The sequence below is a fragment of the Nocardioides scoriae genome (genome assembly GCF_900104965.1).
In the GTDB taxonomy this organism is placed as follows: Bacteria; Actinomycetota; Actinomycetes; order Propionibacteriales; family Nocardioidaceae; genus Marmoricola; species Marmoricola scoriae.
This window is the reverse complement of record NZ_LT629757.1, coordinates 1,191,298-1,248,968: the sequence shown is the minus strand read 5'-3', so window position 1 is coordinate 1,248,968 and position 57,671 is coordinate 1,191,298. Positions and strand designations below refer to the sequence as shown.

Annotated in this window: 49 protein-coding genes, 3 rRNA genes and 1 riboswitch (2 of these 53 only partly in view); of the genes, 40 read left to right on the top strand and 12 right to left on the bottom strand. The window is 72.6% G+C overall.

Translation table 11 applies throughout. The annotated features are described in order from the left end of the window. A protein-coding gene (locus tag BLU55_RS06015; protein WP_091727229.1) for an RsmB/NOP family class I SAM-dependent RNA methyltransferase crosses the window boundary here: on the top strand, positions 1-1,149 show its 3' portion. The gene continues 213 nt to the left of window position 1, outside the view; only the last 1,149 of its 1,362 coding nucleotides appear in the window; its start codon lies beyond the left edge, outside the window; its stop codon occupies positions 1,147-1,149. A gap of 6 nt (positions 1,150-1,155) precedes the next feature. Here the strand turns inward: BLU55_RS06015 and BLU55_RS06010 are convergent, their stop codons facing one another. Further along, on the bottom strand, positions 1,156-2,409 hold the full coding sequence (locus tag BLU55_RS06010; protein ID WP_091727226.1) for a YeeE/YedE family protein: 1,254 nt from the start codon (positions 2,407-2,409) through the stop codon (positions 1,156-1,158). A gap of 115 nt (positions 2,410-2,524) precedes the next feature. Here BLU55_RS06010 and rpe point away from each other — a divergent pair, with 115 nt between their 5' ends. Together rpe and BLU55_RS06000 are read left to right on the top strand one after the other, a co-directional pair. Beyond that, positions 2,525-3,196, top strand: coding sequence for a ribulose-phosphate 3-epimerase (gene rpe / locus BLU55_RS06005; RefSeq protein ID WP_091727224.1), 672 nt, complete (start codon positions 2,525-2,527; stop codon positions 3,194-3,196). Positions 3,197-3,292: 96 nt separating this feature from the next. Continuing rightward, entirely contained in the window at positions 3,293-4,789 is a 1,497-nt protein-coding gene (locus BLU55_RS06000; protein ID WP_231917068.1) for a S8 family peptidase, read from the top strand. Positions 4,790-4,793: 4 nt separating this feature from the next. Here BLU55_RS06000 and BLU55_RS05995 read toward each other — a convergent pair whose 3' ends face one another. Next, positions 4,794-5,648 carry an LLM class flavin-dependent oxidoreductase gene (locus tag BLU55_RS05995; RefSeq protein ID WP_091727221.1) on the bottom strand — a complete coding sequence of 285 codons (855 nt, stop codon included), beginning with the start codon at positions 5,646-5,648 and terminating at the stop codon, positions 4,794-4,796. A gap of 67 nt (positions 5,649-5,715) precedes the next feature. Continuing rightward, a riboswitch (FMN riboswitch) is annotated at positions 5,716-5,845 on the top strand. Between the two features lie 75 nt (positions 5,846-5,920). On the opposite strand from BLU55_RS05995, the gene ribD reads away from it, so the two are divergent. From ribD to BLU55_RS05955, 8 genes are read left to right on the top strand one after another with little or no spacing between them, the layout of a single operon-like run. Next, complete coding sequence (gene ribD / locus BLU55_RS05990; protein ID WP_231917067.1) at positions 5,921-6,976, top strand: bifunctional diaminohydroxyphosphoribosylaminopyrimidine deaminase/5-amino-6-(5-phosphoribosylamino)uracil reductase RibD; 1,056 nt, start codon at positions 5,921-5,923, stop codon at positions 6,974-6,976. After that, a complete protein-coding gene (locus BLU55_RS05985; RefSeq protein ID WP_091727218.1) occupies positions 6,977-7,573 on the top strand; it encodes a riboflavin synthase in 597 nt (198 codons plus the stop codon). Further along, positions 7,570-8,844: a bifunctional 3,4-dihydroxy-2-butanone-4-phosphate synthase/GTP cyclohydrolase II gene (locus tag BLU55_RS05980; protein ID WP_091727215.1), complete on the top strand. Its 1,275-nt coding sequence runs from the start codon at positions 7,570-7,572 to the stop codon at positions 8,842-8,844. Before BLU55_RS05985 ends, BLU55_RS05980 begins: the two co-directional genes overlap by 4 nt. Continuing rightward, positions 8,841-9,329: a 6,7-dimethyl-8-ribityllumazine synthase gene (ribH, locus tag BLU55_RS05975; RefSeq protein WP_091727209.1), complete on the top strand. Its 489-nt coding sequence runs from the start codon at positions 8,841-8,843 to the stop codon at positions 9,327-9,329. The genes BLU55_RS05980 and ribH overlap by 4 nt, the downstream gene beginning before the upstream one ends. A gap of 36 nt (positions 9,330-9,365) precedes the next feature. Then, the gene (locus BLU55_RS05970) at positions 9,366-9,629 is read left to right on the top strand and encodes a phosphoribosyl-ATP diphosphatase (RefSeq protein WP_091727206.1); all 264 of its coding nucleotides are present in this window, start codon (positions 9,366-9,368) and stop codon (positions 9,627-9,629) included. Between the two features lie 29 nt (positions 9,630-9,658). After that, positions 9,659-10,510, top strand: coding sequence for an ATP phosphoribosyltransferase (gene hisG / locus BLU55_RS05965; RefSeq protein WP_091733501.1), 852 nt, complete (start codon positions 9,659-9,661; stop codon positions 10,508-10,510). After that, on the top strand, positions 10,494-10,964 hold the full coding sequence (locus BLU55_RS05960; protein WP_091727203.1) for a PH domain-containing protein: 471 nt from the start codon (positions 10,494-10,496) through the stop codon (positions 10,962-10,964). The genes hisG and BLU55_RS05960 overlap by 17 nt, the downstream gene beginning before the upstream one ends. Before the next feature lie 9 nt (positions 10,965-10,973). Next, complete coding sequence (locus BLU55_RS05955) at positions 10,974-11,969, top strand: GNAT family N-acetyltransferase (protein WP_091727200.1); 996 nt, start codon at positions 10,974-10,976, stop codon at positions 11,967-11,969. A 285-nt stretch (positions 11,970-12,254) separates the two neighbouring features. Here the strand turns inward: BLU55_RS05955 and BLU55_RS05950 are convergent, their stop codons facing one another. From BLU55_RS05950 to BLU55_RS05940, 3 genes are read right to left on the bottom strand one after another with little or no spacing between them, the layout of a single operon-like run. Then, a complete protein-coding gene (locus BLU55_RS05950) occupies positions 12,255-12,830 on the bottom strand; it encodes a nucleoside/nucleotide kinase family protein (RefSeq protein ID WP_231917066.1) in 576 nt (191 codons plus the stop codon). Next, positions 12,827-14,071, bottom strand: coding sequence for an alanine racemase (locus BLU55_RS05945; RefSeq protein WP_231917065.1), 1,245 nt, complete (start codon positions 14,069-14,071; stop codon positions 12,827-12,829). Before BLU55_RS05945 ends, BLU55_RS05950 begins: the two co-directional genes overlap by 4 nt. 2 nt (positions 14,072-14,073) lie before the next feature. Next, the gene (locus BLU55_RS05940; RefSeq protein ID WP_197681114.1) at positions 14,074-14,661 is read right to left on the bottom strand and encodes a hypothetical protein; all 588 of its coding nucleotides are present in this window, start codon (positions 14,659-14,661) and stop codon (positions 14,074-14,076) included. A gap of 47 nt (positions 14,662-14,708) precedes the next feature. Here BLU55_RS05940 and BLU55_RS05935 point away from each other — a divergent pair, with 47 nt between their 5' ends. From BLU55_RS05935 to pheT, 10 genes are all read left to right on the top strand, one after another. Next, positions 14,709-15,212, top strand: coding sequence for an SseB family protein (locus BLU55_RS05935; protein WP_231917064.1), 504 nt, complete (start codon positions 14,709-14,711; stop codon positions 15,210-15,212). A gap of 237 nt (positions 15,213-15,449) precedes the next feature. After that, the gene (infC, locus tag BLU55_RS05930) at positions 15,450-16,184 is read left to right on the top strand and encodes a translation initiation factor IF-3 (protein WP_091727194.1); all 735 of its coding nucleotides are present in this window, start codon (positions 15,450-15,452) and stop codon (positions 16,182-16,184) included. 67 nt (positions 16,185-16,251) lie between these two features. Beyond that, positions 16,252-16,446, top strand: coding sequence for a 50S ribosomal protein L35 (gene rpmI / locus BLU55_RS05925; RefSeq protein ID WP_091727191.1), 195 nt, complete (start codon positions 16,252-16,254; stop codon positions 16,444-16,446). A 58-nt stretch (positions 16,447-16,504) separates the two neighbouring features. Continuing rightward, positions 16,505-16,888 (top strand): 50S ribosomal protein L20, encoded by a 384-nt coding sequence (rplT, locus tag BLU55_RS05920; RefSeq protein WP_091727189.1) that lies wholly within the window; start codon positions 16,505-16,507, stop codon positions 16,886-16,888. A 29-nt stretch (positions 16,889-16,917) separates the two neighbouring features. Then, on the top strand, positions 16,918-17,742 hold the full coding sequence (locus tag BLU55_RS05915; RefSeq protein ID WP_091727185.1) for a TrmH family RNA methyltransferase: 825 nt from the start codon (positions 16,918-16,920) through the stop codon (positions 17,740-17,742). A 104-nt stretch (positions 17,743-17,846) separates the two neighbouring features. Then, positions 17,847-18,557: a response regulator transcription factor gene (locus tag BLU55_RS05910; RefSeq protein WP_091727182.1), complete on the top strand. Its 711-nt coding sequence runs from the start codon at positions 17,847-17,849 to the stop codon at positions 18,555-18,557. Further along, positions 18,554-21,244, top strand: a complete 2,691-nt coding sequence (locus BLU55_RS05905) for a DUF4153 domain-containing protein (RefSeq protein ID WP_091727180.1) — start codon at positions 18,554-18,556, stop codon at positions 21,242-21,244. The genes BLU55_RS05910 and BLU55_RS05905 overlap by 4 nt, the downstream gene beginning before the upstream one ends. Positions 21,245-21,271: 27 nt before the next feature. Beyond that, entirely contained in the window at positions 21,272-22,300 is a 1,029-nt protein-coding gene (locus tag BLU55_RS05900; protein ID WP_091727177.1) for a sensor histidine kinase, read from the top strand. 112 nt (positions 22,301-22,412) lie between these two features. Beyond that, entirely contained in the window at positions 22,413-23,516 is a 1,104-nt protein-coding gene (gene pheS / locus BLU55_RS05895; protein ID WP_091727175.1) for a phenylalanine--tRNA ligase subunit alpha, read from the top strand. Then, positions 23,517-25,997 carry a phenylalanine--tRNA ligase subunit beta gene (gene pheT, locus BLU55_RS05890; protein WP_091727172.1) on the top strand — a complete coding sequence of 827 codons (2,481 nt, stop codon included), beginning with the start codon at positions 23,517-23,519 and terminating at the stop codon, positions 25,995-25,997. A 247-nt stretch (positions 25,998-26,244) separates the two neighbouring features. On the opposite strand, the gene BLU55_RS05885 is transcribed toward pheT, so the two are convergent. From BLU55_RS05885 to BLU55_RS05865, 5 genes are all read right to left on the bottom strand, one after another. Continuing rightward, on the bottom strand, positions 26,245-27,021 hold the full coding sequence (locus tag BLU55_RS05885; RefSeq protein WP_331713743.1) for an amidohydrolase family protein: 777 nt from the start codon (positions 27,019-27,021) through the stop codon (positions 26,245-26,247). Between the two features lie 394 nt (positions 27,022-27,415). Further along, complete coding sequence (locus tag BLU55_RS05880; protein WP_231917063.1) at positions 27,416-30,025, bottom strand: FAD-binding and (Fe-S)-binding domain-containing protein; 2,610 nt, start codon at positions 30,023-30,025, stop codon at positions 27,416-27,418. A 155-nt stretch (positions 30,026-30,180) separates the two neighbouring features. Next, a complete protein-coding gene (locus BLU55_RS05875; protein ID WP_091727169.1) occupies positions 30,181-31,770 on the bottom strand; it encodes a GMC family oxidoreductase in 1,590 nt (529 codons plus the stop codon). Beyond that, positions 31,770-32,282: a gluconate 2-dehydrogenase subunit 3 family protein gene (locus tag BLU55_RS05870; RefSeq protein WP_091727165.1), complete on the bottom strand. Its 513-nt coding sequence runs from the start codon at positions 32,280-32,282 to the stop codon at positions 31,770-31,772. The genes BLU55_RS05875 and BLU55_RS05870 overlap by 1 nt, the downstream gene beginning before the upstream one ends. Before the next feature lie 105 nt (positions 32,283-32,387). Next, the gene (locus BLU55_RS05865; protein WP_091733491.1) at positions 32,388-33,179 is read right to left on the bottom strand and encodes an IclR family transcriptional regulator; all 792 of its coding nucleotides are present in this window, start codon (positions 33,177-33,179) and stop codon (positions 32,388-32,390) included. A gap of 139 nt (positions 33,180-33,318) precedes the next feature. Between BLU55_RS05865 and BLU55_RS05860 the strand changes: the two genes are divergently transcribed. The 9 genes from BLU55_RS05860 (at position 33,319) to argG (ending at position 41,426) form a co-directional block, all read left to right on the top strand. Continuing rightward, positions 33,319-33,639, top strand: coding sequence for a putative quinol monooxygenase (locus BLU55_RS05860; protein WP_091727163.1), 321 nt, complete (start codon positions 33,319-33,321; stop codon positions 33,637-33,639). A gap of 81 nt (positions 33,640-33,720) precedes the next feature. Next, the gene (argC, locus tag BLU55_RS05855) at positions 33,721-34,761 is read left to right on the top strand and encodes an N-acetyl-gamma-glutamyl-phosphate reductase (protein ID WP_091727161.1); all 1,041 of its coding nucleotides are present in this window, start codon (positions 33,721-33,723) and stop codon (positions 34,759-34,761) included. After that, positions 34,758-35,219 carry an ACT domain-containing protein gene (locus BLU55_RS05850; protein WP_197681113.1) on the top strand — a complete coding sequence of 154 codons (462 nt, stop codon included), beginning with the start codon at positions 34,758-34,760 and terminating at the stop codon, positions 35,217-35,219. The genes argC and BLU55_RS05850 overlap by 4 nt, the downstream gene beginning before the upstream one ends. Continuing rightward, on the top strand, positions 35,216-36,379 hold the full coding sequence (argJ, locus tag BLU55_RS05845) for a bifunctional glutamate N-acetyltransferase/amino-acid acetyltransferase ArgJ (protein WP_091727159.1): 1,164 nt from the start codon (positions 35,216-35,218) through the stop codon (positions 36,377-36,379). Before BLU55_RS05850 ends, argJ begins: the two co-directional genes overlap by 4 nt. Continuing rightward, on the top strand, positions 36,376-37,311 hold the full coding sequence (argB, locus tag BLU55_RS05840) for an acetylglutamate kinase (protein WP_091727157.1): 936 nt from the start codon (positions 36,376-36,378) through the stop codon (positions 37,309-37,311). Before argJ ends, argB begins: the two co-directional genes overlap by 4 nt. Next, positions 37,308-38,501: an acetylornithine transaminase gene (locus BLU55_RS05835; RefSeq protein ID WP_091727155.1), complete on the top strand. Its 1,194-nt coding sequence runs from the start codon at positions 37,308-37,310 to the stop codon at positions 38,499-38,501. Before argB ends, BLU55_RS05835 begins: the two co-directional genes overlap by 4 nt. Next, complete coding sequence (argF, locus tag BLU55_RS05830; RefSeq protein WP_091727153.1) at positions 38,498-39,439, top strand: ornithine carbamoyltransferase; 942 nt, start codon at positions 38,498-38,500, stop codon at positions 39,437-39,439. Before BLU55_RS05835 ends, argF begins: the two co-directional genes overlap by 4 nt. Continuing rightward, a complete protein-coding gene (locus BLU55_RS05825; RefSeq protein WP_091727151.1) occupies positions 39,436-39,996 on the top strand; it encodes an arginine repressor in 561 nt (186 codons plus the stop codon). The genes argF and BLU55_RS05825 overlap by 4 nt, the downstream gene beginning before the upstream one ends. Then, the gene (gene argG / locus BLU55_RS05820; protein WP_091727149.1) at positions 39,993-41,426 is read left to right on the top strand and encodes an argininosuccinate synthase; all 1,434 of its coding nucleotides are present in this window, start codon (positions 39,993-39,995) and stop codon (positions 41,424-41,426) included. Before BLU55_RS05825 ends, argG begins: the two co-directional genes overlap by 4 nt. Positions 41,427-41,610: 184 nt before the next feature. Here the strand turns inward: argG and glpK are convergent, their stop codons facing one another. Next, entirely contained in the window at positions 41,611-43,131 is a 1,521-nt protein-coding gene (gene glpK, locus BLU55_RS05815) for a glycerol kinase GlpK (protein ID WP_091727147.1), read from the bottom strand. Between the two features lie 80 nt (positions 43,132-43,211). Next, positions 43,212-43,931, bottom strand: coding sequence for an MIP/aquaporin family protein (locus BLU55_RS05810; protein WP_331713819.1), 720 nt, complete (start codon positions 43,929-43,931; stop codon positions 43,212-43,214). A 185-nt stretch (positions 43,932-44,116) separates the two neighbouring features. Here BLU55_RS05810 and BLU55_RS05805 point away from each other — a divergent pair, with 185 nt between their 5' ends. From BLU55_RS05805 to BLU55_RS05760, 10 genes are all read left to right on the top strand, one after another. Next, positions 44,117-45,835 carry a glycerol-3-phosphate dehydrogenase/oxidase gene (locus BLU55_RS05805; protein WP_091727141.1) on the top strand — a complete coding sequence of 573 codons (1,719 nt, stop codon included), beginning with the start codon at positions 44,117-44,119 and terminating at the stop codon, positions 45,833-45,835. 86 nt (positions 45,836-45,921) lie between these two features. Continuing rightward, entirely contained in the window at positions 45,922-47,352 is a 1,431-nt protein-coding gene (gene argH / locus BLU55_RS05800) for an argininosuccinate lyase (protein ID WP_091727139.1), read from the top strand. After that, positions 47,340-47,930 (top strand): DNA-3-methyladenine glycosylase, encoded by a 591-nt coding sequence (locus BLU55_RS05795; protein ID WP_091727136.1) that lies wholly within the window; start codon positions 47,340-47,342, stop codon positions 47,928-47,930. The genes argH and BLU55_RS05795 overlap by 13 nt, the downstream gene beginning before the upstream one ends. A 63-nt stretch (positions 47,931-47,993) precedes the next feature. Then, positions 47,994-48,569, top strand: a complete 576-nt coding sequence (locus tag BLU55_RS05790; protein WP_091727134.1) for a TIGR03086 family metal-binding protein — start codon at positions 47,994-47,996, stop codon at positions 48,567-48,569. A 100-nt stretch (positions 48,570-48,669) separates the two neighbouring features. Next, positions 48,670-49,935, top strand: coding sequence for a tyrosine--tRNA ligase (gene tyrS / locus BLU55_RS05785; RefSeq protein WP_091727131.1), 1,266 nt, complete (start codon positions 48,670-48,672; stop codon positions 49,933-49,935). Beyond that, positions 49,932-51,005, top strand: coding sequence for an alpha-hydroxy acid oxidase (locus tag BLU55_RS05780; RefSeq protein WP_091727127.1), 1,074 nt, complete (start codon positions 49,932-49,934; stop codon positions 51,003-51,005). Before tyrS ends, BLU55_RS05780 begins: the two co-directional genes overlap by 4 nt. A gap of 491 nt (positions 51,006-51,496) precedes the next feature. Then, positions 51,497-53,015, top strand: a 16S ribosomal RNA gene (locus BLU55_RS05775). A gap of 395 nt (positions 53,016-53,410) precedes the next feature. Then, positions 53,411-56,526, top strand: a 23S ribosomal RNA gene (locus BLU55_RS05770). A 137-nt stretch (positions 56,527-56,663) separates the two neighbouring features. Further along, a 5S ribosomal RNA gene (rrf, locus tag BLU55_RS05765) occupies positions 56,664-56,780 on the top strand. Together the 16S, 23S and 5S rRNA genes form the textbook arrangement of a ribosomal RNA operon. An 80-nt stretch (positions 56,781-56,860) precedes the next feature. Continuing rightward, a protein-coding gene (locus BLU55_RS05760) for a tetratricopeptide repeat protein (protein WP_091727125.1) crosses the window boundary here: on the top strand, positions 56,861-57,671 show its 5' portion. It continues 131 nt past the right edge of the window; only the first 811 of its 942 coding nucleotides appear in the window; the start codon lies at positions 56,861-56,863; the stop codon falls past the right edge of the window.

Genomic DNA, 57,671 nt, shown 5'->3' with positions numbered 1-57,671 from the left:
CGGGGCCGGGGGACCTACGACGCCGTCATCGACCACCTCACCGGGCGGGCGCCCGACCCGGGGGTGCGCGACGCCCTGCGGCTCGGCGCCCACCAGCTGCTGGCGATGCGGGTGCCCGACCACGCGGCCGTCGGCTCCAGCGTCGAGCTGGTGCGCACCCGGGTGGGCCACAAGCCGGCCGGCTTCGTCAACGCCGTGCTGCGCCGGCTGGCCGCCCGCGACCTCGACGGCTGGATGCGCGAGCTGGACGCCTCGCAGGCGGTCCGGACCTCCCACCCCGACTGGGTGGTGGTCGAGCTGGCCCGCGCGCTGGGCCGGCCCGAGGAGCTGGAGGCGCTGCTCGCCGCCGACAACGAGCGTCCGACGGTGACGCTGGTCGCGCGCCCCGGCCTGAGCACCGTGGAGGAGCTGGGCGGCACGCCGCTGCCGGTCTCGCCGCTGGCCGTCGAGCTCGCCAGCGGCGACCCGGGCGCCGTGCCCGCGGTGCGCGAGGGCCGCGCCGGCGTCCAGGACGCCGGCTCGCAGCTCGTGGCGCTGGCGCTGTCCCGGGCCGCGCTGGTGGGCCGCGACGAGCGCTGGCTGGACCTGTGCGCGGGTCCCGGCGGCAAGGCCGCCCTGCTCGCCGCCCTGGCCACCGGCTCCGGCGCCCGGCTGCTCGCCCACGAGCGGCAGCCCCACCGGGCCGTGCTGGTGCGGCAGGCGCTGCGGGCCACCGAGGGCGACGTCGTGGTCGGCGACGGCACCCGACCGGCCTGGCGGCCCGACAGCTTCGACCGGGTGCTGGTCGACGCGCCCTGCTCGGGCCTGGGTGCGCTGCGCCGCCGCCCGGAGAGCCGGTGGCGGCGCCGGGCCGAGGACCTCGACGCGCTGGTGCCGCTGCAGCGGGCCCTGCTCGCCTCCGCCCTGGAGTCGGTCCGGCCCGGCGGCGTGGTGGTCTACGCGACCTGCTCGCCCGTGGTCGAGGAGACGGCGGGCGTGGTCCGCGACGTGCTGGCCGGGCGGGGCGACGTCCGGCTGGAGCGGGCGGAGCCGCTGCTGCCGGAGGTCACCGACGCCGCCTCGGCCCACCTGCCGGGCGCGGTGCAGCTGTGGCCGCACCGCCACGGCACGGACGCGATGTTCGTCGCCGTGCTGCGCCGCGACGCCTGAGCCCGGCTAGCAGACCGAGTCGGTCGGCCTGGGGTTCGCCAGGCCGAACAGGGGACGCAGCGCGAGCCCGGCCACGGTGCCGATCAGCGCCATCACGCCCCACAGCCAGCCGTGCAGGCTGAACGACGCGATGCCGCCGAAGTAGGCGCCGATGTTGCAGCCGAAGGCGATGCGGGCGCCGTACCCCATCATGATCCCGCCGACGACGGCGCCGAGCGCGAGCCGGCCCGGGACCCGGCGGTGCACCACGAACGCGCCGGCCAGGGCGGAGGCGACCAGGGCGCCGAGGATGATGCCGAGGTCCATCACGGAGGTCTTCTCGGCCAGGAACCCGGCCTGGTACTTCGCGGCGTTGACGGGGTCCTGCCAGAAGGTCCACGACGTGACGTCGACCCCGAGGGCGTCGAGCAGCTTGCTGCCCCAGAGGCTGAAGGCGAAGGTCACGCCCCACGCGCCGCCGGAGACCCACAGCGTCAGCGCGTTGAGGCCGGCGAGCAGCAGCGCGCCGACCCACAGCGGCCAGGAGCCGCGGGCGGCGCGGGCCAGGCCCCGCGCGACGGGGGCGCGGTCGACCGGGGGCACCTGCCCGCGGCGGCCCAGGACCAGCGTCAGCGCGACGACCACCAGCACCACGGCCATGGTGATCACCCAGGCACCCAGGTAGCCGAACGGCTGCACCGTGGCCAGCGACACCGGGGCGAGGCTCGGCAGGTCGTCGGTCCAGAACGGGAAGTGCAGCGCGCCGAGCGTGGAGCCGGCCACGAAGCCGCCGAGGGTGACGAGGATGGCGGTCTGGCCGCTGCCGACGGCGAACAGCGTGCCGGACGCGCACGACCCGCCCAGCTGCATGCCCACCCCGAAGAGGAAGGCGCCCACGACGACGCCGAAGCCGATCGGGGCGAGCGAGGGCGAGGCCGGGACGCCGTTCCAGGCGGTGCCCACGGCCAGGATCGGGGCGAAGAGGGTCGCGGCCACCGCGATCATGAGCATGTGGGCGCGCAGCCCGGCGCCCTGGCGCACGGCGACCAGCTGCCGCCAGGCCGAGGTGAAGCCGAAGCGGCTGTGGAACAGCACGAACCCCAGGGCGGTGCCGATGGCGAACAGCACGGCCGGGACCTGGCCGGAGCGCTGCCAGACCAGCAGGCCGAGGGCGAGCGCGGCCACGACGCCGCCCAGCGCGATGCCGAGCTGCGGGGGGCGGGCCGCCTCGGCCTCGGTGGCGGGCCGGACGCGGGGGGTGCGGACGGGGGTGGTGCTCATGGGACGGGCCTTCCGAGAGGGAGATCGGAACAGTGCATCGGATCGATCGACGACGTCACCCGGCGTCCACCACGCGAGCCGGGCGACGAGCCGCCCCCACTAGGCTCTCCCCACCATGGGCATCCAGATCACCCCGAGCGTCCTCAACGCCGACCTCGCGCGCCTCGCCGACGAGGTCGCCCGGATCCCGTCGGCCGACTGGGTCCACGTGGACGTGATGGACAACCACTTCGTGCCCAACCTGACGCTGGGCCTGCCGGTGGTCGAGTCGCTGGCGCGTCGCAGCGCCCTGCCGATCGACGCGCACCTGATGATCGAGGACCCCGACCGCTGGGCCCCGGCGTACGCCGAGGCGGGGGCGGGCTCGGTCACCTTCCACCTCGAGGCCGCCGCCGCGCCGGTCCGGCTGGCCCGGGAGCTGCGCGCCAAGGGCGCCCGCGCCTCGATGGCGCTCAAGCCGGCCACCCCGGTCGAGGCGGCCGCCACGATGCTGGGCGAGCTCGACATGCTGCTGCTGATGACCGTCGAGCCGGGCTTCGGCGGGCAGAAGTTCCTCGAGCTCTGCCTGCCCAAGATCCGGCGGGCCCGCGAGCTGGTCTCGGCCGCCGGTCTGGAGGTCTGGCTCCAGGTCGACGGGGGCGTCTCGGTCGAGACCGTCGAGCGCTGCGCCGAGGCCGGGGCCGACGTGTTCGTGGCCGGGTCGGCCGTCTACTCCGCCGAGGACCCCGACGCCGTGGTCGAGCAGCTGCGGGGGCTCGCGCAGGGCGCGTCCGGCGCCGGGGCGTGACCTGGGGCACGTCCGCTCGTTGCAGGAGTACGCCGCGCGGGTCTCCGACCGACCGGAGAGAGACGCCCGGAGCGGCCCTCCGAGAGGGATGACCACGTGCGACGCCTCGACCGGTCCCTGGCCACCACCACCCTGGCGGGAGCCGCGGCCGCGGTGCTCGCGCTGGGCCTGACCGCCCCCACCGCCTTCGCGGCGGACGGCTCCTCCAGCAGCGCGGCCGACGCCGGAGCGCTGGCCGACGTCTCGCCGTACCTGGCCCGGACGCTGACCGGCCTCACCGGCCAGAGCACCGTCCTGGTCCACGGCACGGACCTGGCCGCCGCCGCCGATGCGGTGCGCGCCGCGGGCCTGACGAAGGTCACCTCGTTCTCCAAGATCGGCGTGGTCGCCGCCCGCGGCACCAAGGCCCAGATCGAGGGCGTCCGGGCCCAGGACGGCGTGACGTACGTCGAGGCCGGGGAGCAGCCGATCCAGTTCCTCGACGCCACCTCCAACACGGCCACCCGTGGCCTGGAGGCGCAGCAGACCCTCACCGGCGCCGACGGCAGCCCGCTGACCGGCAAGGGCGTCTCGGTCGGGGTCATCGACTCCGGCGTCGACCCCACCCACCCGGCGTTCCGCGAGGCCGACGGCTCCAGCGCCGTGGTGGCCAACCTCAAGACGCTGTGCGAGCCCACCGAGACGCTGTGCACCGTGCAGCGCGTCCCGGGCGTCGTCGACACCGACACCCTCTCGGCCGGCGGCCACGGCACCCACGTGAACGGCATCGTGGCCGGACGTCCCACCACCCTCGCCGACGGCCAGGAGGTCCAGGGCGCGGCCAAGGACGCCAAGCTGGTCTCGGTCTCGACCGGCGCCGCGCTGGTCATCCTGGGTGCCGACGCGGCCCTCAACTGGGTGCTGGAGAACCACGAGGCGCCCTGCGGCGCCGGCGTACCGGCGTCGACCTGCCCGCCGATCAAGGTCACCAACAACTCCTACGGCCCCACCGGGGGCGGCGGCTTCGACCCGCAGTCCGCCACGGTCAAGCTGCAGCGCGCGCTCGCCGACGAGGGCGTGCTGACCGTGTGGGCCAACGGAAACGACGGCGGCGACGGCTCCGAGAACCTCTCCAACCCGCCCGGCCAGGACCCGACGCCCGGCGTGCTGTCGGTCGCGTCCTACTTCGACCTCGACAACGGCACCCGTGACGGCAAGGTCTCCGACTACTCCTCGCGCGGCCTGGCCGGCGACCAGTCGACCTACCCGGACTTCTCCGCCCCGGGCGAGAACATCACCTCGGCGTGCCGCCCCTACCTGCCGATCTGCTCCACCGGCCTGGACCCGGTCAACGGTCCCGGCCCGCTCGACATCGGCACCTTCAACACCATCAGCGGCACCTCGATGGCCGCGCCGCACGTCGCCGGCATCGTCGCACAGCTGTTCCAGGCCAACCCGCAGGCCACGCCCGCGCAGATCGAGGACGCGCTGAAGACCACGGCCCACAAGTACGCCGACGGCGCGCCGTACGAGGCCGGTGCGCTGGGCACCACCAGCGTCGACAAGGGCTACGGCCTGGTCGACGTCGTGGCGGCCGCCGAGGCGGTGCGCTGAGGCCCTAGCGGGGCAGCCGCGCGGCGACCTCCTCCAGCACCCGCTCCGACCCGGCGTACGGCGCGCCGGGTCGGGGCCAGTGCGTGATCACGTCGGTGAACCCCAGGTCGGCGGCGCGGCCGACCATCTCCTCGAAGACCCCGACCGACTCCAGCGAGAACACGGGGGAGGAGTCGAGGTTGAGGTAGCGGTCGAAGCCGGCGGGGTCGCGCCCGGCGTCGACCAGGGCGGTCTCGAGGGTCGCCCGCGCGGTGGCCAGCCCGGCGAACCAGTCGTCGAGGGTCTCGGCCGCACCGCCGGTGGTGATCCAGCCGTCGCCCGCGCGGGCCGCGTAGCGCAGCGAGCGGGGGCCGTTGGCCGCCACCAGCAGCGGCACCCCGCGCAGCGGTGGCAGGGTGCGGGCGTCGCGCGCCGAGAACCAGCGGCCGTCGGCGTCGACGTGGTCCTCGCCGCGCAGCCGCAGCAGCAGGTCGCAGAACTCCTGGAAGCGGTCGACGCGCTCGCGCACGCTCAGCTCCTCGCCGCCGAGGATCCGCGAGTCGAGGTCGCCGCCGGTGCCGACGCCGAGCAGGAAGCGGCCCTGCGAGACGTCGTCGAGCGACTGGACGTCGCGGTGCAGCGCCACCGGGTGGCGATAGTTGGGCGAGGCGACGAAGGTGCCGAGGCGGACCGTCGTGGTGACCATGGCCGCCGCCGTCAGGGTGGGGGTGGTCCCGAACCACGGCGAGTCCGGCAGCCCGCCCCACACGAGGTGGTCGTAGGTCCAGGCGTGGTCGAAGCCCATCTCCTCGGCGGCGCGCCAGCGGGGCTCGGCCTCGGCCCAGGTGAGGTCGGTGAGGATCGTCAGTCCGTAGCGCATGTCCGCACTGTAGGTGCCCCCGCCGACGCCCCGGGGCCTGTGGCAGACTCGGCCCCACGAGCTTTGCTCGCGTGCTCTGGGGGCGGTGGAAATCCGCACCGGCGGTGAAAGTCCGCGACCCGGCCGCTGCCAGCGGTCGGTTGACCAGGTGGAACTCCTGGACCGACGGTCACAGTCCGGATGAGAAGCGCACGCGGTGCCGGCGCCCCCAGGGGCGACCGGTCGCCGGAGCCCCTCCAGGTCGTGAGCGCCACCGACCGGAGCGAGGACCCATGGACAGCAGTGCCGCCGAGCAGCGCGCGATGCGTCGCGCCCTCGAGCTGGCGCGCACCCCGGGCGTCCCGCTCGGGCCCAACCCCCGGGTCGGGTGCGTGCTGCTCGACGACGACGGCCGCACCGTCGCCGAGGGCTACCACCGCGGCGCCGGCACCCCTCATGCCGAGGCGGCCGCGCTCGCCGAGGCAGGGGAGCTGGCCCGCGGCACCACGGCCGTGGTCACCCTCGAGCCGTGCCACCACACCGGTCGCACGGGCCCGTGCACCGAGGCGCTCGTCGGGGCCGGCGTGCGCCGCGTGGTGTTCGCCCAGCCCGACCCCAACCCGGTCGCCGCGGGTGGCGAGCGAGCGCTGCGCGAGGCCGGCCTCGAGGTGTCCTCCGGCCTCCTGGAGCGCGAGTCCCGGGCGCTCAACCGGGCCTGGACCTTTGCCCTGGAGCACGGCCGGCCCTTCGTGACCTGGAAGCTCGCCACCACCCTCGACGGCCGCAGCGCCGCCGCCGACGGCACCAGCCGCTGGATCTCCTCGCGGCCGGCGCGGCGCGACACCCACCGGCTGCGCGCCGAGTGCGACGTGGTCCTCGCCGGCACCGGCACGGTCGCCGTCGACGACCCGGCGCTGACGGTGCGCGACGTCGAGGACCAGCCCCTGCCGCACCAGCCGCTGCGCGCGGTGATGGGGCTGCGCGACCTCGCCCCCGACCGGCGGGTCCTCGACGACCAGGCCGAGACGGTGCTGCTCGCGACCCACGACCCGGCCGAGGCGCTGGCCCGGCTCCACGACCTCGGCCGCCGCCACGTGTTCCTCGAGGGCGGGCCGACGCTGGCCGCCGCCTTCGTCCGGGCGGGGCTGGTCGACGAGGTGGTGGCGTACGTCGCGCCGCTGCTGCTGGGCGCCGGGACCCCCGCCGTGGGCGACCTGGGCATCACCACGATCGCCTCGGCGTTGCACCTGCGCGTCACCGACGTCGCGGTCCTCGCGGACCCCGCCGACGAGACCAACGTGCGCCTGACCCTGGCGCCGACCCACGACCCGCACGAGGAGAGGGACTAGATGTTCACCGGCATCGTCGAGGAGCTCGGCTCCGTCGTCGCCCTGGAGGACCAGGGGGACGCCGTGCGCCTGACCGTCCGCGGCCCCGTCGTCACCGCCGACGCCCGCCTGGGCGACTCCATCTCGGTCAACGGCTGCTGCCTGACGGTGGCCACCACCGGACCCGACGGCGAGCCCACCTTCACAGCCGACGTGATGCGCGAGACCCTCGACAAGACCTCGCTGGGGGCGCTCGCGCCCGGCGCGGCGGTCAACCTGGAGCGCGCCGTCACCCCCACCACGCGGCTGGGCGGCCACATCGTCCAGGGCCACGTCGACGGCACCGGCACGATCGTGTCCCGCACGCCCAGCGAGCACTGGGAGGTCGTCGAGGTCTCGCTGCCGGCGGGCCTGGAGCGCTACCTGGTGGCCAAGGGCTCGATCACCGTGGACGGCATCTCGCTCACGGTCGTCGACGTCGGTGCGGAGTCCTTCACCGTGAGCCTGATCCCCGAGACCCTGGCGCGCACCACCCTGGGTGCGCGTCGACCCGGCGAGACCGTCAACCTCGAGGTGGACGTGATCGCGAAGTACGTCGAGAAGATGGTGGCGAAGTGAGCGAGAAGATCCGGCTCGACAGCGTCGAGGACGCGGTCGCGGACATCGCGGCCGGCAAGGCCGTGGTCGTGGTCGACGACGAGGACCGCGAGAACGAGGGCGACCTGATCTTCGCGGCGTCCAGGGCGACCCCCGAGCTGATGGCCTTCACCATCCGGCACTCCAGCGGCGTGATCTGCGTGCCGATGCCCGCCGACATGCTCGACCGGCTCGAGATCCCGCTGATGACGCCGCACAACAAGGACAAGCTGCGCACGGCGTACACCATCAGCGTGGACGCGCGCGACGGCGTCTCGACCGGCATCTCGGCCGCCGACCGCGCCCACACCGCGCGGGTGCTGGCCGACTCCGCGACCGAGTCGTGGGAGCTGACGCGCCCCGGCCACGTGTTCCCGCTGCGCTACCGCGAGGGGGGCGTGCTCAACCGGCGCGGCCACACCGAGGCGGCGGTCGACCTGGCCACCATGGCCGGCCTGACCCCGGCCGGCGTGCTGGTCGAGGTCGTCAACGACGACGGCACCATGAAGCGCGGCCCCGAGCTGCGGGCCTTCGCCGACGAGCACGGCCTCAAGATGATCTCGATCGACCAGATGGTCCACCACCGCCGTCGCACCGAGATGCACACCCAGCGGGTGGCCGAGACCGTGCTGCCGACCCGCCACGGCGCGTTCACCGCGGTCGGCTACCGGATCACCGTCGACGACAGCGAGCACGTCGCGCTGGTCTACGGCGACCCGGCCGAGCTGCGCACGGGCGAGCCGGTGCTGACCCGGGTGCACAGCGAGTGCCTGACCGGCGACGTGTTCGGCTCCGAGCGCTGCGACTGCGGCCCCCAGCTCGACGAGGCGATGGACCTGATCGTCGAGGAGGGGCGCGGGGTCGTGGTCTACCTGCGCGGCCACGAGGGGCGCGGCATCGGCCTGCTGGCCAAGCTGCAGGCCTACCAGCTCCAGGACGGCGGGCGCGACACCGTCGACGCCAACCTCGACCTCGGCCTGCCGGCCGACGCGCGCCACTACGGCGCGGCCACGCAGATCCTGCGCGACCTCGGCGTCACGCAGGTACGGCTGCTGACCAACAACCCCGACAAGACCTCCGGGCTGGAGTCGTACGGCGTGCACGTCGCCGAGCGGGTGGCCCTCACGCCCCACCCCAACGACCACAACCTGGCCTACCTGCTCACCAAGCGCGACCGGATGGGCCACCAGCTCGACGGCCTCGACCTCGACCGCCACCAGTCCCTCCAGCACGACGAAGGAGCCACCCGATGAGCGGCCACGGCAGCCCGACCGACGAGCCCGTCGACTCCCGCGACCTGCGCGTCGCGGTCGTCGCCAGCAGCTGGCACGACCAGGTGATGGGCGGCCTGGTCGCCGGCGCCGAGCGCGCGCTCGCGGCGTACGCCGTGGAGGACTGGACGCTGGTCCCGGTGCCCGGCTCGTTCGAGCTGCCGGTGGTCGCGATGGCGGCCGCCCGCGGCGGGTTCGACGTCGTCGTGGCGCTCGGGGTCGTGATCCGTGGCGGCACGCCCCACTTCGAGTACGTCTGCGGTGCCGCGACCGACGGCCTGTCCCGGGTGGCGCTCGACACCGGCGTCCCGGTCGGCTTCGGCCTGCTCACCTGCGACACCGAGCAGCAGGCGCTGGACCGCGCGGGCCTGGAGGGCAGCGCGGAGGACAAGGGCTACGAGGCCACGGCGGCCGCGCTGCACACCGCCCACACCCTGCGGGGCCTGGCGCCCCGGACCACCTCGTAGTCTGGTGGGCGGCACCCGACCGACCGATAGGCGACGATGAAGACGTTCGACGAGCTCTGGACCGAGCTCAGTGACAAGGCGGCGACCCGACCCGAGGGCTCCGGCACCGTGGCCGCCCTCGACGCAGGTGTGCACACCATCGGCAAGAAGCTGGTCGAGGAGGCCGCCGAGTCCTGGATGGCCGCCGAGCACGAGGGCCCCGAGCGCACGGCCGAGGAGATCAGCCAGCTGCTCTACCACGCGCAGGTGCTGATGCTGGCGAGCGGCCTGAGCCTCGACGACGTCTACGCCCACCTGTGAGCGCGCCCGTGACGACGACCACGACCGAGCTGCCCCCGCTGCGGATCGCGATCCCCAACAAGGGCTCGCTGTCGCAGTCGGCCACCGAGATGCTGCGCGAGGCCGGCTACCGCCAGCGCAGCGACAGCAAGCAGCTGACCGTGATGGACACCGACAACCACGTCGAGTTCTTCTACCTGCGCCCGCGCGACATCGCCCTCTACGTCGGCGAGGGCACCCTGGACGTCGGCATCACCGGGCGCGACCTGCTGCTCGACTCCGGCGCCAAGGCCGACGAGGTGCGCCAGCTCGGCTTCGGCCGCTCGCGGTTCCGCTTCGCCGCCCGCCCCGGCACCCTGTCCTCGCTCGACGACCTCGCCGGCAAGCGGATCGCGACCTCCTACGTCGGCGTCGTGCGCCGCCACCTCGAGGAGCGCGGGCTCGAGGCCTCGGTCATCCGCCTCGACGGAGCGGTCGAGACCAGCATCCAGCTCGGCGTGGCCGACGTCATCGCCGACGTCGTCGAGACCGGCAGCACCCTGCGCCAGGCGGGCCTGGAGATCGTCGGGGACACCATCCTGGAGTCCGAGGCGGTGCTCGTCACCCAGGCGGGGGCGTCCGAGCCCGCGGGCTTCGAGGTCTTCAAGCGGCGCCTCGACGGCGTCCTGGTGGCTCGCAGCTACGTGATGATGGACTACGACATCGACCGCGAGCACCTCTCCGACGCGGTCGCCCTGACACCCGGTCTCGAGGGCCCGACGATCTCGCCGCTGCACCGCGAGGACTGGGTCGCGGTCCGGGCCATGGTGCCGCGCGACGGCTCCCAGCGACTGATGGACCAGCTCTGGGCGATCGGCGCCAGGGCGATCCTGCTGACCGACATCCATGCCTGCCGCCTCTGAGGCCGCCGGCACCTCGCCGGAGCTGCCGCGCACCTGGCGCCCCCTGGGCGCCCGGATCGCGGTCTACGTCTTCGGCGGCATGCTCGTGGCGATGCTCGTCGCGGTCTGGTTCGCCCTCGGCGCCGAGGTCCGGGCCAGCTTCACGATCTTCCAGCGGCTGACCCTCGTGGTGCTGGGCGTGATGCTGTTCGCCTGCTACCACGCGCTGGTGCGCTCGCGCGTGGTCGCCACCGAGGCCGGCCTGGTGGTCGTCAACGGCTACCGCACCCACCGCTACGAGTGGTCCCAGGTGATCGCCGTGCAGCTCGGCCGCGGCGCCCCGTGGGGCACCCTCGACCTGTCCGACGGCGAGACGGTCTCGATGATCGCGATCCAGGGCAGCGACGGCGACCGGGCCCGGCGCGCGGTGCGCGAGCTCCGGGTGCTGGTCGCGGCCCACACGCCCGCTGCCTAGGGTCGGGGGATGACCTCCCGACCCCCCGGCTCCCCGCTCGGCCTGCGGCTGCGCCCGATGACCCCGGCCGACGGGGTGGTCGTCACCGACCTGTTCACCGCGCTCGAGGCGGCCGACCGGACCGAGGAGCGCTACGTCCTGGCCGACGTCCTCGAGGAGCTCGACAACCCGATGACCGGGCCCGAGGACTGGGTGCTGGCCGAGGTCGACGGCGAGGTCGTGGCCACCTCGCGGCTGCTGCCGCGGGCCCCCGAGGCCGACTCGCTGGCCGTCGGCATCGACGGCGGCGTCCACCCCGACCACCGCCGGCGGGGGATCGGCCAGGTGCTGCTGGGCCACATGGTCGAGCGCGCGCGGGCGCACGTCGCCGAGCGCGGCAGCGACCTGCGCCCCGTCGTGACGGCCGCGGCGCCGTCCGACCAGCCCGGCGTCCCCGAGCTGTACGCCGCCCACGGGCTGCACCCGCACCGCTGGACCTTCGTGATGGCGGCCGACCTCGCCACCCCTCCCCAGGACGTCGCCCTGCCCGAGGGGTACGCCCTGTCGACCTGGGAGGACGTGGACCACGAGGAGCTCCGCGCCGCCCACAACGTCGCCTTCGTCGGCCACCCCGGCTGGTCGCCGTGGAGCCAGGAGATGTGGCGCCAGTGGATCAGCGAGAGCCGCAGCTTCCGACCGGCGCTGAGCCTGCTCCTCCGCGCCCCGGACGGCGGCATCGCGGCGTACGTCCAGGCCAACGAGTACGACGCCGTCGCCGAGCAGACCGACCGCCGCGAGACCTACCTCGTCAAGGTCGGCACCCTGCCCGACCACCGCCGCCGCGGGCTGGCCGACGTGCTGCTGCGCCGGGCGCTGCGCCTGCACGCCGCCGCCGGGTGCGAGCGCAGCGGCCTCGACGTCGACTCGGAGAACCCCTCGGGCGCCCTCGCGGTCTACGAGCGGGTGGGGTTCAGCGTCACCCGCCGCTGGACCGACTACCTCCTCCAGGACCCCGCCCACCCGTGACCCCTGCCCCTGGGAAGGCCGATCGGATCGGTCCCTGAGGAAGGACGGAGTCCTGTCTCGAAGGGCCGCCCGGCCGCTCCGGTCCCAGCCGCGGATCTCCCGCACCGGGTGAGGAGGATCCGCGGACGGGGTGGTCCGGCCCTTCGAGACGGTCGCCAGGGCGACCTCCTCGGGGACCGAGGCCGATGGGACGGTCGCCGGAGCGACCTCCTCGGGGACCGAGGCCGACGCGACGGTCGCCGGGGCGACCTCCTCGTGGACCGGGGTCGACGCGTCGGCCGTCCCTCAGGGCTGCACGGTGCCGTCCCGGCCGTCGACGCGCAGCTGGGCGCGCTCCCGGGTCTGCTCCCGGTCGAAGAGGTCCTGCTCGTCGCGCGCCCACCGCTCCCAGTGGGGGGCGAAGGCCTCGCCGTCGCGCTCGAGGCCGCGTCGCATCCGCAGGTCGTGGGGGGCCTCCACCCACACCAGCAGGGTGGTGAGGTCGGCGCACCGGGCCGCGCCCGAGCCCACCCCCTCGACCACGAGCAGCGGGGCCGGGTCGACCACCACCGTCTCGGCCCAGGCGTCGGCCAGCCAGTCCCAGCGGCGGTAGCGGCCGGGTCGGCCGGAGGCCAGCGGCCGGAGCAGCTCCTCGAGCCGCTCCGCGAGGCCGGCCAGCCCCGACCAGCCCTGGAGCAGGTCGTCGGTGTGGACCTCGACGGCTCCCGGGACGGCAGCGGCGACCCGCCCGGCGAGCGTCGTCTTGCCCGACCCCGCCGGCCCGTCGACGCAGAGCAGCCGACCGGTCCCCAGCGTGGGGGCGGCGGCGGCCAGCGCATCGAGCACCGCCGGCAGCGCCTCGCGCCCGGGCGGGGCGCTCACCACACCAGCCCCAGCCCGCGGTACGTCGGCACCGTGTCGACCACCGCGTTGCCGCGCACCAGGTGGACCACGTCGGCGTGCTCCATCAGCTCGCCGGCCTTGGCGTGGCGCCACCACACCAGGTCGCCGATGGCGAGGCCGTCGGCCGCCGGGCCGGTCAGCGGCGTCTGCACCTCGCCCGCGCCCTCGAGGGCGGTCAGCCGCAGCCCCTCGGGGGCCCAGGGGAGCGGGCTGCGGTCGCGGCCGGTGGCCCCGCTGGCGACGAAGCCGCCACCGGCCACCGTGACCACCCCGGGACCGGGTCGCCGCACCACCGGCACCCCGAGGTACGCCGCGGGCCGGGCCACGAAGCTGCGGTAGTGGTCGAACAGCCCCGGCACCAGCAGCCCCGACCCGGCCGCCACCTCGGTGACCACCGGGTCGGCCGCCGCCTCGGCCACGTCGCCCGAGCCGCCGGCGTTCCAGAGCCGGGGCCCGCCGTCCCCGGGCAGCGCGGCGACCGCCTCGGCGACCGCCGCCCGCCGGGTCCGCAGCTGGGCCAGGGAGGCCGTCTTGAGACGTCGCACGACGGCCGAGCGCAGGCGCTGCCCGGGCACCTGGTCGGGCACGCCGGCGACCTGGCCCTCGTAGGTCATCACCCCGCGCAGCCGCAGCCCCCGGGCGAGGGCGTCGCGCCCGAGGGCCGCCACCTCGTCGGGCTCGCGCAGCGGTGAGCGGCGCGGTCCGACGTGCCACCGCGCGCCCAGTGCCGGGCCACCGCGCTCGGGGCGCCAGCCGGCGTCGACGTCCAGGACGACCTGGAGCGTGGTGCTGTCGCCGGCCCCGGCCGTGGCGTCGAGCAGATCGAGGTGGGCCGGGTCGTCGACCACCAGCGCGACCGCCGACCGGGCCCGGGGGTCGGCCGCCCACCGGGCCAGCGCGCCGCGGTCCACCGTCGGGTAGGCGACCAGCACGTCGTCGGCCACCCCCTGCGCGACGAGCCACAGCGCCTCGCGCAGCGTGTAGGCCATCACGCCGTGGAAGCCCGGTCGCGCCAGGGCACGGGCGAGCAGCGCCGGCACCCGCAGGCTCTTGGAGGCGACCCGCACCGGGGTGCCCCCGGCCCGCCGCAGCAGGTCGTCGGCGTTGGCGTCGAAGGCGTCGAGGTCGACCACGACGACGGGCGTGCGCAGGTCGGGCAGGCCCCTGACGGCGCGTCCGAGCCGGTCGGCGAGGGCGCGTCGCGACTCCGGCGCGGGCACGCTCAGATGCCGTGCCGCTTGAGGATGGCCTCGATGTCGTCCATGTCCTCGAGGTCCGACTCGTGGCGCGTGCCGGAGGCCTTGCCGGTCGGCTTCGCGGCGCCCCTCGCGGTCGACCCGCCGGCTCGTCCGGCGGGCTGCGGCGCGGCGGTCGCGGCCGGGCGCGCCGCGCCTGCTGCGGGGGCGCCGGCGGTGCCGACCGCCTCGGGGGCGTGGGCCTCGACCCGGCGGCCGCGGCGCACGGCCCGGGTGGCAGCGCGGCCGCGGACCCCGACGCCGCGCTCGCGCATCGCGCCGGAGACGAACCACAGGACGACCGCGACGCCGAGCACCACGATCCCGGCCCAGACGCTGGGCGAGAACACCAGCCGCGAGGCCCACCGGGCGACGTCGTCGACGACCTCGACGGCCAGGCGCAGGGTGCCGGTCAGCCACGCGGCGACGGGGACCAGGGTCCAGGCGAGGCCGCGCAGCCCCGCGGCCGCACCACGCCGGCGCCAGGCCAGCCACGACAGCGCGGCGCCCAGGATCGTCAGGACCAGCGCGAGCGCGGCCCAGGTGGTCGAGTCGAGGGTCCCGGCTGCGTCCATGGGCCCAGCCTACGAGCCGCTCGGGGCGGGTTGAGAGGATCGCGGGCGTGCGAGAGATCCCCGATCCCGGTTTCGCGGGCGACGACGGCGCCACCGACCCCGAGGTGACCGCGGCCCTGGCGGCGTACGACGCGGCGCCGCACGAGCGCGACCGCGCCCTCGGCGTGGTCGCCGCCCTCCAGGACTCGCGCGTCCTGGTGCCGGTCGTCGCCGTCCTCGGCGAGGTCGAGGTCGACGAGCAGGGCCTGGCCCACGACAAGAGCAGCGACATGGCCGCGGTGCTGATGCGCGGCCGCGACGGCCGCACCGCGCTGCTGGCCTTCACCGGCACCGGGCCGCTGCAGGGCTGGGACCCCCAGGCCCGACCGGTGCCGGTCACGCTGGCCGACGCGGCGCGCTCCGCCGTCCAGGACGGCGCCCAGGCGCTGCTGGTCGACGTCGCCGGCCCGGTGCTGTACGTCGTGGAGGCCGACGACCTCGCCCGGCTCGCCACGGGGGAGCGGCTGCTCCGGCTGGCCGACGGCGGGTGGGGCTGGGCCGGCACCGCCTGATGTGCAATCTCCGGGCCTGCCTAGTAGAGTGACGCCCGACCGATCGCACCTGCCTGCACGGAGGAGCGGTCCGACAAGTGGAGGCCTCCTCCCACCCGCACCGACCGAGCACCATCCAGCACCACCAGGTCGTCGGGTCCGGTCACGATGAGCAGTCGTCGCACGTCGACGACCGTCCGATCGTCTCCTGGGGCTTCCGCGTGTCACGCGGGAGCCTCGCGGCGTCTCCGGGCAGAAATGCCCGTCGCGCGACGTTCTCCCCAGGTCACCCACCAGACCGACCCAGGAGGACCCATCAGCACCGAGCTCCGCATCAACGACCGGATCCGCGTACCCGAGGTCCGGCTCGTTGGACCCAACGGCGAGACCGTGGGCATCGTCTCCACCGGCGACGCCCTGCGTCTGGCCCAGGAGGCCGATCTCGACCTCGTCGAGATCGCGCCCATGGGCCGACCCCCGGTCTGCAAGCTCATGGACTACGGCAAGTTCAAGTACGAGAACGCGCAGAAGGCCCGCGAGGCCCGCCGTAACCAGACCAACACGGTCATCAAGGAGATGAAGCTCCGGCCGAAGATCGACTCGCACGACTACGAGACCAAGAAGGGTCACGTCGTGCGGTTCCTCCGCCAGGGCGACAAGGTCAAGATCACGATCATGTTCCGCGGTCGTGAGCAGCACCGCCCCGAGCTCGGGTTCCGGCTGCTGCAGAAGCTGGCCGAGGACGTCACGGAGCTGGGCTTCGTCGAGTCCTCGCCCAAGCAGGACGGCCGCAACATGACCATGGTGATCGGCCCCCACAAGAAGAAGTCCGAGGCCAAGGCCGAGGTGAAGGCCGAGAAGGTCGAGCGCGCCGCTGCTCGCGAGGCCGAGCGCGCCGAGGAGCACGCCGAGCGGCGTGCCGCCAGCACCGCGCCCGCTGCCAAGAAGGAGCGCGGCCGCTCCGAGAACCTCGACCCCGAGATCGAGGCCTGACCACCGCACCACCGAAGCGGGACCGCGTGCCCCTGCACGCCCCGCCGTCAGCAGAGAAGGAAGAGACATGCCGAAGAACAAGACGCACTCCGGTGCCTCCAAGCGCTTCCGCGTCACCGGTTCGGGCAAGCTCCGCCGGGAGAAGGCCGGGACGCGCCACAACCTCGAGAAGAAGGCCTCCAAGGTGACCCGTCGCCTCGCCGGCACGACCGAGGTCTCCAAGGCCGACACCAAGAAGGCCAAGAAGCTGCTGGGTCTCTGACCCTCGCCCCACGCGCCGTCCCCTCGGCGCACCACGATCCATCGAAGGAGCAACACACATGGCACGCGTCAAGCGGGCAGTCAACGCCCAGAAGAAGCGTCGGGTCACTCTCGAGCGCGCCTCCGGCTACCGGGGCCAGCGCTCGCGCCTCTACCGCAAGGCGAAGGAGCAGGTCACCCACTCCCTGGTCTACAGCTACAACGACCGCCGCAAGAAGAAGGGCGACTTCCGCAAGCTGTGGATCCAGCGGATCAACGCCGCGGCGCGCGCCAATGGCATGACCTACAACCGCTTCATCCAGGGCCTCAAGGCTGCTGACGTCGAGGTCGACCGCAAGATCCTGGCTGACCTGGCCGTCAACGACGCCCCCGCCTTCGTGGCGCTCGTCGAGGTCGCCAAGGCCGCCCTGCCCGAGGACGTCAACGCCCCCGTCTCGGCCTGACGACCTCCCGCACCACCGCACCTCCCGACGTGGCGAGCTTCCGGCCCGAGCGACCGCTCTCCAAGAGCAGCGGTCGCGTCAAGGCGGCCCGGAAGCTCGCCCGTCGTGCGTCCCGGCTCGAGCACGGCCTGTTCCTCGCCGAGGGCGTCAAGGCCCTCACCGAGGCCCTGGCCGTCACCGAGCCCGGCGCCACCGGCGTCGTCGAGGTCTTCGCGACCGAGGCGGCCGGTGACCAGCACGCCGCGCTGAGGAGCGCGGTGGAGCAGGCCGGCTGCGACTGGTGGGACGCCGACGACGACGCCGTCGCCTCCCTGTCAGGCTCGGTCAGCCCCCAGGGCGTGGTCGCCGTGTGCCGCTCGCTCCACGTCGGGCTCGACCTGGCCCTCGCGGGCGAGGGCACCGTGGCGATCTGTGCCGACGTCCGCGACCCCGGCAACGCCGGCACCGTGATCCGCACCGCCGACGCCTCGGGTGCGGTCGGCGTCGTGCTCGCCGGCCACAGCGTCGACCCCTACAACGACAAGACCGTCCGCGCCACGGTCGGGAGCCTGTGGCACCTGCCGATCGCGCTCGAGCCCGACCCGGCCGAGGCCGTGCGCCGGGCCCGCGCCTCGGGCCGCCCCGTGCTGGCCGCCGACGGCGCCGGCGAGACCGACCTCTTCGACGCCGAGGACGCCGGCCTGCTGGACCAGCCGGTGGCGTGGCTGTTCGGCAACGAGGCGTGGGGCCTGCCCGAGGAGCTGGCCGCCCTGGCCGACCACCGGGTCTCGATCCCCGTGCTCGGGCGCGCCGAGAGCCTCAACCTGTCGACCGCCGCCGCGGTCTGCCTCTACGCCTCGGCCCGCCGCTCCTAGGCCGGCCGGCCCGCGGCCCCCCGCCCGGTGCGGCGCCCGGACCTGCACGAGACCTTCACACCGCGCGCACCCCTCCCGGCGCCACGCGCTCCTACGCTCGGCGCATGCAGACACCCCGGGCCACGGTGCTCGTCGTCGAGGACGAGCCGCTCATCAACGAGGCCGTCGGGGACCGGCTGCGCGCCGAGGGCCACGCGGTCGTCTCGGCGTACGACGGGCCGGGCGCGGTCGCGGCCCACGCCGAGCACCGCCCCGACCTCGTGGTGCTCGACGTGATGCTGCCCGGCTTCGACGGGCTGGAGGTCTGCCGCCGGATCCAGGCGGCCCGCCCGGTGCCGGTGCTGATGCTGACCGCCCGCGACGACGAGGCCGACGTCCTCACCGGCTTGGGGGTCGGGGCCGACGACTACCTGACCAAGCCGTTCGGGATGCGCGAGCTCGTCGCCCGCGTCGCCGCCCTGCTGCGCCGCGTGGAGCGGGCAGCGGAGCTGGTGGCCGGGCGCGCGGGGGACGGCACGACCGCGGGGCCCCTTGAGGTCGGTGGGCTGCGGCTCGACCTGGCCGCGCACCGGGTGTGGGCGGGGGAGCGGGAGGTCCACCTCACGCCCACCGAGTTCGACCTCGCGGTCGCGCTCGCGGAGCGCCCGGGCGAGGTGCTGCGCCGCGACCGGCTGCTGGCGCAGGTGTGGGGCTGGGACGGCGGCGAGGGCGCCACCCGCACCGTCGACAGCCACGTGCGCTCGCTGCGGGCGAAGATCGGGGCCGAGCGGGTGCGGACCGTGCACGGCGTCGGCTACGCCCTGGAGCCCCGGTGAGGGCGCCGCTGGCTCCGCTGACCTCGATCAAGCTCAAGCTGGGACTGCTGGTCGGCTCGAGCGTGCTGGTGGCCGCGTCGCTGGCCACCCTCGGCGCCGGGAGCGTGCCGGCGTGGCTCTCGATCCCGGTCACCGTGCTGCTCGCGCTCGCGCTGACCCAGCTGCTGGCCAGCGGGATGACCTCTCCGCTGCGGCAGATGACCGAGGCGACCGCCCGGATGGCGGCCGGCGACTACGGCGTCCGGGTCCGCTCCACCAGCCTCGACGAGGTCGGACGGCTGGCGCGGGCCTTCGACACCATGGCCGGTGACCTCGAGGGGGTCGACCGGCAGAGGCGCGAGCTGGTGGCCAGCGTCTCCCACGAGCTGCGCACGCCGCTGACCGCGCTGGTGGCGGTGCTGGAGAACCTCGACGACGGCGTCACCGCCCCGGACCCCGCGACCATCCGCACCGCGCTGGGCCAGGCCCAGCGGCTCGGCGACCTGGTCTCGGACCTGCTCGACCTGTCCCGCGTCGACGCCGGCGTGGCCCCGCTCGAGCGGGTCGACCTGCCGCTCGCCGCCGTCGTGGAGGCCGCGGTCGCCGAGGCCGGGACGGCCGCCCGGGCCGCCTCGCGGTCGGTCGTCGTCGACGTGCGCGTCGCGCCCGGCCTCACGGCCTACGCCGACCCGCGGCGCCTGCACCAGCTGCTCGCCAACCTGCTCGACAACGCCACCCGCCACTCCCCGCGCGACGGGACCGTGGTCGTCGAGGCGACCGGTGGCGAGGCCGGCGGAATCGTCCTCGAGGTCTCCGACCAGGGACCCGGGATCCCCGCCGCCGACCGCCAGCGCGTCTTCGAGCGCTTCGGCACCGCTGCTGCGTCCACCGGGGCACCCGGCGGGACCGGCGGCACCGGCGGCACCGGTCTGGGCCTGGCCATCGCGCGCTGGGTGACCGACCTCCACGGCGGCCGGATCGAGGTGGCCGATGCCGCCGACAGGCCCGACGGACCGGGCGGGCCGGGTGGGCCGGGTGGGCCGGGCGGGGGAGCGCTGCTCCGCGTGGAGCTGCCGGGCGCCGTCCATCCCCGTCCCGCCACCCCGTCCGCCGACCCCTCCTCCGCCCCGTCCCACGCCCGCCCCGTCGCCGACAGGAGTCCCGCCATGACGACCCCCACCCCGCCCGTCACCCTCCCGGTCGGACTGCCCACCCGGGTGCCGTCCTCGCTCACGGACGACCTGTTCGGCAGCCTGTGGCGCGACCGCGCCCTCCCGGGCCGTCCCGGGGTGGTGCTGGCGACGGCCGGCGTCGGCCTGCTGGCCGCGGCCCTGGTGCCCTTCGCCCCGGTCGGCATCGGCGCCACGCTGGTGCTGCTGGCCGCGGGGCTGCTCGTGCTGCGGCTCGCCCCGCCGCGTCGCGACGGGTTCCGGTGGGCCTGCGCGCTGCTGTGCACGGGCTTCGCGCTCGTGGTGACGCTGCGCGCCGCCGTGTGGGTGGGCACCCTGGGGCTGCTGGCCGCGGCCGTGCTCGTCACCGCCGCGCTGGTCGACGCCCGCACCGCTCGCGGCGCGGCGCTCGGGGCCCTGGCCTGGCCGCTGGCCGGCCTGCGCGGGCTGCCGTGGCTGGGCCGCTCGGTCCGGGCCCTCGCCGGCGCCGGCCAGGGCCTCGCCCTGGCCCGGACGGCGGCCGTCTCGGTGGTCGCCGTGCTGGTCTTCGGGCTGCTGCTGGCCAGCGCCGACGCGGTGTTCGGCCGCTGGTTCGGCGCCCTGGTGCCCGAGGTGGGCCGGGGGCTGACGCTGCGGATCTTCACCGGGGTGGCGGTGGCCGGGATCGTGCTCGCCGCGGCGTACCTCGCGCTCAACCCGCCCACCGTCGAGCCGCACGGACCCCGCGCCCACCGGCCGGTCGCGCGCCGCTACGAGTGGCTCGCCCCGGTGTTGCTGGTCGACGCCGTGCTGACGGCGTTCCTGGTCGCGCAGGCGGCGGCCTTCTTCGGCGGCCACGACTTCGTGCAGCGCACCACCGGCCTGACGTACGCCGACTACGTCCACCAGGGGTTCGCCCAGCTGACGCTGGTCACCGCCCTGACGCTGCTCGTGGTGGCCGTCGTCGCCCGCAAGGCCCCCGTCGCGACCGCCTCCGACCGCGCCTGGCTGCGGGCCTCCACGGGGGCGCTGTGCCTGCTGACCCTGGTGGTGGTCGCCTCCGCGCTGGAGCGGATGGCGCTCTACACCGACGCCTACGGGCTGACCCGGCTGCGCCTGGTGGTGCTCGTGTTCGAGGTGTGGCTGGGCCTCGTGGTGCTCGGGGTGCTCGCCGCCGGGGTCCGGCTGCGTGGGGCCTGGCTGCCCCGCACCGCGCTGCTGGGCGGGTCGGCGCTGCTCCTGGCCCTGGCGCTGGCCAACCCCGACGCCGTCGTCGCCCGCACCAACCTCGAGCGCTGGGAGGCCACCGGCAAGGTCGACTGGGGCTACCTCGAGGGCCTCTCGCCCGACGCCACCCCGGCGCTCGTCGACGCCGGTCCGCAGGCGGTGGCCTGCGCGCTGCCGGGACCGCTCGACCGCCAGCAGGACGTGGCCGTGGGCGACGACCTCGACGACCCCGACGCCTGGTCCGGCTGGAACCTCGGCCGGGAGCGGGCCGCCCAGGCGCTGCTGCGGGCGCCCAGCGAGCAGGACGTGGAGCGCTGCGCCTCGCGTCGGTGACCGCCGAGGCGCACTAGGGTCGGCCGGGTGGACCCCCAGGCGCTGCTCGACTCCCTGCCCGACGGCGTGGTCGTGGCCGACGCCGCCGGCACCGTCACGGCCGTCAACGCCACCGCCCGCCGGCTGCTCGGCGCCACCGCCGAGACCGGCCGGCCGCTGCGCGAGGTGATGGCGCTGCAGGACACCGAGAGCCAGGACTGGTGGTCCGGCAACCGGCCCTACGACGGCATCGGCAGCCGCGTCGGCCTCACCGAGCAGTCCTGGCTGACCCCCGACGGCACCGAGGTGCTGGTCACCGGCCGGATCACCCGCGAGCGCCGCCACGGCCCGGTGTCCCTGGTCTCGCTGGTGATCCGCTCGGGCCGCGGCCGGGCCCGGCTGGACCGCGACCGCTCCGACCTGGTGGCCACGGTGGCCCACGAGCTGCGCTCGCCCCTGACCGGCGTCAAGGGGTTCGTCTCCACGCTGCTGACCAAGTGGGACCGGCTCAACGACGACCAGAAGCGGCTGATGCTGACGACGGTCCACGCCGACTCCGAGCGGCTCTCCCGGCTGATCGCGGAGCTGCTCGACGTGGCCCGCATCGACACCGGACGGCTCCCGCTCTACCCCCGCGAGACCGACCCGCGCCCAATCGTCGACCGGTGCCTCGCCTCGGCCCGCGAGGCCACCTCGCGACCCGTCGTGGCGGCGTACGCCGAGGGGCTGCCGCCGGTCTTCGCCGACCCCGACAAGCTCGCCCAGGTGGTGACCAACCTGGTCGACAACGCCGTGCGCCACGGCGAGGGCACGGTCACGGTCACGCTCGAGCCGCTGGAGCGGCCCTACCGCGGCGTGCGGCTGCTCGTCGACGACGAGGGCGAGGGCATCGACGAGGCGATCCGGGCCCGGGTGTTCACCAAGTTCTGGAAGCACGGCGTGCGCGGCGGCACCGGCCTGGGGATGTACCTCGTCGGCGGCCTGGTCCGCGTGCACGGCGGCGAGGTGCGGATCGGGGAGTCCCCCGCGGGGGGCGCGCGGCTCGACGTGCACTGGCCCTCGGAGGACCGCCGCTGAATCCGGTTGGTGCCCGCCCGGCGCGGGTTCCTAGACTGACCTGCGCAGCCGCCGCACCACGCCGGCACCTCTCCGCGTCCCGCACCACGGGCGCGCCCCACGAAAGGCACTCATGTCGGGCCCCAACACCGAGTACGACCCGGTCCAGGTGACCCCGCTCGACGAGGAGCACGTCACCGCCATGCGGGAGCAGGCGCTGGCCGCGATCGCCGGGGCCGGTGACCTCGAGGAGCTCAGGGCCGTGCGAACCGAGCACGCGGGCGACCGCAGCCCGCTGGCGCTGGCCAACCGGGAGATCGGCGCGCTGCCGCCCCAGGCCCGCAAGGACGCCGGTCGTCGCGTCGGCCAGGCCCGCAAGGACCTCACCACCGCCCTGGCCGCCCGCCAGGCCGAGCTCGAGGTCGAGGCCGAGGCGCGGATGATCGACGAGGAGGCCGTCGACGTCACGCTGCCCTGGGACCGCCGGCCCGCCGGTGCCCGGCACCCGATCACGATGCTGTCCGAGCGCATCGCCGACGTCTTCGTCGCCATGGGCTGGGAGGTGGCCGAGGGACCGCTGGTCGAGGCCGAGTGGCTGAACTTCGACGCCCTCAACCTCGGCGCCGACCACCCCGCCCGCACCATGCAGGACACCTTCTGGACCGAGCCGGCCGAGCACCACCTCGTGCTGCGCACCCAGACCAGCCCGGTGCAGGCGCGCACCATGCTGACCCGCACGCCCCCGATCTACGTCGTCTCGCCCGGCCGGGTCTTCCGCACCGACGAGTACGACGCCACGCACAGCCCGATGTTCCACCAGGTCGAGGGCCTGGTCGTCGACGAGGGCATCACGATGGCCCACCTCAAAGGCACGCTGGACCACTTCGCCGCGTCGATGTTCGGCGACGGGATCACGACCCGCTTCCGGCCGTCGTACTTCCCCTTCACCGAGCCGTCCGCGGAGGTCGACCTGCGCTGCTTCGTGTGCCGCGGCCTGGCCCCGGCCGTCGCCGACTGCCGCACCTGCAAGGGCGAGGGCTGGATCGAGTGGGGCGGCTGCGGCGTGGTCAACCCGCGCGTCCTGGTCGCCTGCGGCGTCGACGCGGAGCGCTTCACCGGCTTCGCGTTCGGCATGGGGATCGACCGCACCCTGATGTTCCGACACGGCGTCTCCGACATGCGCGACATGTTCGAGGGCGACGTCCGCTTCTCCACCGCGTTCGGAAGTGACCTGTAGATGAAGGCCCCCCTGTCCTGGATCCGCGAGCTCGCCGACCTGCCGGCCGACGTGACCGCCGAGGACCTCGCCGCCCGCCTCACCGCGCTCGGGCTCAAGCTCGAGGCGCTGGAGCGGCCCGGCCACGACATCACCGGCCCGCTGGTGGTCGGCCGCGTGCTCTCGGTGGAGCCGGAGCCGCAGAAGAACGGCAAGACCATCAACTGGTGCTCGGTCGACGTGGGCGACGCCAACGGCACGGGCGAGCCGCAGGGCATCGTGTGCGGCGCCCACAACTTCGGCGTGGGCGACCTCGTCGTGGTGGTGCTGCCCGGCGGCGTCCTGCCCGGCGGGTTCGAGATCTCCGCGCGCAAGACCTACGGCCACCTCTCGGCCGGGATGATCTGCTCGACCCGCGAGCTCGGCCTCGGGGACGACCACGACGGCATCCTGGTGCTGGCCCCCGACGCCGGCGAGCCCGGCGAGGACGTCTTCGAGCTGCTCGGCCTGCGCGAGGAGGTCATCGAGCTCGAGATCAACCCCGACCGCGCCTACGCCCTGTCGCTGCGTGGGGTCGCCCGCGAGGCCGCGCTGGCCCACGGCGTCGCCTTCCACGACCCGGCCCGGCGCGAGGTCCCTCCCGCCGACGACGCCGGTCACCCCGTGGTCGTCGACGACCCGGTCGGCTGCCCCGTCTTCGTGGCCCGCACCGTGTCCGGCTTCGACCCCACCGCGCCGACCCCCGACTGGATGGTGCGCCGGCTCGCGCTGCTCGGCCAGCGCTCGATCTCGCTGGCCGTCGACGTCACCAACTACGTGATGTTCGAGCTCGGCCGCCCGATCCACGGCTACGACGCCGACAAGCTGACCGGCGCCATCGGCGTACGACGGGCGCGGGCGGGGGAGCGGCTGACGACCCTCGACGGCACCGTCCGCACGCTCTCGCCCGAGGACCTGGTCGTCACCGACGACTCCGGGCTGATCGGGCTCGGGGGCGTCATGGGCGGCGAGAGCACCGAGATGTCGGCGACGACCACCCGGGTGCTGGTCGAGTCGGCCCACTGGGACGCGCCGTCGATGTTCCGCACCGGCCGCCGCCACAAGCTGACCTCCGAGGCGGGCAAGCGCAACGAGCGCGGCGTCGACCCGGAGATCTGCGAGGCCGCCGCCGACCGCGTGGTCACGCTGCTGGCCGAGCTCGGCGGCGGCACCGTCGACCCGGGCGTCACCGTCGTCGGCACGCCCCCGGAGCGCCGCAGCGTCAGCATCCCGCTCGACCTGCCCGCCCGCGTCACCGGCATGGACATCGCCTCCGACACCACGATCGCCAACCTGCGGGCCGTGGGCTGCGAGGTCGACGCCGGCCCGGACGCCCTGACCGCGGTGCTGCCCAGCTGGCGCCCCGACCTGTCCGACCCCTTCGACCTGGTCGAGGAGGTCGCGCGGGTCGTCGGCTACGAGGACGTCCCGAGCGTGCTGCCGACCGCGCCGTCGGGCCGTGGCCTGACCCCCGCCCAGTCGCTGCGTCGCCGGGTCGGTCGCACCCTCGCGGGCGACGGGTACGTCGAGGTCCTCACCTTCCCCTTCGTCGGCGAGGCCGACCTCGACCGCCTGGGCCTCCAGGCCGACGACCCCCGTCGTACGGCGCTGCGGCTGGCCAACCCGCTCAGCCACGAGCAGCCGCTCATGACCACCACGCTGCTGCCGGGCCTGCTCGGCACACTGGCCCGCAACGTCGGGCGCGGGAACGGCGACGTCGCGCTCTTCGAGGTCGCGCCGGTGACGCTGCCCCGCGAGGGCGCCGGTGCCCCGATCCTCGGGGTCGACCGCCGCCCGACCGAGCAGGAGTGGGCCGAGCTGACCGGCGCCGTGCCCGACCAGCCGCTGCACCTCGCGCTGGCGCTGGCCGGCGACCGGGAGCGGGCCGGCTGGTGGGGCGAGGGCCGCCCGGCGAGCTGGGCCGACGCGATCCAGACCGCCCGGGTGGTCGCGACCGCGCTGGGCCTCGAGCTGGAGGCCCGGTCCGCGTCGCTCGCGCCCTGGCACCCCGGCCGCTGCGCCGAGCTCCTGGTCGACGGCGTCGTCGTCGGCCACGCCGGCGAGCTGCACCCGCGGGTCTGCCGCGACCTCGGCGTCCCGCCCCGCACGGCCGTGGCCGAGCTCGACCTCGACGCCCTGCTGTCGCGCGCCGTCCCGCCGCGGGCGCCGGAGTTCTCGACGTACCCGGTCGCCAAGGAGGACGTCGCCCTCGTCGCCCCCGTCGCGCTGCCGGTGGCCGAGCTGGCCGCCACGCTCCGCGAGGGCGCCGGCCCGCTGTGCGAGTCGGTGCGCCTGTTCGACGTCTACACCGGCGCCCAGGTGCCCGAGGGCAGCCGCTCGCTGGCCTTCGCCCTCCGCCTCCGGGCCCCCGACCGCACCCTCACCGAGCAGGACACCTCCGCCGCCCGCGAGGCGGCCGTCGAGCTCGCCGTCCAGCGGCACGGGGTGGAGCGCCGGGCCTGAGGGGGCCGCTGATTACCCGGACGTCCGGGTAATTGGTGACTGGACGTCTGTTGCAACAGACGTCCAGTGGTCAGGAAGGACGTCGGGTGGTGCTCCCGTGACAGGAGGTACGCCGCGGCAGCCGCCGATCTCGAACCGCGCTGATCACCCGGACGTCCGGGTAATCAGTGACTGGACGTCTGTCGCAACACCCGCCCAGCGACCGGGAACAACGTCCAGTGGTGCGCACGTGACGGCAGGTACGCCGCTAGCCCCCGTGCAGCACCCGCCCGCCGGCCAGCACCAGCGACCGGTCGGGGGTGCGCACGAGCGCGTCCATGGCGTTCTCGGCGTCGAGGAGCACCACGTCGGCGCGGGAGCCCTCGACCAGGCCGTGGGCCTGGCCGCCGACGAAGCGGCCGCCGGCGCCGGTGGCCAGCGACACGACCCGTCGCAGGTCGTCGTCGCGGGCCAGGCCGCAGGCGCGGGCGTACTGCCGGGCGGTGCCCAGGGTGTCGCCCGTGCCGTAGGGGCTCCACAGGTCGCGGATGCCGTCGGTGCCGAGTCCGAGCGCGACGCCGGCCTCCTCGAGCTCGGCGAGCGGCAGCTGCGGGAGCCCGAGCGGGGCGACCGTGGTCATGGTGACGCCGAGCTCGCTCATGGCCTGCAGCAGGTCGCGGCGGCGCGCGGGCTCGAGCTGGGCGACCGCGAAGCCGTGGGCCACGGTCACCCGGCCCTGCAGGCCGTGGCGCTCGACGCGCTCGAGCAGCAGCTCGACCTGGAAGGCGCCCAGCTCGGCGGGGTCGTGCAGGTGCAGGTCGATGCCGCAGCCGTGCCGCTCGGCGATCTCGCACAGGCCGTCGAGCTGGCCCACGGGGTCGCGGTCGATGCTGGCGGGGTCGAGTCCGCCGACGTGCTCGGCGCCCTCGGCGGCGGCCCGGTCGAGCAGCGCCATCACGCCGGGTCGACGCAGCACGCCGTCCTGCGGGAAGGCCACCACCTCCACCCGCAGCGCCCCGTCGTACGCCGCCGCCGCCTCGCGCACCACCTCGATGCCGCGCAGGCCCAGGCCGAGGTCGACGTCGACGTGGGTCCGGATCGCGGTCGTGCCGTGCGCGACCAGCTGCTCCAGGACGGCGGCGGTGATCGCGGGCCCCGGGATGCCGAGCTCGTCGCGCCGTGCCCGCTCGTGGCGGATCCGGCCCTCGACGCCGGGCTCGCCCTCGTAGGACTGCCAGGGCAGGCCCCACCACGACTTGTCGACGTGGGCGTGCGCGTTGACGAGCCGGGCAGGGCGAGCCGGCCGCGGCCCTCGACGCGGTCACGGCCCGCGCCGGTGCCGACCGGCACCACGGCGTCGAGCCGGTCGCCCGAGATCTCGAGGTCGACGCGCTCGCCCCCGTCGAGCAGGACGTCGCCGACCACCAGGTCGGGACCGGTCACCGAGTGGCCTCCTCGACGACCTCCAGCACGTGGCGGTACGACGCGCCCGTGGCCCGGGTCATCCCGATCTCGCAGGTCCGGTTGCCCGAGACGTACGCCGCCCCGGCCGGCAGCGCCATCGCCTGCACCTCGGCCGTCTCGGGGGCGGTGGCCGACGCGGTCAGCTCGGGGTGCAGCAGCCCCCGGTCGCCCGCGAAGGCGCAGCAGCCCCAGGCATCGGGCACCCGCACGTCGTCGGAGACGAAGCGGCCCAGGGCGACCAGGTCGTCGGTGGCGCCCAGCGCGGTGCTGGAGCAGGTCGGGTGCACCACCACGGCCGGCACCGACGTCGACCGTGTCAGGCGCGGCAGCAGGTGGCGCACGGCGTACGTCGTGGCGTCGAGCACCTCGACGCCGTCGAGCACGCCGAGCAGGCCCTCGGTGCAGGAGCTGGCGTCGACCACGACGGGCAGCCGGCCGCCGTCGGTGGCGCGGTCGAGCGAGGCCCGCACCAGGGCGGCCATCCGCTCGTGGCCGGCCACCTGGCCCTTGGACTTCCACGGCGTGCCGCAGCACAGCGAGGGCAGGTCGTCGGGCGTGCGCAGCCGGACGCCCGCGCGCTCGCACAGGGTGCGGAAGGCGTCGTCGGCGCCGCCGCCGAACATGGTGCCGACGCAGGCGCTGAAGAGCACCACCTCGGCCGCGGGGTCGCTGAGCACCTCGCGACGGGCACCGCCCGGACCCAGGGCGGGGTCGTAGAGCGGCACCTGCTCCTCGCCGGCGACGCGCCGGCCCGCCCGGGACAGCCCGACCGGGACCGGGTCGGGCAGCCGTGCCGCGGTGGTGAGAGCGGCGGACGCGGCGCGCGTGGCGCCGTCCCAGTGGCCGGCGGCCGCCCGCCAGACGCGCTCGCTGGTGGGGGAGGTGGCCTCGGACCGGAGCCGCTTGACCAGGTCGCCGGTGTTGATGAGCACGGGGCAGGCGCCTGCGCACATGCCGTCGGCGGCGCAGGTCTCGACGCCGTCGTGGGCGTAGTCCTCGTCGAGCGAGGCGACCAGGTCGTGGTCGCCGCGGGCCAGGGCGGCCTCGCGTTCGCGGCGCAGCACGATCCGCTGCCGGGGCGTGAGGGTCAGCGACCGCGACGGGCACACCGGCTCGCAGAAGCCGCACTCGACGCAGCGGTCGACCTCCTCCTCGACCGGGGCGGCGGTCTTGAGGTCGCGCAGCCACAGCCCCGGGTCGTCGGTCAGCACCGAGCCCGGGTTGAGCACGCCCTCGGGGTCGAACAGCCGCTTCAGCCCGCGCATCACGCCGGTCAGCTCGGCGCCGTACTGCCGCTCCACGAACGGCGCCATGATCCGGCCCGTGCCGTGCTCGGCCTTGAGGGTGCCGCCGAGGTCGAGGACGAGGTCGATCATGTCGGTGGTGAAGTCCTCGTAGCGGCGCAGCATCGCGGCGTCGTCGAAGCGCTCGTCGAGCAGGAAGTGCAGGTTGCCGTCGCGGGCGTGGCCGAAGATGACGGGCGACTCGTAGGCGTGCTGGTCGAACAGCCTGGTCAGGCCCCGGCACATGTCGCCGAGCTGGTCCACGGGCACCGCGACGTCCTCGAGCAGCGCGTTGGAGCCCTGGGGACGGGCGGCTGCGACAGCGCTGTAGAGGCCCTTGCGGGTGCGCCACAGCGAGGCGCGCTCGGCGGCGTCGGTGGTCAGCTCGGCCGACGACGTGAGCGGCAGCCCGCCGAGGCCGGGCTCGGCCTGCGCGCGGGCGTCGGCCAGGGCGTCGGCGTCCGGCGCCTGGAGCTCGACGAGCAGCGCGGCATGGCGGCGTACGTCGAGGCGCCGGATCTGCTCGGGGCAGCCGGGGTCGGACTGGGCCACGCGCAGCGAGGCGGCGTCGAGCAGCTCGGCCGTGGCGACGCCCGTGGCCAGCACGTCGGGCACCGCCGAGGAGGCGGTCGAGAGGTCGTCGAAGACCAGCAGCCCGGTCGCCACCGACGGCATCACCTCGACGGTGCGGAAGACGGCCGAGGCCACGAAGCCGAGGGTGCCCTCGCTGCCGACCATCAGGTGCACCAGCAGGTCGACGGGGTCGTCGTGGTCGAGGAAGCTGTTGAGGCCGTAGCCCATCGTGTTCTTGAGCGCGAACAGCCGCTCCAGGGTCGCCACCGAGCCGGTGTCGCCGCGCACCCGGTCGCGCAGCGCCAGCAGCCCGGCGTGCAGGCCCGGCTCGCGCTCGGCGAGCAGCGCGCCGGCACCGGGGTCGGCGGAGTCGACGACGGTGCCGCTGGGCAGCACCACCACCATCGACTCGACGGTGTTGTAGGTGTTGAGGGCGGTGCCGCACTGCATGCCCGAGGAGTTGTTGGCGATGACGCCGCCCAGGGTGCAGGCGATCTCGCTGGCGGGGTCGGGGCCGAGCTTGCGCCCGTGGCGGGCCAGGCGGGTGTTGACCGCGCGCACCGTCGCGCCCGGCTGCACCCGCACCCGGGCGCCCTGGTCGAGCACCTCGATGCCGGTGAACCCGGTGCGGGTGTCGACCAGGACCGAGTCGCTCAGCGCCTGGCCCGAGAGGGAGGTGCCGCCGCCGCGGAAGGTGAGCGGGACCCCGAGCCGGGTGCAGGCCCGCATCACCTCGGCGACGCCGTCGACGTCCCCGGGGGTGGCGACCGCCTGCGGGTGGAGCAGGTAGTGGGAGGCGTCGTGGGCGCGGGCGAGCAGGTCGAGCGGGCGCCCGGAGACCCGGTGGTCTCCGAGCGCCCGTCCGAGGTCGCGGGCCAGGGTGCTCAGGACGCTCCCGTGCCCAGCTGCGAGGCGATGTGCTCGGCCTGCCGGATCGCCAGCGCGACGATGGTGAGCGTCGGGTTGGCCGCAGCGCCGGTGGTCATCACCGAGCCGTCGCTGACGTAGAGGCCCGGCACGTCGTGGGCCTGCCCGAACGCGTCGACCACGCCGTCCTCCGGCCGCTCGCTCATCCGACAGGTGCCCAGGTTGTGGGTCGCCGGGTAGGGCGGGGTGTGGTGGGTGCCGTTGGCACCGACGGCCTCGTAGAGCATGTCCGCGCGACCGTAGCCGTGCTCGCGCATCGCGACGTCGTTGGGGTGGTCCTCGAAGTGGACGTCGGGAGCGGGCAGACCCCACTGGTCCTGGTGGCCCGAGCTGAGGGTGACCCGGTTGGTCTCCTGCGGCATGTCCTCGCCCACCACCCACATGCCGGCGGTGCGGGAGTAGGCGTCGAGGATCTCGGTGAACTCCGGCCCCCAGGAGCCCGGCTCGGCGAAGGCCGCGAGGAACGCGGGCCCCAGCGAGAGGGTCTCCATGTAGTAGCCGCCCGCGAACCCGCGCGAGGTGTCCAGGCGGGCCTCGTCGGCGATGATGCCGGCCATGGTCTCGCCGCGGTACATCCGCACCGGCTGGTCGAAGCGGGCGTAGACCGAGCCCGTGGTGTGGCGCATGTAGTTGCGGCCCACCTGGCCCGAGGAGTTCGCCAGCCCGTCGGGGTGCAGCGAGCTCGCGCTCATCAGCAGCAGCCGCGGCGACTCGATCGAGTTGCCGGCCACGCACACGACCTTGGCGGCCTGGCGGTGCAGGTTGCCGTCGGCGTCGAGGTAGAGCACCGCGTCGGCGCGGCCGCTGGCGTCGTGGGTGACCTGGACGGCCTGGCTGGAGGGCCGCACCTCGCACTTGCCGGTGGCGACGGCGCGGGGGATCTCGCGCACGGCGGTGCTCCACTTGGCGGTGGACTTGTCGCCCTGGAAGTTGAACCCGTCCTGGATCGAGGCCGGCCGGCCGTCGTACGGCTCGGCGTTGGTGCCGTAGGGGCCGGTCGCGTAGAACTTGTAGCCCACCTTCTCGGCACCGTTGGCCAGCACCTTGTAGTTGTTGTTGGCGGGCAGGGCCGGTCGGCCGTGGCGGTGGGTGGAGCCGATCGCCTTCTCGGCGCGGTCGTAGTACGGCGCCAGGTCGGCCAGCGTGATCGGCCAGTCGAGCAGGTTGGCGCCCTCGATGCGGCCGTAGTGGCTGCGCGTCTTGAACTCGTACTCGCGGAAGCGCGGGGTCGCGCCGGACCAGTGGGTGGTGGTGCCGCCCACGGCCTTGACGATCCAGGCGGGCAGGTTCGGGAAGTCGGTCGCGACCCGGTAGGGACCGGACGCGGTGCGGTTGTCGAGCCAGGCCATCTGGTTGAACGCGGCCCACTCGTCGTTCTCGTAGTCCTCGGGCAGCAGCCACGGGCCGGCCTCGAGCACCACGCAGGGGATGCCCTTCTGGGTGAGCTCGTAGGCCACGGTGCCACCGCCGGCGCCGGAGCCGACGATGACGACGACCTCCTCGTCGTGGTCGATCGGGTTGCCGAGGTGCGGGGTCTGGCCGGCCATCAGTTCGTCCCTCCGGTGGTGCTCAGCTGGTCGTCGGGGGCCACCTCGACGAGGCGCTCGGGCCCGTCGTACTCCTCGATGCGGGGGGTGGGCAGCCAGTCCAGGTCGTCGAAGCCGCGGTGCAGGTAGCCGCCCTGGGAGAACGACTCGCCCTCGTAGCCGAGCAGGTCCCAGACCTCGTGGTCGTTGTAGAGCGTCACCACGGTGACGCCGCGCACGAAGGCGAAGAACTCCGCGTCCTCGATGCCGCGCAGCAGCGCCAGCGCCTGCTCGTCGTCGAGGTCGACGAAGCGGGTGCCGCGCGAGCGCTGGGCCGCGACGTCGAGGCTCTCCAGCCCGTTGACCAGGGCCAGGTGGTGCCACAGCGACTCGTCGACCTGGTCGATGATGGTGTCGGCGGTCCGCTCGTAGGGACCGTCCGGGAAGCTCGGGTGGGGGTACGCCGCGCGCAGCAGGCGGACGAGGTTGGCGCGGGCCTCCGGGGTGAAGGCGGCGCGGGTCGATGCGGCCATGGGTGCTCCCTGATCCGGCCCGGTCACCTGCCGGGCCCCTGTGATGGACGCCACGTTAGGAAGCCCTCACCCGCGCGCCAACCCCGCTTATCGCGTGGTGAGAAGTCAGTGGGCCTGGGTCCGACCGGCCCGGTAGAACCGGCTCACCCGCGACGCGGCGGCGCGCAGCGCGGTCTCCACCTGCTCGGGCGCCTGGGCCATCCGGGCGTCGGTGCCCGACACGGCCACCGAGCCCAGCAGGGCGCCGTTGCCGCTGCGGACCGCAGCGGCCACGCAGGTGGCGCCGGCCTGGAACTCGCCGTGCTCCCAGGCCAGGTCGCGGTCGGCCACCACGGCCAGCTGGGCGCTCAGCTCCTCGTGGCGGGTGATGGTGCCGGGGCCGAAGCGCGGCATCGGCTCGGGGTCGAGGTGCAGGGCGCGCTGCTCCGGCTCCATGCTGGCGAGCAGGATCTTGCCCAGCGCGGTGGCGTGGGCGGCCTCGTGGAACCCGAAGTCGATCGGCCGCAGCCGCGGGCAGGTGGGGGAGTCGGCGGTGAAGACCACGGTGATCTGCGAGCCCCGGTGGACCGCGAAGTACGCCGCCAGGTCGAGCTGCTCGTGCAGCGCGCTCACCTCGGCGCGCACCTGCCGCGGCACCCCGATCTGCTGGTGCAGCGAGACGCCGAGCTGGTGCAGCTTGTAGCCGAGCTCGAAGCGCTTCTCCTCGCGGATGTGCACCAGGTAGTCGCTGTCGAGCAGCTCGCGCGCCAGCCGGTAGACCGTCGGCAGCGGGAGACCGGTCGCGTCGGCGATCTCCTTGGCGGACGCGCCCCCGCGGGCGGCCACCACCTCGAGGATGTCCAGGGTGCGGTGCACCGAGCCCGGCCGCGAGCCGTGCTCCTGCGTCGCCGTGACCATGGCCACAGGGTAGGGGGGCCGGGGTAGCCCCGCGACACCTCCCACGCTTCTCAACCCACGACAACGGCGGTGGTCCCCCCACGCGGCCTCTGGCAGCATCGCCCGCGACCGTGACCCCGCACCCCGAGGAGCGCCCCGCATGATCTTCATCTGCGTCAAGTGGAAGGTGAAGCCCGAGCACGCCGACGACTGGGTGGAGCTGAGCAAGGACTTCACCGAGGCCACCCGCGCCGAGCCCGGCAACCTGTTCTTCCAGTGGTCGCGCAGCGTCGACGACCCCCACGAGTACGTCCTCATCGAGGCCTTCCAGGACGACGCCGCCGAGGCCCACGTGACCAGCGACCACTTCAAGCAGGCGCAGGCCGACCTCCCGCAGTACGTCCAGGAGACCCCGAAGGTGCGCAACGTCCTCATGGAGGGCGACCACTGGGACGAGCTCGGCGAGTTCCGGATCGGCTGACCGCTCGACCGCACCCGACCCGGGACGCCCCGGCCCGGCCACTCGCCCGCGTTGGCGGACTATGCAGACTTCTGTATAGTCATGCACATGGCGAAGGTGAGAGCGGCTGTGGCCGGGGCGAGCGGGTACGCCGGGGGAGAGGTCCTCCGGCTGCTGCTCGGGCACCCCGACGTCGAGATCGGTGCCCTGACGGGCGGGTCCAACGCGGGGCAGACCCTCGGGTCGCTGCAGCCCCACCTGGTCCCGCTGGCGGACCGGGTGCTGGAGGAGACCACCCCCGAGACCCTGGCCGGCCACGACGTCGTCTTCCTCGCCCTGCCGCACGGCCAGTCCGGCGCGGTGGCCGCGGCCCTGGGCGAGGACACCGTCGTCGTCGACTGCGGCGCCGACTTCCGGCTCACCGACCCCGCCCTGTGGGAGCGGTTCTACGGCTCCCCGCACGCCGGCTCCTGGCCCTACGGCCTGCCCGAGCTGCCGGGCCAGCGCGAGCTGCTCACGGGCGCCCGGCGCGTGGCCGTCCCCGGGTGCTACCCGACCGTCTCGACGCTCGCGCTCGCGCCCGCGGTCGCCGCCGGCGTCGTGGCCGCCGACGACCTCGTGGTCGTCGCCGCCAGCGGCACCAGCGGAGCCGGCAAGGCGGCCAAGCCGCACCTGCTCGGCAGCGAGACGATGGGCTCCGCCTCGGCGTACGGCGTGGGCGGGACGCACCGCCACACCCCCGAGATCCTGCAGAACCTCGGCGGGCTCACCGACGCCGAGGTCCGGCTCTCCTTCACCCCCGTGCTGGTGCCGATGCCGCGCGGCATCCTGGCCACCGCCAGCGGCTCGGTCGCCGAGGGGGTGGGCGAGGCCGACGTGCGCGCCGTCTACGAGCAGGCGTACGCCGACGAGCCGTTCGTCCACCTGCTGCCCGAGGGCCAGTGGCCCACCACCAAGGCCGTCCTGGGCTCCAACAGCGTCCACCTCCAGGTCGCGCTCGACGAGGCCGCCGGCCGGGTGGTCGTCGTCGCCTCGGTCGACAACCTCGCCAAGGGCACCGGGGGAGCGGCCGTGCAGTGCATGAACCTCGCGCTCGGGCTCCCCGAGGCCACCGGCCTCACCACCGTCGGGCTGGCGCCGTGAGCGGCGCGACGCCGGTCGAGCCGACCGGGACCACGGGACCCGCCGCGACCTTCACCCTGGAGCAGTTCCCCGAGAAGCTCGCCGTCGTGCGGCTCGGGCCGGGCGCTGAGGTGCCGTCGTGGGTCGAGTCCTCGTCCCTGTTCTCGGTGACCGCGACCGCCCGCGAGACCAGCCTGGTCTGCGCCACGCGCAGCGTGCCGCGCAAGACGCAGCAGCAGGGCCCCTTCACGGCGTTCGCCGTCCAGGGCCCGCTCGACTTCGCGCTCACCGGCGTGCTGGTGGCGCTGCTGACGCCGCTGGCCGAGGAGGGGATCAGCGTCTTCACGATCTCCACCTACGACACCGACTGGGTGCTGGTGCCGGTCGGCGACGCCGACCGGGCCGCCGAGGCGTGGCGACGACGGGGCCACCAAGTCGCCCCCGCCGTCCCCGTCAAGCCCTCCAGGAGCTCCTCATGAGCGTCACCCACCCCGCCGGGTTCACCGCCGCCGGCGTCGCGGCCGGCATCAAGTCCCCCCGCGAGGACGGTCCCCCGAAGGACCTGGCGCTCGTGGTCAACCAGGGTCCGACGTACGACTCGGCCTCGGTGTTCACCGCCAACCGCTGCAAGGCCAACCCGGTGCTGTGGAGCCAGGAGGTCGTCAAGGACGGCACCGTCCGGGCCGTCGTCCTCAACTCGGGTGGCGCCAACTGCTACACCGGGCCCGCGGGCTTCCAGACCACCCACGCCGTGGCCGAGCGCGTCGCCGAGCGCGTGGGCGTCGGTGCCGTCGACGTCGTGGTGTGCTCGACCGGCCTGATCGGGCTGACCAACGACCGCGAGGTGCTGCTGGCCGGTGTCGACACCGTCGCCGCGGCCCTGTCCGACGACGGTGGCGCGGACGCCGCCACCGCGATCATGACCACCGACTCGGTGAGCAAGCAGGTCGTCGTCGACGGCGGCGGCTGGTCGGTCGGCGGCATGGCCAAGGGCGCCGGCATGCTGGCGCCGCAGCTGGCCACGATGCTGGTCGTGCTCACCACCGACGCGGTCGTGCCGGCCGCCGACCTCGACGCCGCCCTGCGCGTCGCGACGGCCGCGAGCTTCGACCGCCTCGACTCCGACGGCTGCATGTCGACCAACGACACCGTGACCGTGATGGCCAGCGGCGCCAGCGGCGTGACGCCCTCGCTGCCCGACTTCACCGAGACCCTGACCCGGGCCTGCACCGACCTGGCGATGCAGCTGCTGGCCGATGCCGAGGGCGCCGACCACGAGATCGCCATCACCGTGCTCCACGCCGCCTCGGAGGCCGACGCCGTCGAGGCCGCGCGCAGCGTGGCCCGCAGCAACCTGTTCAAGGCCGCGGTGTTCGGCCAGGACCCCAACTGGGGCCGCGTGCTGGCCAGCATCGGCACCACGCAGGCGGCCTTCGACCCCGCGGACCTCGACGTCGCCATGAACGGCGTCTGGGTGTGCCGCCGGTCCACGCCGGCGGAGGACCCCGCCGGCGTCGACCTCTCCGGCCGGGAGGTGAGCGTGACGATCGACCTCAAGTCGGGCGACGCGCGGGCCACCGTCTGGACCAACGACCTGACCCATGCCTACGTCCACGAGAACAGCGCGTACTCCTCATGACCAAGCCCCCCTCCTCCGTCCCCGCCCAGGTCCTCGCCGGCGCCCTCCCGTGGCTGATGAGGTACCACGGCCAGGTCGTCGTGGTGAAGTACGGCGGCAACGCCATGACCGACGACACCCTCAAGGTGGCGTTCGCCGAGGACATCGCGTTCCTGCGCTACGCCGGCTTCAAGCCGGTCGTGGTCCACGGCGGCGGCCCCCAGATCTCCCGGATGCTCGACAAGCTCGGCATCGAGTCGGAGTTCCGCGGCGGCCTGCGCGTCACCACCCCCGAGGCCATGGACGTGGTCCGGATGGTGCTGGTCGGACAGGTCCAGCGCGAGCTGGTCGGCCTCATCAACCACCACGGCCACATCGCGGTCGGTCTCTCCGGCGAGGACGCCGGCCTGTTCACCGCCGAGGCGACCAACACGGTCGTCGACGGCGAGGAGGTCGACCTCGGTCTCGTCGGCGAGGTCTCCCGGGTGCGCCCCGAGGCGGTGCTCGACCTCATCGAGGCCGGCCGGGTGCCGGTCATCTCCAGCGTCGCCCCCGACGAGGACGGCGTGGTCCACAACGTCAACGCCGACACCGCCGCCTCCGCCCTGGCCGTCGCGCTCCGCGCCCAGAAGCTGCTGGTGCTGACCGACGTCGAGGGCCTCTACCGCGACTGGCCCGACAGCGACGAGGTGATCCAGGAGATCGGCCCCGAGGCCCTCGCCGAGCTGATGCCGAGCCTCGACTCGGGCATGGTGCCCAAGATGCGGGCCTGCCACGACGCCGTGACCCACGGCGTCCCGCGCGCCACGGTCGTCGACGGCCGCCACGCCCACGCCGTGCTCCTCGAGCTGTTCACCGACGAGGGGGTCGGCACCCAGGTGCTGCCCGGCGTCGAGACCAAGCTGCGCAAGGCCTACTCCTACGAGGACAGCGACGGAGGGGACACCCCGTGAGCGACCTGCACGAGCGGTACGCCGCCAGCCTGATGAACTCCTTCGGCCCGCCCAAGCTGGCGCTGGTCCGGGGCGAGGGCGCCCACGTCTGGGACAACGAGGGCCGCGAGTACGTCGACCTCCTCGGCGGCATCGCCGTCAACACCCTCGGCCACGCCCACCCCGCCCTGGTGGCGGCGCTGACCGAGCAGGTCGGCACGCTGGGCCACGTCTCCAACTTCTTCACCACCCCGCGCCAGGTCGAGCTGGCCGAGCGGCTGCTGGCGCTGATGACGCCCGCTGACGTCGAGGCCCGGGTGTTCTTCTCCAACTCCGGCACCGAGGCCAACGAGGCGGCGCTCAAGCTGACCCGGCTCACCGGCCGCACCCACCTGGTGGCCATGGAGGACGCGTTCCACGGGCGGACCATGGGCAGCCTGGCGCTGACCTCCAAGCAGGCCTACCGGACCCCCTTCGAGCCGCTGCCCGGCCACGTCACCTGGGTGCCCTTCGCCGACGTCGAGGCGCTGGCGGCCGCCGTCACCGACGAGACGGCCGCCGTCGTGATCGAGCCCCTGCAGGGAGAGGCCGGCGTCAACGAGGCCCCCGCCGCGTTCCTCACCGCGGCCCGCGAGATCACCGAGCGCCACGGCGCGCTGCTGTGGCTCGACGAGGTCCAGAGCGGGATGGGCCGCACCGGCACCTGGCTGGCCAGCCAGCCCTCCGGCGTGGTGCCCGACGTCGTCACCCTGGCCAAGGGCCTCGGCGGCGGGGTCCCGATCGGCGCGACCATCGGGCTGGGCCGCGCGGCGCACCTGTTCGAGCCCGGCCACCACGGCACCACCTTCGGCGGCAACCCGCTCTCCTGCGCCTCGGCGCTGGCCGTCATCGACACCATCGAGCGCGACGGGCTGCTGGCCCGCGCCACCGAGGTCGGCGCCCGGCTGCGCTCCTCGCTGGCCCGGGACCCGCGGGTCACCGAGGTCCGCGGGCTCGGCGTCCTGGTGGGCCTCAGCCTGGCCGAGTCGGCTGCCCCCGCGGTCGTGGCCGCTGCCCAGGAGCAGGGCTGGATCATCAACGCGACCGGTCCCGACCGGATCCGCCTGGCGCCGCCGCTGGTGGTCACCGACGCCGACGTGACGGCCTTCCTCGACGCCTGGCCCGGGCTGCTCGACGCCGCCGGCCTCACCGCTCCCGGGAGCCCGTCGTGACGCGGCACTTCCTGCGCGACGACGACCTCACCCCCGCCCAGCAGGCCGAGGTGCTCGACCTGGCCGTCCGCCTCAAGGCCGCGCCGTACGACGAGCGCCCGCTGGCCGGACCGCGCACCGTCGCCGTGCTCTTCGACAAGCCCACGCTGCGCACCCAGGCGTCGTTCGCCTCCGGCATCGCCGAGCTCGGTGGCTTCCCGATGATCATCGACGGGTCGCTGGCCCAGGTCGGCGTGCGCGAGTCGGTGCCCGACGTGGCCCGGGTGCTCGGACGGCAGGCCGCGATGGTGGTCTGGCGCACCCACGACCAGTCGCGGCTGGAGCAGATGGCCGAGCACTGCGGCGTCCCGGTCGTCAACGCGCTCACCGACCAGTTCCACCCCTGCCAGGTGCTGGCCGACCTGCTGACGCTGCGCGAGCACCACGGGCCGCTGGCCGGCCAGGTGCTGGCCTTCGTCGGCGACGCGGCCTGCAACATGGGCCACTCCTACCTGCTGGCCGGCGCCACCGCCGGCATGCACGTGCGGGTCAGCGGCCCCACGGGGTTCCACCCCGACCCCGAGGTGCTGGCCCAGGCCGAGACCGTCGCGCACGCCACCGGCGGCTCGGTGGCGTTCGTGGCCGACCCGGTGGAGGCCGTCACCGGAGCCGGCGCGGTCGCCACCGACACCTGGGTCTCCATGGGCCGGGAGGACGAGGCGGCGGCACGCGTGGAGGCCTTCGCCCCCTGGCAGCTCGACGCCACCCTGCTCGGCCACGCCGACGCCGACGCCCTGGTGCTGCACTGCCTGCCGGCCTACCGCGGCAAGGAGATCACCGCCGAGGTCATCGACGGCCCGCAGAGCGTGGTCTGGGACGAGGCCGAGAACCGGCGCCACGCCCAGAAGGCCGTGATGACCTGGCTGCTCGACCGGAGCCGGTCCGGGGACTGCGCGTGAGCGACAGCGCCCACATCCCGGTCACCAAGGGGGCCCGGCAGCAGCGCATCGTGGAGATCCTCGGCACCGGCCAGGTGCGCTCGCAGGGCGACCTCGCCGACCGGCTGCACGCCGACGGCATCGCGGTCACCCAGGCCACGCTCTCGCGCGACCTGGTCGAGCTCGACGCCGTCAAGGTCCGCGGCTCCTCCGGCGCCCTGGTGTACGCCGTCCCCGGCGAGGGCGGCGACCGCACCCCGGTCGTGGCCCGCGAGAGCGCCGCCTCCGAGGCCCGGCTCTCCCGCCTGTGCGGCGAGCTGCTGGTCTCCGCGGAGTCCTCGGCCAACCTGGTCGTCCTCCGCACGCCCCCCGGGGCCGCCAACTTCCTGGCCTCGGCCATGGACAAGGCCGAGCTCGGCGACGTGCTCGGCACCATCGCGGGCGACGACACCGTCCTGGTGATCTCCCGCGACCCGGCCGGGGGAGCGCTGCTCGAACGCCGCTTCCTCGACCTGGCCAACGGTGCGCACCGCACCACCCTCGACGACACCACTCACCTCACGAAGGGACATCCATGAGCAAGGTCCTCACCTCGCTGCCGATCGGTCAGCGGGTCGGCATCGCCTTCTCGGGCGGGCTCGACACCTCGGTGGCGGTGGCCTGGATGCGCGACAAGGGCGCCGTCCCGTGCACCTACACCGCCGACATCGGGCAGTACGACGAGCCCGACATCTCCGGCGTGCCCGACCGGGCGGTGGAGTACGGCGCCGAGATCGCCCGCGCCGTCGACTGCCGCGCCCAGCTGGTCGAGGAGGGCCTGGCCGCGATCGCCTGCGGGGCCTTCCACGTCCGCTCCGGCGGCCGCACCTACTTCAACACCACCCCGCTCGGCCGTGCCGTCACCGGCACCATGCTGGTGCGCGCGATGCACGAGGACGGCGTCGACATCTGGGGCGACGGGTCGACCTTCAAGGGCAACGACATCGAGCGGTTCTACCGCTACGGCCTGATGGCCAACCCGGAGCTGCGGATCTACAAGCCGTGGCTGGACGCCGACTTCGTGCAGGAGCTCGGGGGCCGCGCCGAGATGAGCCAGTGGCTCACCGAGCACGACCTGCCCTACCGCGACAGCAAGGAGAAGGCCTACTCCACCGACGCCAACATCTGGGGCGCCACCCACGAGGCCAAGACGCTGGAGCACCTCGACGTCTCGCTCGAGACCGTGGAGCCGATCATGGGCGTGAAGTTCTGGGACCCCGAGGTCGCCATCGAGACCGAGGACGTCACCGTCCGCTTCGAGCAGGGCCGCCCGGTCGCGATCAACGGCACCCGCTTCGACGACGCCGTGGCGCTGGTGATGGAGGCGAACGCCGTCGGTGGGCGCCACGGCCTGGGGATGAGCGACCAGATCGAGAACCGCATCATCGAGGCCAAGTCGCGCGGCATCTACGAGGCGCCCGGCATGGCGCTGCTGTGGGCGGCGTACGAGCGGCTGCTCAACGCGATCCACAACGAGGACACCGTCGCGCAGTACCACAACGAGGGCCGCAAGCTGGGCCGGCTGCTCTACGAGGGCCGCTGGCTCGACCCGCAGGCGCTGATGATCCGCGAGTCGATCCAGCGCTGGATCGCCTCGCTGGTGACCGGGGAGGTCACGCTGCGGCTGCGTCGCGGCGAGGACTACACGGTGCTCGCCACCTCGGGGGAGAACTTCTCCTACCACCCCGACAAGCTCTCGATGGAGCGCACCGAGAACGCCGCCTTCGGCCCCGTCGACCGGATCGGCCAGCTGACCATGCGCAACCTCGACATCGCCGACTCGCGCGACAAGCTCGAGCAGTACGCCGCCCAGCCGCTCGACCAGGGCCAGGTGCTGGTCGAGAACGGCACCCTCTACGGCGCCATCGAGCCCGGCGGCTACGACCGCATCACCCGCAACCCCGCGGCCGAGGTCGACGACTCCGACCGCGCCCTCGACGACGTGGCCATGGAGGTCGGCACCGACTGAGGGGCCCCGGGCCTCGCAGACGCGCGGACACAAGTTCCGGTCGCTGTCCGATCTGCACGGACTTGACCGGACCAACCGGACACCACCGAAAACTTGAGTCCGCGCGTCTGCGTGCCTCCCCCCGGGGACGGCGCACGGCCGCCACCCCCCGCGGGTGGCGGCCGTGCGCGTCTGCGGCTGTGGGTCAGTCGACGTCGTCGTCGACCCAGTCGAGGGTCTTGGCGACGGCCTTCTTCCAGTTGCGGTAGAGGCGCTCCCGCTCGTCCTCGTCCATCTGGGGCGACCAGCGCTTGTCCTCGCCCCAGTTCTCGGTGATGTCGTCGGTGTTCTCCCAGTAGCCCACCGCCAGGCCCGCGGCGTACGCCGCCCCGAGCGCGGTCGTCTCGGCCACCTTGGGCCGCACCACGTCGACGCCGAGGATGTCGGCCTGGAACTGCATCAGGGTCTCGTTGACGACCATGCCGCCGTCGACGCGCAGCTCGGTGAGCGGCACCCCGGAGTCGGCGTTCATGGCGTCGAGGACCTCGCGGGTCTGGAACGCCGTCGACTCCAGCACCGCCCGGGCGATGTGGTGGCGGTTGACGAAGCGCGTCAGCCCGACCAGCGCACCGCGGGCGTCGGAGCGCCAGTGCGGGGCGAACAGGCCCGAGAACGCCGGCACGAAGTAGGCGCCGCCGTTGTCGTCGACCTTCTTGGCCGACTCCTCGATCTCGGCCGCCGAGGAGATCATGCCGAGGTTGTCGCGCACCCACTGCACGAGCGAGCCGGTCACCGCGATCGAGCCCTCGAGGGCGTAGACCGTGGGCTCGTCGCCGAGCTTGTAGCACGTGGTGGTGAGCAGGCCGTTCTCGCTGGGCACCTGCTCCGTGCCGGTGTTGAGCAGCATGAAGTTGCCGGTGCCGTAGGTGTTCTTGGCCGTGCCCTTCTCCAGGCAGGCCTGGCCGAAGGTGGCCGCCTGCTGGTCGCCGAGGATGCCGGCGATCGGGGTGCCGTTGAGCACGCCGGGCTTGCACTCGCCGTACACCTCGGAGCAGGAGCGGATCTCCGGGAGCATGGAAACCGGGATCCCCATGTCGGAGGCGATCGACTCGTCCCAGGTCAGGTCGGCGAGGTTCATCAGCATGGTGCGGCTGGCGTTGGTGACGTCGGTGACGTGCACGCCGTCGTTCTCGGCGCCGCCGGTGAGGTTCCACAGCAGCCAGGTGTCGGTGTTGCCGAAGAGCAGCTCGCCGGCCTCGGCCTTCTCCCGCGCACCGTCGACGTTGTCGAGGATCCACTTCACCTTCGGCCCGGAGAAGTACGTCGCCAGCGGCAGCCCGCACACCGCCTTGTAGCGGTCGGGGCCCTCGTCCCCGGCGAGCTCGTCGACGATCTTCTGCGTCCGGGTGTCCTGCCACACGATGGCGTTGTAGACCGGCTTGCCGGTGGCCTTCTCCCACACCACCGCGGTCTCGCGCTGGTTGGTGATGCCGACGGCCTCGATGTTCTTGCTGTTGAGGTTGGCCTTGCCGAGCGCCCCGCCGATGACCTCGCGGGTGTTGTTCCAGATCTCGATGGGGTCGTGCTCGACCCAGCCGGCGCGCGGGAAGATCTGCTCGTGCTCGATCTGGTCGACCGAGACGACCGATCCGCTGTGGTCGAACACCATCGCGCGGGTGCTGGTGGTGCCCTGGTCGATGGACAGGATGTAGGTCTTCGTGGCCATGGTCGGTGTGCCTCCAGAGGGTGGTGCCGAGTGGGTGGCGGGCAGGTGCGGGGAGTGCGGCTCGGGTGTCGCGGCGGGGCTCAGACGAACCCGACGGCGTTGGCGGCCAGGCCGCCCAGGACGCCGCCGATGATCGGCGCCACGACGGGGACCCAGGCGTAGTGCCAGCCGCTCGAGCCCTTGCGGGGGATCGGCAGCAGCGCGTGCATGATGCGCGGCCCGAGGTCGCGGGCCGGGTTGATGGCGTAGCCGGTGGGGCCGCCGAGGCTGGCCCCGATGGCCACGACGAGCAGGGCGACGGCGAGCGGACCGACCTGGGTCGGGGTCTTGCCGAACGCGAGGATGACGAAGATCAGCACGAAGGTGCCGATCACCTCGGTGACGACGTTCCAGACCGGTGCGTGGATGGTCGGCATGGTGCTGAAGACGCCGAGCTTGGAGCCCTCGTCGGCCTCCGGGTCGTCGAAGTGCTTCTTGTACGCCGCCCACGCCAGGCCCGCGCCCAGCATCGCGCCGAGGACCTGGGCCACGATGTAGACCACGACCTCGACGAACGACAGGTCGACGCTGCCCGACGCCACCAGGCCCAGCGTCACCGCGGGGTTGAGGTGGGCGCCGGACTTGTAGGCGACGTAGACGCCGGAGTAGACGCCCAGGCCCCAGCCGAAGTTGATCAGCAGCGTGCCGCCCCCGAAGCCGCCCGTCTTGGGCAGCACCACGTTGGCGACCACGCCACATCCCAGCAGGATGAGGATGGCCGTGCCCATGAGCTCGGGCACGAAGATGTCGGTGAACACGATGCCTCCTGTCGGCGCCCCGATGATCGCTGTGACCCCCGTCACTGACGCAGCCCCACCGTAGGGACCTCGGTCCCCGGACGCCAGTGCCGCCCCTGGCGGGCACCCGCCCCTCCCCGCGACGCCCAGGGACGGCATAGGTTCGGAGCAGCGACACGACAGCCGACCGACACCCCAGGAGACCGGCCATGGTGGCACCTGCCCGACTCGACCTCGACCAGCGTGGCGACACGTGGTCGTCCCTGCCCGACCACGACGTGGACGTGCTGGTGGTGGGCGGCGGCGTGACCGGCGCCGGTGTCGCGCTCGACGCCGTGACCCGCGGCCTGTCGGTGCTGCTGGTGGAGCAGCGCGACTACGCCTCCGGCACCTCCTCGCGCAGCTCCAAGCTGTTCCACGGCGGCCTGCGCTACCTCGAGCAGCTCAACTTCTCGCTGGTCCGCGAGGCGCTGCGCGAGCGGGAGCTGATGCTGACGCGGATCTGCCCCCACCTGGTGCGCCCGGTCTCGTTCCTCTACCCGCTCAAGCACCGGTTCTGGGAGCGGCCCTACGTCACGGCCGGCCTGACCCTCTACGACTCCATGGGCGGCGCCCGCTCGGTGCCGCGCCACAAGCAGCTGTCGCGCACCAAGGCGCTGCGGATGGTGCCCGGCCTGCGCAAGGACGCGCTGGCCGGTGCGCTCCTCTACTACGACGCCAAGTCCGACGACGCCCGCCACACGATGACGGTGGCCCGCACGGCCGCCTCCTACGGCGCCCGGCTGCTGACCTCGGCCAAGGTCGAGCGGCTGCTGCGCGAGGGCGAGCGGGTCGTCGGGGCCGAGGTGACCGACGTCGAGTCCGGCGAGACCGCCACCGTCCGCTGCCGGGTGGTCATCAACTGCACGGGCGTGTGGACCGACGACGTGCAGGAGCTCGCCGGGGGTCGCGGCCAGTTCCACGTGCGGGCCTCCAAGGGCGTGCACATCGTGGTGCCGCGCGACCGGATCAACTCCGAGACCGGGCTGATCCTGCGCACCGAGAAGTCCGTGCTGTTCGTGATCCCGTGGGGCATGCACTGGATCGTCGGCACCACCGACACCGACTGGGACCTGGACAAGGCCCACCCCGCGGCGAGCCGTGCCGACATCGACTACATCCTCGAGCACGTCAACACGGTGCTCGCGCACCCGCTGACCCACGACGACATCGAGGGCGTCTACGCCGGCCTGCGGCCGCTACTCAAGGGCGAGAGCGAGAGCACCTCCCAGCTCTCCCGCGAGCACGCCGTCGCGCGGCCCCAGCCCGGCCTGATCTCGATCGCCGGCGGGAAGTACACCACCTACCGCGTGATGGCGGCCGACGCCGTCGATGCCGCGCGCCCCGACCTGGCGAGCAACGTGCCCGAGAGCGTCACCGAGCACATCCCGCTCGTGGGTGCCGAGGGCTACCACGCCCTGAGCAACCAGGTCGAGACGATCGCCCTGCGGCAGGACCTCCCGGCCTGGCGGGTGGAGCACCTGCTCGGCCGCTACGGCTCGCTGGTCGAGGAGCTGTTCGCGATGTGGGCCGAGGACCCGTCGCTCAAGGACCCCGTCCCCGGCGCGGAGGAGTACCTCCGGGTCGAGCTGCTGTACGCCGCCACGCACGAGGGCGCGCTCCACCTCGACGACCTGCTGGCCCGCCGCACCCGCATCTCGATCGAGACCAAGGACCGCGGCGTGACCTGCGCCCGGCCCGTGGCCGAGCTGGTCGCCGACGCCCTGCAGTGGGACTCCGGCCGCGTGGACGACGAGGTGAAGGCGTGGGAGGCGCGGGTCGCGGCCGAGCGCGAGTCGCAGACCGAGGCCGCCGACCAGGAGGCCAACGCCGAGCGCCTCGCGGCCCCCGACTTCCGCAACCGCAGCGTGGGTCGCGCCCTGGCCTGAGGTGCTCGGGCCGTCCCGCCAGGGGGCCTCGCGGCCCCCTGCCGGCCCGGTCCTGGCGCCCCTCCGCGGTGTGTCAGGGTAGGCCGGTGAGCGACGCACCGGGCCGGACGACCAACAGCGGCAGCCTGTGGGGCGGTCGCTTCGCGACGGGGCCCAGCCCCGAGCTGGTGGCCCTCTCGCGCAGCACGCACTTCGACTGGCGGCTCGCGCACCACGACCTGGCCGGGTCGCGGGCGCACGCCCGGGTGCTGCACGCCGCCGGCCTGCTCGACGACTCCGAGCTCGACGGCCTGCTCGGCGGGCTGGACGAGCTCGACCGGCGGGTGGCCTCGGGGGAGCTGCTGCCGCAGCCCGGCGACGAGGACGTCCACGGCGCCCTCGAGGGCGCCCTGCTCGAGGTCGTGGGGCCCGAGCTCGGCGGCAAGCTGCGCGCCGGGCGCAGCCGCAACGACCAGATCGCGACCCTGTTCAAGGTCTTCCTGCGCGACCACGCCCGCCTCGTGGCCGGCCACGTGCTCGACCTCGCCGAGGCCATCGCCGACCAGGCCGAGCGCCACCTCGGCGCCGTGATGCCGGGGCGCACCCACCTCCAGCACGCCCAGCCGGTGCTGCTGAGCCACCACCTGCTCGCCCACGCCTGGCCGCTGGCCCGCGACGTGGCCCGGCTGCGCGACTGGGACGCGCGGGTGGCCCCGGAGTCGCCCTACGGCTCGGGCGCGCTGGCCGGCTCCAGCCTGGGCCTGGACCCCGAGGCGGTCGCCCACGAGCTCGGCTTCACGGGCTCGGTCGCCAACTCCATCGACGGCACCGCCGCCCGCGACTTCGTGGCCGAGCTGGCGTTCGTGCTGGCGATGGTCGGCGTCGACGTCAGCCGGCAGGCCGAGGAGATCATCGTGTGGGCCACCCGGGAGTTCGCCTTCGTCACGCTGGACGACGGCTACTCGACCGGGTCGAGCATCATGCCGCAGAAGAAGAACCCCGACATCGCCGAGCTGGCCCGCGGCAAGTCCGGGCGGCTGATCGGCAATCTCGCCGGGCTGCTCGCGACGCTCAAGGCGCTGCCGCTGGCCTACAACCGCGACCTGCAGGAGGACAAGGAGCCGGTCTTCGACTCCGTCGACACCCTCGAGGTGCTGCTTCCCGCCTTCACCGGCCAGGTCGCGACCTTGCGCTTCGACACCGAGCGGATGGCCGAGCTCGCCCCGCAGGGCTTCAGCCTGGCCACCGACGTGGCGGAGTGGCTGGTCCGCGAGGGCGTCCCGTTCCGCGAGGCCCACGAGCTGTCCGGCGCCTGCGTGCGCCGCTGCGAGCAGCTGGGCATCGGCCTCGAGGACCTCACCGACGAGCAGTACGCCGCGATCGACCCGCGCCTGACCCCCGGGGTGCGGGCCGTGCTCACCGTCGAGGGCTCGGTCTCCTCGCGCGACGGACGGGGCGGCACCGCGCCGGTCCGGGTCGCGGAGCAGCTGGCCGAGCTGCGGGCCGTCCTGGCCGAGCACCGGGGATGGCTCGGCTGACCCCCGCGGAGCTGCTGGCGGGCCCCGTCCTGGAGGTCGCCCCGCGCCTGCTCGGAGCCCGGTTCCACCACGCGGGCGTCACGCTGCGGCTCACCGAGGTCGAGGCGTACGCCGGCCCGGACGACCCCGGCTCCCACGCGCACCGTGGCCCCACGCCCCGCACCCGGGTGATGTTCGGCCCGGCCGGGCGGCTCTACGTCTACTTCACCTACGGCATGCACCACTGCGCCAACCTGGTGTGCGGCCCCGAGGGCGAGGCGAGCGCGGTGCTGCTGCGCGCCGGCGAGGTGGTCGCCGGCCGCGACCTGGCCCGAGAGCGACGACCCGGCTCCAGCGACCGCGACCTGGCCCGGGGACCCGCCCGGTTGTGCCGGGCGCTGGCGCTCGACCTCGCCCAGGACGGCGCCGACGCGGCCGGCTGGCTGGAGCCGGCCGACCCGCCCGTCCCGCCGGAGGCCGTCGCCACCGGCCCGCGGGTGGGGCTGCGCCGTGCCGCCGACCGGCCGTGGCGCTTCTGGCTGGCGGGGGAGCCCAGCGTCTCGGCGTACCGCCCGGCCGCGGTGCGCCGCCCGGGCTGAGGCATCAGGCGGGTGACCTCGGGTACACCCGGCGTGACCGGTCGTCCCCCAGAGAGGCACACCATGTCCGCACGCGAGCACCTGCACGACGTCGTCGCCACGCTCCAGCCCGTGCTCCAGGGAGTGCCACCGGGCGACCTCGACGGACCCACGCCCTGCGACGGCTGGACGCTGCGCGACCTGGTCGGCCACGTCCTCGGCACGACCGACGCGATGCGCCGCGTCGGCGCCCACGAGCCGCTCGACCGCGACGACCCGTGGGGCTCGCGCGGCCACGAGGTGGGGGCCACGTGGCGCGACGACCTGGGCGACCGCCTGATCGCGCTGGCCGACGCGTGGAGCCAGCCCGAGGCCTGGGAGGGCGAGGCCCTCGACGGGTCGATGACCCGCGAGGAGGTCGGACGCCTGGCGTACGTCGAGGTGATGGTCCACGGGTGGGACCTCGCCCGCGCCACCGGCCAGGAGGTCGCCTACTCCGATGGGGCCGTGGCCGAGGCCGAGGCGGTCGTCGAGCAGGTCGGGGAGACGGGACGCTCGATGGGCGCCTTCGGCGAGGAGGTCCGGGTCGACGACGACGCCCCCGCGTTCGCCCGCGTGCTGGGCGCGACCGGTCGCGACCCCGGCTGGTCCGCGCGCTGAGGTCGCCGGACACCGCCGCCCGCCCCGTGGGAGGCTGGTGCCCGTCCGAGCGCGCCCGGATCCGCCCCGGCGCCCGTCCCAGCCCGAGGAGCCCCACCCCGTGAGCACCGACCCGTCCCTGCTCGACGACCTCGAGTGGCGGGGCCTGATCGCCCACGCCACCGACCGCGACGCGCTCCGCGAGGCGCTCACCGGGGGCAGCGTGCGGTTCTACGTGGGCTTCGACCCGACCGCGCCCAGCCTCCACATGGGCAACCTCGTGCAGCTGCTGACCGCGCGTCGGCTGCAGCTCGCCGGCCACACGCCGTACGCCCTGGTCGGTGGGGCCACCGGCATGATCGGCGATCCCCGCGACTCCGGCGAGCGCACGCTCAACAGCCTCGACACCGTCAAGGAGTGGGTGGGACGGGTGCGCTCGCAGATCGAGCCCTTCCTCGACTTCGAGGGCGACAACGGCGCGACGATGGTCGACAACTACGACTGGACCGCGAGCCTGTCGACGATCGACTTCCTGCGCGACATCGGCAAGCACTTCCCGGTCAACCGGATGCTGGCCCGCGACGTGGTGCGCAGCCGTCTCGAGGCCGGGATCAGCTACACCGAGTTCAGCTACGTGCTGCTGCAGTCGATGGACTTCCTCAACCTGTACCGCGACCACGGCGTGACGCTGCAGTTCGGCGGCAGCGACCAGTGGGGCAACCTCACCGGAGGCGTGGAGCTGGTCCGGCGGGCCGAGGGCGGCCACGTGCACGCGTTCGCCACGCCCCTGGTGACCAAGGCCGACGGCACCAAGTACGGCAAGACCGAGGGCGGTGCCCTGTGGCTCGACCCGACGATGCTCTCGCCGTACGCCTTCCACCAGTTCTGGCTCAACGCCGAGGACGACAAGGTCGGCGAGCTGCTGCGGATCTTCACCTTCCTCGGGCGCGAGGAGATCGAGGAGCTCGACGCCGCCACGGCCGACAAGCCGTTCCTGCGGACCGCCCAGAAGCGGCTGGCCGACGAGGTCACCACCCTGGTCCACGGCGCCCACGAGACCGAGCAGGCCAAGGCGGCGGCCGCCGCCCTGTTCGGCGGCGGCGACCTGCGCGGGCTCGACGGCGCGACGCTGTCCTCCGCGCTGCGCGAGGCCGGGGCGGCGACCGCCCCCCGCGGGACCCCCACCGTGGACCTGCTGGTGGCCTCGGGGCTGGTGAGGAGCAAGGGCGAGGCGCGCCGCACGATCGGCGAGGGCGGCGCCTACCTCAACAACGAGCGGGTCACCGACGTCGAGCACGTGCCCGACGAGGACGACCTGCTCGCCGGCACCTGGCTGGTGCTGCGCCGCGGCAAGAAGAACCTCGCCGGGGTGGAGGTCCAGGGATGACGGGCACGCACGCACGGTGGCTGGACGAGGCGCAGGAACGCGCGCGCGACGTGCTCGCGCCGGCGGTGCTGCGCTACATCGCCGAGGGGGCGCGCGAGGAGGTCACCCTGGGCGAGGCCGAGGCGGCCTGGCGCGCGGTGCGGCTGCTGCCCCGCGTGCTGCGCGACGTGCGCACCATCGACACCACCGCCGACCTGCTCGGCACGTCGTCACCGCTGCCGCTGGGGATCGCACCGATGAGCCTGCAGCGAGCCGCCCACCCCGACGGTGAGGTCGCGATGGCCCGGGCGGCCGCGGAGGTCGGCGTCCCGCTCGTGCTCTCGAGCAACGCCGGCAGCACCTTCGCCGACGTGGCTGCCACGGGCGTCACCTGGTGGATGCAGCTCTACGCCTCGCCCGACCGCGACCTGACGGCGGGCCTGCTCGAGGACGCCGTCACCCAGGGGGCGTCGGCCATCGTGCTCACGGTCGACACCCCGGTGGTAGGCACCCGCTACCCCGCCCCCGAGGGCGGCTCGGTCTGGGACGTCGCCGACCGGTCGTGGGTGGGCGTCAACGCCCGCACCCCACCGGTGGGGGTGAGTCCCAAGGACCGCGACAAGGCGATGGACCTGGTGCCCGAGGACCTGGGCCGGTTCTCCGAGATGACCGGGTTGCCGGTGGTGGCCAAGGGCGTGCTGCGCGGGGACGACGCCGCGCGGGCCGTCGATGCCGGGGCCGCCGCGGTCTGGGTGTCCAACCACGGCGGCCGCCAGCTCGACCAGGTCGCGTCGACGGCGTCGTGCCTGCCCCACGTGGTCGGCGCGGTCGCGGGGCGGGCACCGGTGTTCGTCGACGGGGGAGTGCGCAGCGGCCTGCACGCCATGGTCGCGCTCGCGCTGGGCGCCACGGGGGTCTTCGTGGGACGTCCGATGTTCTACGCGCTCGCCTCCGACGGGGTCGACGGCGTGCGCCGTGCGCTGCTCGAGCTGGGCACCGAGCTCGAGGAGTCGATGCGCCTCGCCGGCGCCGCCTCGGCGGCGGACCTGGCGGGCGTCGTGAGCGGTCCGGAGCGGCCTGACCTGCGTTAGAAGTCGCTGTGACCGGGGCCACGACGAGTCGATTTGACGGTGCTCCGGGGGGCGCCTAATGTTCTATCTCGTTGGGCCGGTGAGCGGGACGCAGGACTGAGAAGTCAGGCGGCCGGAACGGACCAGCCACCCACGCAGTGCCTCCGACGAGGCCCGGTGAGGATCCGCCTCGGTGCGGCCTCAGACGGAGCCCCACCGCGAGATCCACGCGCTGGGGCCGAGCGCAGGATCGGGTTTGACTCGATCAGTGGTGCCCGGTAAGTTTGACCCTTGTCCCACGGAGGGCCGGAAGGTTCCGATGTGGTGTGCGCTTGATCCTTGAGAACTCAACAGTGTGCCAAAAGTCGACGAATTAATTTATACCTGTCGGCCGATTGCCTGCCTTTTGGGGTGGGTGTTGGTTGATGGTTCCTTTGGTAAGAACGACGATGATTCTGGCAATTTTTTGTCAGTGGATCGTTCCTCTTGCTGGGGTTTGAATTTCTGCATTTTCAATGGAGAGTTTGATCCTGGCTCAGGACGAACGCTGGCGGCGTGCTTAACACATGCAAGTCGAGCGGTAAGGCCCTTCGGGGTACACGAGCGGCGAACGGGTGAGTAACACGTGAGCAATCTGCCCTGCACTTTGGGATAACCACCGGAAACGGTGGCTAATACCGGATATGACTGCGCCTCGCATGGGGTGTGGTGGAAAGTTCTGGCGGTGCAGGATGAGCTCGCGGCCTATCAGCTTGTTGGTGAGGTAATGGCTCACCAAGGCTTCGACGGGTAGCCGGCCTGAGAGGGTGACCGGCCACACTGGGACTGAGACACGGCCCAGACTCCTACGGGAGGCAGCAGTGGGGAATATTGGACAATGGGCGAAAGCCTGATCCAGCAACGCCGCGTGAGGGATGACGGCCTTCGGGTTGTAAACCTCTTTCAGCGCAGACGAAGCGAAAGTGACGGTATGCGCAGAAGAAGCACCGGCCAACTACGTGCCAGCAGCCGCGGTAATACGTAGGGTGCGAGCGTTGTCCGGAATTATTGGGCGTAAAGGGCTCGTAGGCGGTTTGTTGCGTCGGGAGTGAAAACTCAGGGCTTAACCCTGAGCCTGCTTCCGATACGGGCAGACTAGAGGTATGCAGGGGAGAACGGAATTCCTGGTGTAGCGGTGAAATGCGCAGATATCAGGAGGAACACCGGTGGCGAAGGCGGTTCTCTGGGCATTACCTGACGCTGAGGAGCGAAAGTGTGGGGAGCGAACAGGATTAGATACCCTGGTAGTCCACACCGTAAACGTTGGGCGCTAGGTGTGGGACTCATTCCACGAGTTCCGTGCCGCAGCTAACGCATTAAGCGCCCCGCCTGGGGAGTACGGCCGCAAGGCTAAAACTCAAAGGAATTGACGGGGGCCCGCACAAGCGGCGGAGCATGCGGATTAATTCGATGCAACGCGAAGAACCTTACCTAGGTTTGACATATACGAGAAGCCTCTGGAGACAGAGGTCTCTTTGGACACTTGTATACAGGTGGTGCATGGCTGTCGTCAGCTCGTGTCGTGAGATGTTGGGTTAAGTCCCGCAACGAGCGCAACCCTCGTCTTATGTTGCCAGCACGTCATGGTGGGGACTCATAAGAGACTGCCGGGGTCAACTCGGAGGAAGGTGGGGATGACGTCAAGTCATCATGCCCCTTATGCCTAGGGCTTCACGCATGCTACAATGGCCGGTACAAAGGGCTGCGATACCGCAAGGTGGAGCGAATCCCAAAAAGCCGGTCTCAGTTCGGATTGGGGTCTGCAACTCGACCCCATGAAGTCGGAGTCGCTAGTAATCGCAGATCAGCAACGCTGCGGTGAATACGTTCCCGGGCCTTGTACACACCGCCCGTCACGTCACGAAAGTTGGCAACACCCGAAGCCAGTGGCCCAACCGTTTACGGAGGGAGCTGTCGAAGGTGGGGCGAGCGATTGGGACGAAGTCGTAACAAGGTAGCCGTACCGGAAGGTGCGGCTGGATCACCTCCTTTCTAAGGAGCATGTAGGCACCTGCTTCGGTGGGTGTCCATCGGCGCTGTTTCGGGGACGTGTGTTCCTCGGCGGTGCCAGCTCATTAGTGGAACGTCGATTATTTGGTTGCTCTCTCGTCTGGTTGGCGGCTAGTACTGCGTCGGTGGCTTCGTGCTGCTGGTGTGTGGAACGTGGTTACTGGGTGGGGGAGTTGTCAGGCACACTGTTGGGTCCTGAGGGATCAGGCCTTGTGAGGTCATGATTCTTCTGCGGCCTTCCATCTCTTCGAACTGCTCGTGCGGTCGTCGGGGTCTCCTTCGGGGGATGCCGGTGGCGTGTGGGTCAGCGGGGGTGTAGGTGGGGGTTCCGCCCGTATGTTGAGAACTACACAGTGGACGCGAGCATCTTTGTAGCAAGACAAGCTACTAAGGGCACATGGTGGATGCCTTGGCACCAAGAGCCGATGAAGGACGTAGAAGCCTGCGATAAGCCCCGGGAAGTTGGCAATCGAGCTGTGATCCGGGGATTTCCGAATGGGGAAACCCAGCTGGAGTCATGTCCAGTTACGCCCATCTGAACACATAGGGTGGTGCGAGGGAACGCCGGGAAGTGAAACATCTCAGTACCGGCAGGAAGAGAAAACAAAAGTGATTCCGAGAGTAGTGGCGAGCGAAATCGGAAGAGGCCAAACTCACGTCGTGTGATAGCCGGCAGGCGTTGCGGCGTGAGGGTTGTGGGGCCGCCTTGTTGGTTCTGCCGAACCAGCACAGAGTAAGAAACCATCGATGAAGTGCAACTGGATTGGAAAGTCCGGCCGTAGAGGGTGATAGCCCCGTATACGTAAACCGATGGCTCTGTGGCGTTACCCCAAGTAACACGGAACCCCTGAAATTCCGTGTGAATCTGGCGGGACCACCCGTTAAGCCTAAATACTCCTTGGTGACCGATAGCGGACAAGTACCGTGAGGGAAAGGTGAAAAGTACCCCTGGCGGGGAGTGAAATAGTACCTGAAACCATGTGCCTACAATCCGTTGGAGCTGAAGTCCCCCTCGTGGGGACCAGGTGACAGCGTGCCTTTTGAAGAATGAGCCTGCGAGTTTGCGTTGTGTCGCGAGGTTAACCCGTGTGGGGAAGCCGTAGCGAAAGCGAGTCCGAATAGGGCGTCTGAGTGGCACGATCAAGACCCGAAGCGAAGTGATCTATCCATGGGCAGGTTGAAGCGCGGGTAAGACCGCGTGGAGGACCGAACCCACTTAGGTTGAAAACTGAGGGGATGACCTGTGGATAGGGGTGAAAGGCCAATCAAACTTCGTGATAGCTGGTTCTCCCCGAAATGCATTTAGGTGCAGCGTCGCGTGTTTCTTTCCGGAGGTAGAGCACTGGATGGACTAGGGGGCCCAACAGCTTACCGAATTCAACCAAACTCCGAATGCCGGGAAGTGAGAGCGCGGCAGTGAGACTGCGGGGGATAAGCTCCGTAGTCGAGAGGGAAACAGCCCAGACCATCAGCTAAGGCCCCTAAGCGGTGACTAAGTGGAAAAGGATGTGGAGTCGCAGAGACAACCAGGAGGTTGGCTTAGAAGCAGCCACCCTTGAAAGAGTGCGTAATAGCTCACTGGTCAAGTGATTCCGCGCCGACAATGTAGCGGGGCTCAAGTCATCCGCCGAAGCTATGGCATTCATGCGTTATCCCGGCCCACGTGAGTGGGTCCAGGTGTGTGGATGGGTAGGGGAGCGTCGTGTGGCGAGTGAAGCGGCGGTGTGAACCAGTCGTGGACGCCACACGAGTGAGAATGCAGGCATGAGTAGCGAATGAAGAGTGAGAAACTCTTCCGCCGAATGATCAAGGGTTCCAGGGTCAAGCTAATCTGCCCTGGGTAAGTCGGGACCTAAGGCGAGGCCGACAGGCGTAGTCGATGGACAACGGGTTGATATTCCCGTACCGGCAAAGTAGCGCCCATGACGAGGCTAGTGATGCTAAGTGCCCGAAACCACCGGGATCCTTCGGGACGATGGTGGCAGAGCGCACGACCCGATCTAGTAGTAGTCAAGCGATGGGGTGACGCAGGAAGGTAGGCCAACCACCGCGATGGTTGTCGGTGGCTAAGGGTGTAGGACGAGAGGACAGGCAAATCCGTCTCTCATGTGTCTGAGACCTGATGGGGAGTCCGTATGGACGAAGTGGCTGATCCTATGCTGTCGAGAAAAACCTCTAGCGAGCTATGCGCCGCCCGTACCCCAAACCGACTCAGGTGATCAGGTAGAGAATACTAAGGCGATCGAGTGAACCATGGTTAAGGAACTCGGCAAAATGCCCCCGTAACTTCGGGAGAAGGGGGGCCGGATCCGTTATCACACTTGCTGTGAGACGCGGTGATGGCCGCAGAGACCAGGCCCAAGCGACTGTTTACTAAAAACACAGGTCCGTGCGAAGTTGTAAGACGATGTATACGGACTGACTCCTGCCCGGTGCTGGAAGGTTAAGGGGACCTGTTAGATCGCAAGATCGAAGCGGAGAACTTAAGCCCCAGTAAACGGCGGTGGTAACTATAACCATCCTAAGGTAGCGAAATTCCTTGTCGGGTAAGTTCCGACCTGCACGAATGGAGTAACGACTTGGGCGCTGTCTCAACCGTGGACTCGGCGAAATTGCACTACGAGTAAAGATGCTCGTTACGCGCGGCAGGACGGAAAGACCCCGGGACCTTTACTATAGTTTGGTATTGGTGTTTGGTTCGACTTGTGTAGGATAGGTGGGAGACTGTGAAGCATTCACGCCAGTGAGTGTGGAGTCATCGTTGAAATACCACTCTGGTCGTATTAGATATCTAACCTAGGTCCATTATCTGGATCAGGGACAGTGCCTGATGGGTAGTTTAACTGGGGCGGTTGCCTCCTAAAATGTAACGGAGGCGCTCAAAGGTTCCCTCAGCCTGGTTGGCAATCAGGTTTCGAGTGTAAGTGCACAAGGGAGCTTGACTGTGAGAGTGACAACTCGAGCAGGGACGAAAGTCGGAACTAGTGATCCGGCGCTGGCATGTGGAAGCGGCGTCGCTCAACGGATAAAAGGTACCCCGGGGATAACAGGCTGATCTTCCCCAAGAGTCCATATCGACGGGATGGTTTGGCACCTCGATGTCGGCTCGTCGCATCCTGGGGCTGGAGTAGGTCCCAAGGGTTGGGCTGTTCGCCCATTAAAGCGGCACGCGAGCTGGGTTTAGAACGTCGTGAGACAGTTCGGTCCCTATCCGCCGCGCGCGCAGGAAACTTGAGAAAGGCTGTCCCTAGTACGAGAGGACCGGGATGGACGAACCTCTGGTGTGCCAGTTGTTCTGCCAAGGGCACGGCTGGTTAGCTACGTTCGGAAGTGATAACCGCTGAAAGCATCTAAGCGGGAAGCACGTTTCAAGATGAGGTTTCCCACCGGGTCAACCGGGTAAGGCCCCCAGTAGACGACTGGGTTGATAGGCCGGAGGTGTACAGCAGTAATGCCTAGCCGACCGGTACTAATAGGCCGAGGGCTTGTCCCTCAAAGATGTTGCGCGTCCACTGTGTGGTTCCCGAGTTACGGTCGGGAACACCGTATGAGTCCCATGTGACTGTTCTGCCCTGTTGTGGGGTGGGGTGGTGGTGTGGGGTTGGTGTCCACTGGATAACTCCATAGTGTTTCGGCGGCCATAGCGATAGGGAAATACCCGGTTCCATTCCGAACCCGGAAGTCAAGCCTTTCAGCGCCGATGGTACTGCGACCGGGAGGTCGTGGGAGAGTAGGACGTCGCCGGACAATTTTTAGTTCTGAGGGCCGCCCCATCCGTGGGGCGGCCCTTAGTCTTTTGTCCAGCCTCGAGATCAGGAGATCCCGCCGTGCCCGAAGACCGAACCCCTCGCCCGTCACGCAGCGGTGGCAGCACCCCCGGCCGAGGCGGCCAGGGCGGCGGCCGCGGTGGCTCGGACAAGCCCGGAGGGCCTCGACGTGCCGGTGGCGGCCCCGGGGACCGCAAGGGCGGGCGCACCGACGACCGCCGAGGCGGCTCCTCGGACCGCGGCAAGCGCGACTTCAGCCGGTCGCGACGCGACGGTGACCGTCGCGACGACGTCGCCCGCACCGAGGGCCAGGTCAAGTACGACGGGCCGCCGATCCCCGAGGAGATCACCGGCAAGGAGCTCGACCGCAACATCGCGGCGCAGCTCAAGTCGCTGCCCGAGAAGCTGGCCCAGCGCGTCGCCCGCCACCTGGTGGCCGCCGGCGAGCTGATCGACAGCGACCCGAAGATCGCCTACCAGCACACCCTGGCCGCTCGTGCCCGCGCCGGCCGGCTGGCCGTGGTCCGCGAGGCCGTCGGCGAGGCGGCGTACGCCGCGGGGGAGTACTCCGAGGCCCTGGCCGAGCTGAAGTCCGCCAAGCGGATGAACGGCGCCCAGGACTACGTCGCGATCATCGCCGACTGCGAGCGCGCCCTGGGGCGCCCCGACCGTGCGCTGGCCGTGGTCAAGAACGCCCCCAAGGACAAGCTGGCCCCGGCGCTGCTGGCCGAGCTGACCATCGTCGAGGCCGGCGCCCGCCGCGACCGCGGCGAGATGGACGCCGCGCTCCGCACCCTGGAGACCTCGCCGCTGCTGTCGAAGTCGCGCGAGCCGTGGGTGGCCCGGCTGCGCTACGCCTACGCCGACGCCC

Bases quoted from the DNA above. Each gene is read 5' to 3' on its own strand.
- argJ (WP_091727159.1), top strand. From the start codon at position 35,216: ATGAGCGTCACCCACCCCGCCGGGTTCACCGCCGCCGGCGTCGCGGCC.
- pheS (WP_091727175.1), top strand. From the start codon at position 22,413: ATGTCGGGCCCCAACACCGAGTACGACCCGGTCCAGGTGACCCCGCTC.
- BLU55_RS05870 (WP_091727165.1), bottom strand. From the start codon at position 32,282: ATGGCCGCATCGACCCGCGCCGCCTTCACCCCGGAGGCCCGCGCCAAC.
- infC (WP_091727194.1), top strand. From the start codon at position 15,450: ATGCCCGTCGCGCGACGTTCTCCCCAGGTCACCCACCAGACCGACCCA.
- BLU55_RS05780 (WP_091727127.1), top strand. From the start codon at position 49,932: ATGACGGGCACGCACGCACGGTGGCTGGACGAGGCGCAGGAACGCGCG.
- BLU55_RS05790 (WP_091727134.1), top strand. From the start codon at position 47,994: ATGTCCGCACGCGAGCACCTGCACGACGTCGTCGCCACGCTCCAGCCC.
- ribD (WP_231917067.1), top strand. From the start codon at position 5,921: ATGGACAGCAGTGCCGCCGAGCAGCGCGCGATGCGTCGCGCCCTCGAG.
- glpK (WP_091727147.1), bottom strand. From the start codon at position 43,131: ATGGCCACGAAGACCTACATCCTGTCCATCGACCAGGGCACCACCAGC.
- argC (WP_091727161.1), top strand. From the start codon at position 33,721: ATGCACATGGCGAAGGTGAGAGCGGCTGTGGCCGGGGCGAGCGGGTAC.
- argG (WP_091727149.1), top strand. From the start codon at position 39,993: ATGAGCAAGGTCCTCACCTCGCTGCCGATCGGTCAGCGGGTCGGCATC.
- BLU55_RS05860 (WP_091727163.1), top strand. From the start codon at position 33,319: ATGATCTTCATCTGCGTCAAGTGGAAGGTGAAGCCCGAGCACGCCGAC.
- BLU55_RS05940 (WP_197681114.1), bottom strand. From the start codon at position 14,661: ATGGACGCAGCCGGGACCCTCGACTCGACCACCTGGGCCGCGCTCGCG.
- ribH (WP_091727209.1), top strand. From the start codon at position 8,841: ATGAGCGGCCACGGCAGCCCGACCGACGAGCCCGTCGACTCCCGCGAC.
- BLU55_RS05960 (WP_091727203.1), top strand. From the start codon at position 10,494: ATGCCTGCCGCCTCTGAGGCCGCCGGCACCTCGCCGGAGCTGCCGCGC.
- pheT (WP_091727172.1), top strand. From the start codon at position 23,517: ATGAAGGCCCCCCTGTCCTGGATCCGCGAGCTCGCCGACCTGCCGGCC.
- argB (WP_091727157.1), top strand. From the start codon at position 36,376: ATGACCAAGCCCCCCTCCTCCGTCCCCGCCCAGGTCCTCGCCGGCGCC.
- rplT (WP_091727189.1), top strand. From the start codon at position 16,505: ATGGCACGCGTCAAGCGGGCAGTCAACGCCCAGAAGAAGCGTCGGGTC.
- BLU55_RS05910 (WP_091727182.1), top strand. From the start codon at position 17,847: ATGCAGACACCCCGGGCCACGGTGCTCGTCGTCGAGGACGAGCCGCTC.
- BLU55_RS05865 (WP_091733491.1), bottom strand. From the start codon at position 33,179: ATGGTCACGGCGACGCAGGAGCACGGCTCGCGGCCGGGCTCGGTGCAC.
- rpmI (WP_091727191.1), top strand. From the start codon at position 16,252: ATGCCGAAGAACAAGACGCACTCCGGTGCCTCCAAGCGCTTCCGCGTC.
- BLU55_RS06010 (WP_091727226.1), bottom strand. From the start codon at position 2,409: ATGAGCACCACCCCCGTCCGCACCCCCCGCGTCCGGCCCGCCACCGAG.
- BLU55_RS05970 (WP_091727206.1), top strand. From the start codon at position 9,366: ATGAAGACGTTCGACGAGCTCTGGACCGAGCTCAGTGACAAGGCGGCG.
- BLU55_RS05880 (WP_231917063.1), bottom strand. From the start codon at position 30,025: ATGCGGGCCTGCACCCGGCTCGGGGTCCCGCTCACCTTCCGCGGCGGC.
- BLU55_RS05955 (WP_091727200.1), top strand. From the start codon at position 10,974: ATGACCTCCCGACCCCCCGGCTCCCCGCTCGGCCTGCGGCTGCGCCCG.
- BLU55_RS05995 (WP_091727221.1), bottom strand. From the start codon at position 5,648: ATGCGCTACGGACTGACGATCCTCACCGACCTCACCTGGGCCGAGGCC.
- BLU55_RS05795 (WP_091727136.1), top strand. From the start codon at position 47,340: ATGGCTCGGCTGACCCCCGCGGAGCTGCTGGCGGGCCCCGTCCTGGAG.
- BLU55_RS05875 (WP_091727169.1), bottom strand. From the start codon at position 31,770: ATGGCCGGCCAGACCCCGCACCTCGGCAACCCGATCGACCACGACGAG.
- BLU55_RS05805 (WP_091727141.1), top strand. From the start codon at position 44,117: ATGGTGGCACCTGCCCGACTCGACCTCGACCAGCGTGGCGACACGTGG.
- rpe (WP_091727224.1), top strand. From the start codon at position 2,525: ATGGGCATCCAGATCACCCCGAGCGTCCTCAACGCCGACCTCGCGCGC.
- BLU55_RS05985 (WP_091727218.1), top strand. From the start codon at position 6,977: ATGTTCACCGGCATCGTCGAGGAGCTCGGCTCCGTCGTCGCCCTGGAG.